This is a genomic window from Streptomyces sp. NPDC054866 (assembly GCF_053610745.1).
In genome coordinates, this window is sequence record NZ_JBSGZA010000001.1 from 1,828,451 (window position 1) to 1,885,346 (window position 56,896).

The 56,896-nt window shown below is 70.3% G+C and carries 50 protein-coding genes and 2 pseudogenes (1 of these 52 only partly in view); 29 read left to right on the top strand and 23 right to left on the bottom strand.

All coding sequences use genetic code 11. The features are described from left to right. Positions 1-200: 200 nt before the first annotated feature. The gene (locus ACWGI2_RS07910) at positions 201-440 is read right to left on the bottom strand and encodes a DUF5133 domain-containing protein (RefSeq protein WP_453398963.1); all 240 of its coding nucleotides are present in this window, start codon (positions 438-440) and stop codon (positions 201-203) included. A gap of 104 nt (positions 441-544) precedes the next feature. Further along, on the bottom strand, positions 545-1,453 hold the full coding sequence (locus ACWGI2_RS07915) for an RNA polymerase sigma factor SigF (protein WP_453694496.1): 909 nt from the start codon (positions 1,451-1,453) through the stop codon (positions 545-547). A 308-nt stretch (positions 1,454-1,761) separates the two neighbouring features. Between ACWGI2_RS07915 and ACWGI2_RS07920 the strand changes: the two genes are divergently transcribed. Continuing rightward, entirely contained in the window at positions 1,762-2,922 is a 1,161-nt protein-coding gene (locus ACWGI2_RS07920) for a PP2C family protein-serine/threonine phosphatase (protein ID WP_453398961.1), read from the top strand. A 90-nt stretch (positions 2,923-3,012) separates the two neighbouring features. Here ACWGI2_RS07920 and ACWGI2_RS07925 read toward each other — a convergent pair whose 3' ends face one another. From ACWGI2_RS07925 to ACWGI2_RS07935, 3 genes are all read right to left on the bottom strand, one after another. Then, positions 3,013-3,510: a MarR family winged helix-turn-helix transcriptional regulator gene (locus ACWGI2_RS07925; protein WP_453398960.1), complete on the bottom strand. Its 498-nt coding sequence runs from the start codon at positions 3,508-3,510 to the stop codon at positions 3,013-3,015. 353 nt (positions 3,511-3,863) lie between these two features. Then, positions 3,864-5,486 carry a VWA domain-containing protein gene (locus tag ACWGI2_RS07930; protein ID WP_453694497.1) on the bottom strand — a complete coding sequence of 541 codons (1,623 nt, stop codon included), beginning with the start codon at positions 5,484-5,486 and terminating at the stop codon, positions 3,864-3,866. 17 nt (positions 5,487-5,503) lie between these two features. Next, on the bottom strand, positions 5,504-6,703 hold the full coding sequence (locus tag ACWGI2_RS07935) for an AAA family ATPase (RefSeq protein ID WP_453694498.1): 1,200 nt from the start codon (positions 6,701-6,703) through the stop codon (positions 5,504-5,506). 193 nt (positions 6,704-6,896) lie between these two features. On the opposite strand from ACWGI2_RS07935, the gene ACWGI2_RS07940 reads away from it, so the two are divergent. Beyond that, entirely contained in the window at positions 6,897-9,308 is a 2,412-nt protein-coding gene (locus ACWGI2_RS07940; RefSeq protein ID WP_453694499.1) for a phosphoketolase family protein, read from the top strand. Between the two features lie 39 nt (positions 9,309-9,347). On the opposite strand, the gene ACWGI2_RS07945 is transcribed toward ACWGI2_RS07940, so the two are convergent. Next, positions 9,348-9,710, bottom strand: coding sequence for a DoxX family protein (locus ACWGI2_RS07945; RefSeq protein WP_453398956.1), 363 nt, complete (start codon positions 9,708-9,710; stop codon positions 9,348-9,350). Positions 9,711-9,745: 35 nt separating this feature from the next. Then, positions 9,746-10,149, bottom strand: a pseudogene (locus tag ACWGI2_RS07950) (cupin domain-containing protein). An 80-nt stretch (positions 10,150-10,229) separates the two neighbouring features. Between ACWGI2_RS07950 and ACWGI2_RS07955 the strand changes: the two are divergent. The 3 genes from ACWGI2_RS07955 (at position 10,230) to ACWGI2_RS07965 (ending at position 14,798) form a co-directional block, all read left to right on the top strand. Then, positions 10,230-11,108: a LysR family transcriptional regulator gene (locus ACWGI2_RS07955; protein WP_453694500.1), complete on the top strand. Its 879-nt coding sequence runs from the start codon at positions 10,230-10,232 to the stop codon at positions 11,106-11,108. Positions 11,109-11,150: 42 nt separating this feature from the next. Further along, entirely contained in the window at positions 11,151-11,768 is a 618-nt protein-coding gene (locus ACWGI2_RS07960) for a TOPRIM nucleotidyl transferase/hydrolase domain-containing protein (protein ID WP_453398953.1), read from the top strand. A gap of 138 nt (positions 11,769-11,906) precedes the next feature. Next, positions 11,907-14,798: an NACHT domain-containing protein gene (locus ACWGI2_RS07965; protein WP_453694501.1), complete on the top strand. Its 2,892-nt coding sequence runs from the start codon at positions 11,907-11,909 to the stop codon at positions 14,796-14,798. Positions 14,799-14,821: 23 nt separating this feature from the next. On the opposite strand, the gene ACWGI2_RS07970 is transcribed toward ACWGI2_RS07965, so the two are convergent. The 4 genes from ACWGI2_RS07970 to ACWGI2_RS07985 form a co-directional block, all read right to left on the bottom strand. Next, on the bottom strand, positions 14,822-15,064 hold the full coding sequence (locus tag ACWGI2_RS07970) for a DUF6411 family protein (protein ID WP_453398951.1): 243 nt from the start codon (positions 15,062-15,064) through the stop codon (positions 14,822-14,824). Positions 15,065-15,210: 146 nt separating this feature from the next. Continuing rightward, positions 15,211-16,893: a murein biosynthesis integral membrane protein MurJ gene (gene murJ, locus ACWGI2_RS07975; RefSeq protein WP_453694502.1), complete on the bottom strand. Its 1,683-nt coding sequence runs from the start codon at positions 16,891-16,893 to the stop codon at positions 15,211-15,213. 47 nt (positions 16,894-16,940) lie between these two features. Next, complete coding sequence (locus tag ACWGI2_RS07980; protein ID WP_453694503.1) at positions 16,941-17,564, bottom strand: hypothetical protein; 624 nt, start codon at positions 17,562-17,564, stop codon at positions 16,941-16,943. Positions 17,565-17,709: 145 nt separating this feature from the next. Further along, the gene (locus ACWGI2_RS07985) at positions 17,710-18,798 is read right to left on the bottom strand and encodes a methyltransferase (RefSeq protein ID WP_453694504.1); all 1,089 of its coding nucleotides are present in this window, start codon (positions 18,796-18,798) and stop codon (positions 17,710-17,712) included. Positions 18,799-18,984: 186 nt separating this feature from the next. Here ACWGI2_RS07985 and ACWGI2_RS07990 point away from each other — a divergent pair, with 186 nt between their 5' ends. The 5 genes from ACWGI2_RS07990 to ACWGI2_RS08010 all read left to right on the top strand — a co-directional run bounded on the left by ACWGI2_RS07990 (position 18,985) and on the right by ACWGI2_RS08010 (position 24,071). Then, positions 18,985-19,977: a GlxA family transcriptional regulator gene (locus tag ACWGI2_RS07990; protein WP_453694505.1), complete on the top strand. Its 993-nt coding sequence runs from the start codon at positions 18,985-18,987 to the stop codon at positions 19,975-19,977. Between the two features lie 113 nt (positions 19,978-20,090). Further along, positions 20,091-20,744 carry an isochorismatase family protein gene (locus ACWGI2_RS07995; RefSeq protein WP_453694506.1) on the top strand — a complete coding sequence of 218 codons (654 nt, stop codon included), beginning with the start codon at positions 20,091-20,093 and terminating at the stop codon, positions 20,742-20,744. A 127-nt stretch (positions 20,745-20,871) separates the two neighbouring features. Further along, complete coding sequence (locus tag ACWGI2_RS08000) at positions 20,872-20,949, top strand: 50S ribosomal protein bL37 (protein ID WP_370443954.1); 78 nt, start codon at positions 20,872-20,874, stop codon at positions 20,947-20,949. A 131-nt stretch (positions 20,950-21,080) separates the two neighbouring features. Continuing rightward, complete coding sequence (locus tag ACWGI2_RS08005) at positions 21,081-21,491, top strand: VOC family protein (protein ID WP_453694507.1); 411 nt, start codon at positions 21,081-21,083, stop codon at positions 21,489-21,491. A gap of 177 nt (positions 21,492-21,668) precedes the next feature. Then, positions 21,669-24,071, top strand: coding sequence for an ATP-binding cassette domain-containing protein (locus tag ACWGI2_RS08010; RefSeq protein ID WP_453694508.1), 2,403 nt, complete (start codon positions 21,669-21,671; stop codon positions 24,069-24,071). A 237-nt stretch (positions 24,072-24,308) separates the two neighbouring features. Here ACWGI2_RS08010 and ACWGI2_RS08015 read toward each other — a convergent pair whose 3' ends face one another. From ACWGI2_RS08015 to ACWGI2_RS08025, 3 genes are all read right to left on the bottom strand, one after another. Next, positions 24,309-24,491 (bottom strand): hypothetical protein, encoded by a 183-nt coding sequence (locus ACWGI2_RS08015; RefSeq protein WP_453398943.1) that lies wholly within the window; start codon positions 24,489-24,491, stop codon positions 24,309-24,311. 625 nt (positions 24,492-25,116) lie between these two features. After that, positions 25,117-25,407: a hypothetical protein gene (locus tag ACWGI2_RS08020; protein ID WP_453398942.1), complete on the bottom strand. Its 291-nt coding sequence runs from the start codon at positions 25,405-25,407 to the stop codon at positions 25,117-25,119. Between the two features lie 173 nt (positions 25,408-25,580). Further along, the gene (locus ACWGI2_RS08025; RefSeq protein WP_453694509.1) at positions 25,581-26,252 is read right to left on the bottom strand and encodes a hypothetical protein; all 672 of its coding nucleotides are present in this window, start codon (positions 26,250-26,252) and stop codon (positions 25,581-25,583) included. Between the two features lie 258 nt (positions 26,253-26,510). Here ACWGI2_RS08025 and ACWGI2_RS08030 point away from each other — a divergent pair, with 258 nt between their 5' ends. From ACWGI2_RS08030 to ACWGI2_RS08045, 4 genes are all read left to right on the top strand, one after another. Then, positions 26,511-27,989, top strand: a complete 1,479-nt coding sequence (locus tag ACWGI2_RS08030; RefSeq protein WP_453694510.1) for an esterase — start codon at positions 26,511-26,513, stop codon at positions 27,987-27,989. 110 nt (positions 27,990-28,099) lie between these two features. Continuing rightward, the gene (locus ACWGI2_RS08035; protein WP_453694511.1) at positions 28,100-28,909 is read left to right on the top strand and encodes an SDR family NAD(P)-dependent oxidoreductase; all 810 of its coding nucleotides are present in this window, start codon (positions 28,100-28,102) and stop codon (positions 28,907-28,909) included. A gap of 88 nt (positions 28,910-28,997) precedes the next feature. Continuing rightward, positions 28,998-29,369, top strand: a complete 372-nt coding sequence (locus ACWGI2_RS08040) for a winged helix-turn-helix transcriptional regulator (protein WP_453398938.1) — start codon at positions 28,998-29,000, stop codon at positions 29,367-29,369. 33 nt (positions 29,370-29,402) lie between these two features. Beyond that, positions 29,403-30,251 carry an aldo/keto reductase gene (locus ACWGI2_RS08045; protein WP_453398937.1) on the top strand — a complete coding sequence of 283 codons (849 nt, stop codon included), beginning with the start codon at positions 29,403-29,405 and terminating at the stop codon, positions 30,249-30,251. Here the strand turns inward: ACWGI2_RS08045 and cynR are convergent. Further along, positions 30,229-31,119, bottom strand: coding sequence for a transcriptional regulator CynR (gene cynR / locus ACWGI2_RS08050; protein WP_453694512.1), 891 nt, complete (start codon positions 31,117-31,119; stop codon positions 30,229-30,231). The two genes, ACWGI2_RS08045 and cynR, sit on opposite strands and share 23 nt — an antisense overlap. 123 nt (positions 31,120-31,242) lie before the next feature. Here cynR and ACWGI2_RS08055 point away from each other — a divergent pair, with 123 nt between their 5' ends. Both ACWGI2_RS08055 and cynS read left to right on the top strand, forming a co-directional pair. Then, positions 31,243-31,860 (top strand): carbonic anhydrase, encoded by a 618-nt coding sequence (locus tag ACWGI2_RS08055; protein ID WP_453694513.1) that lies wholly within the window; start codon positions 31,243-31,245, stop codon positions 31,858-31,860. A gap of 70 nt (positions 31,861-31,930) precedes the next feature. Beyond that, complete coding sequence (gene cynS / locus ACWGI2_RS08060) at positions 31,931-32,401, top strand: cyanase (protein ID WP_453694514.1); 471 nt, start codon at positions 31,931-31,933, stop codon at positions 32,399-32,401. A gap of 20 nt (positions 32,402-32,421) precedes the next feature. Here cynS and ACWGI2_RS08065 read toward each other — a convergent pair whose 3' ends face one another. Then, positions 32,422-32,961, bottom strand: a complete 540-nt coding sequence (locus ACWGI2_RS08065) for a GNAT family N-acetyltransferase (protein ID WP_453694515.1) — start codon at positions 32,959-32,961, stop codon at positions 32,422-32,424. Between the two features lie 89 nt (positions 32,962-33,050). Continuing rightward, complete coding sequence (locus tag ACWGI2_RS08070) at positions 33,051-34,370, bottom strand: aminotransferase class I/II-fold pyridoxal phosphate-dependent enzyme (protein WP_453694516.1); 1,320 nt, start codon at positions 34,368-34,370, stop codon at positions 33,051-33,053. 145 nt (positions 34,371-34,515) lie between these two features. Between ACWGI2_RS08070 and ACWGI2_RS08075 the strand changes: the two genes are divergently transcribed. Then, entirely contained in the window at positions 34,516-35,745 is a 1,230-nt protein-coding gene (locus tag ACWGI2_RS08075) for an MFS transporter (protein ID WP_453694517.1), read from the top strand. Between the two features lie 93 nt (positions 35,746-35,838). On the opposite strand, the gene ACWGI2_RS08080 is transcribed toward ACWGI2_RS08075, so the two are convergent. Then, on the bottom strand, positions 35,839-36,906 hold the full coding sequence (locus ACWGI2_RS08080) for a YncE family protein (protein ID WP_453694518.1): 1,068 nt from the start codon (positions 36,904-36,906) through the stop codon (positions 35,839-35,841). 210 nt (positions 36,907-37,116) lie between these two features. On the opposite strand from ACWGI2_RS08080, the gene ACWGI2_RS08085 reads away from it, so the two are divergent. After that, positions 37,117-38,628 (top strand): alpha/beta hydrolase, encoded by a 1,512-nt coding sequence (locus ACWGI2_RS08085; protein ID WP_453694519.1) that lies wholly within the window; start codon positions 37,117-37,119, stop codon positions 38,626-38,628. A gap of 98 nt (positions 38,629-38,726) precedes the next feature. Further along, positions 38,727-38,975, top strand: coding sequence for a hypothetical protein (locus ACWGI2_RS08090; RefSeq protein ID WP_453694520.1), 249 nt, complete (start codon positions 38,727-38,729; stop codon positions 38,973-38,975). Here the strand turns inward: ACWGI2_RS08090 and ACWGI2_RS08095 are convergent. From ACWGI2_RS08095 to ACWGI2_RS08110, 4 genes are read right to left on the bottom strand one after another with little or no spacing between them, the layout of a single operon-like run. Beyond that, positions 38,939-39,892, bottom strand: coding sequence for an aminoglycoside phosphotransferase family protein (locus ACWGI2_RS08095; RefSeq protein WP_453694521.1), 954 nt, complete (start codon positions 39,890-39,892; stop codon positions 38,939-38,941). The two genes, ACWGI2_RS08090 and ACWGI2_RS08095, sit on opposite strands and share 37 nt — an antisense overlap. Before the next feature lie 26 nt (positions 39,893-39,918). Further along, positions 39,919-40,863 carry an aldo/keto reductase gene (locus ACWGI2_RS08100; protein ID WP_453398927.1) on the bottom strand — a complete coding sequence of 315 codons (945 nt, stop codon included), beginning with the start codon at positions 40,861-40,863 and terminating at the stop codon, positions 39,919-39,921. Between the two features lie 55 nt (positions 40,864-40,918). Then, positions 40,919-41,833, bottom strand: a complete 915-nt coding sequence (locus ACWGI2_RS08105; protein ID WP_453694522.1) for an adenosine kinase — start codon at positions 41,831-41,833, stop codon at positions 40,919-40,921. A gap of 3 nt (positions 41,834-41,836) precedes the next feature. Then, on the bottom strand, positions 41,837-42,871 hold the full coding sequence (locus ACWGI2_RS08110) for a LacI family DNA-binding transcriptional regulator (protein WP_453398925.1): 1,035 nt from the start codon (positions 42,869-42,871) through the stop codon (positions 41,837-41,839). A 336-nt stretch (positions 42,872-43,207) separates the two neighbouring features. On the opposite strand from ACWGI2_RS08110, the gene ACWGI2_RS08115 reads away from it, so the two are divergent. The 8 genes and pseudogenes from ACWGI2_RS08115 (at position 43,208) to ACWGI2_RS08150 (ending at position 54,299) form a co-directional block, all read left to right on the top strand. Next, entirely contained in the window at positions 43,208-44,479 is a 1,272-nt protein-coding gene (locus ACWGI2_RS08115; protein ID WP_453694523.1) for an extracellular solute-binding protein, read from the top strand. Then, on the top strand, positions 44,480-45,490 hold the full coding sequence (locus ACWGI2_RS08120; RefSeq protein ID WP_453398923.1) for a carbohydrate ABC transporter permease: 1,011 nt from the start codon (positions 44,480-44,482) through the stop codon (positions 45,488-45,490). It abuts the gene before it with no gap. Positions 45,491-45,525: 35 nt separating this feature from the next. Continuing rightward, complete coding sequence (locus ACWGI2_RS08125) at positions 45,526-46,377, top strand: sugar ABC transporter permease (protein ID WP_453399205.1); 852 nt, start codon at positions 45,526-45,528, stop codon at positions 46,375-46,377. A 61-nt stretch (positions 46,378-46,438) separates the two neighbouring features. Then, positions 46,439-48,088, top strand: coding sequence for a glycoside hydrolase family 13 protein (locus ACWGI2_RS08130; RefSeq protein ID WP_453694524.1), 1,650 nt, complete (start codon positions 46,439-46,441; stop codon positions 48,086-48,088). Then, positions 48,076-49,161: a LacI family DNA-binding transcriptional regulator gene (locus tag ACWGI2_RS08135; RefSeq protein ID WP_453398921.1), complete on the top strand. Its 1,086-nt coding sequence runs from the start codon at positions 48,076-48,078 to the stop codon at positions 49,159-49,161. Before ACWGI2_RS08130 ends, ACWGI2_RS08135 begins: the two co-directional genes overlap by 13 nt. 393 nt (positions 49,162-49,554) lie before the next feature. Beyond that, positions 49,555-50,964: pseudogene (locus ACWGI2_RS08140) on the top strand (alpha-amylase); the annotation flags it as partial. A gap of 134 nt (positions 50,965-51,098) precedes the next feature. Continuing rightward, positions 51,099-53,804 carry a pullulanase-type alpha-1,6-glucosidase gene (pulA, locus tag ACWGI2_RS08145; protein ID WP_453694525.1) on the top strand — a complete coding sequence of 902 codons (2,706 nt, stop codon included), beginning with the start codon at positions 51,099-51,101 and terminating at the stop codon, positions 53,802-53,804. A gap of 105 nt (positions 53,805-53,909) precedes the next feature. After that, positions 53,910-54,299 carry a VOC family protein gene (locus ACWGI2_RS08150; RefSeq protein WP_453694526.1) on the top strand — a complete coding sequence of 130 codons (390 nt, stop codon included), beginning with the start codon at positions 53,910-53,912 and terminating at the stop codon, positions 54,297-54,299. On the opposite strand, the gene ACWGI2_RS08155 is transcribed toward ACWGI2_RS08150, so the two are convergent. Then, on the bottom strand, positions 54,296-55,204 hold the full coding sequence (locus ACWGI2_RS08155) for an MBL fold metallo-hydrolase (RefSeq protein ID WP_453694527.1): 909 nt from the start codon (positions 55,202-55,204) through the stop codon (positions 54,296-54,298). The two genes, ACWGI2_RS08150 and ACWGI2_RS08155, sit on opposite strands and share 4 nt — an antisense overlap. A gap of 179 nt (positions 55,205-55,383) precedes the next feature. Between ACWGI2_RS08155 and ACWGI2_RS08160 the strand changes: the two genes are divergently transcribed. Both ACWGI2_RS08160 and ACWGI2_RS08165 read left to right on the top strand, forming a co-directional pair. Further along, positions 55,384-55,593: a hypothetical protein gene (locus ACWGI2_RS08160; RefSeq protein ID WP_453694528.1), complete on the top strand. Its 210-nt coding sequence runs from the start codon at positions 55,384-55,386 to the stop codon at positions 55,591-55,593. Beyond that, on the top strand, positions 55,580-56,896 hold the 5' portion of the coding sequence (locus tag ACWGI2_RS08165; protein WP_453694529.1) for an amidase. It continues 45 nt past the right edge of the window; only the first 1,317 of its 1,362 coding nucleotides appear in the window; its start codon is at positions 55,580-55,582; the stop codon falls past the right edge of the window. Before ACWGI2_RS08160 ends, ACWGI2_RS08165 begins: the two co-directional genes overlap by 14 nt.

A 56,896-nucleotide genomic window follows, 5' to 3' on the forward strand; every position in this document is an offset into this window, starting at 1 on the left:
GGGGGGGCGGGTGGGGCGGGCGGGCCCGGGCCGGGGGGGGGGCGGGGGTCCCGCCCGGCGGCCGGCGGCGCGGCCCGCGCCCCTCGGCGCCGGCCGGGGGGGGCCCCCCCCCCCCCCACGGCCCCTCGGGCGAGGCCGGGTGCCATGGCGTCAGGGCAGGCGAGTGCCGCCGCCCGCGCGGCGGGCCGGTGGACGCTGCGTCACCCGGGGGCTTCGCCCGACAGGAGGGAGTCGTCGGCGGGACGCGCGCCGGGCAGGTGATGACTCGCGGCCACCAGAGCGGCGTCGATGTCGCTGGTGCCGGTGGCCAAGCACAGGCTGTAGGCGACGTCTTCGTACTCCTGGCGGCTTGCGGCGCTTCCCTGGTCGGCCCGCAGCACGGCCAGAGCCTTGTAGCGTTCCACCAGGTCTTTCAGGACCACGGGGTGTGCCAGCAGCATGAGCATCCTCTCTCGGGGGTTGCGGTGCGACCATCGCGTCGCCCGTGTGCCCGTGGCGGAACAGATCAATCTGCGGGGGCGTGAGGCGAGGGTCACTCCGGCAGTCAGGCCAGCATTCCCTCGCGGAGCTTGGTGAGAGTGCTGGTGAGGAGGCGGGAGATGTGCATCTGGGAGACGCCGAGTTCGGAGCCGATCTGAGACTGGGTCATCTCCTGGCCGAAGCGCAGTTCGAGGATGCGGCGCTCCCGGTCGTCGAGTTCGTCGAGGAGCGGTGCCAGCGCGTGCAGATTCTCCACCGTTTCCATGGCGGGGTCCGGTTCGCCCATCACATCGGCCAAGGTGCGCGTCGGTGCGGCCGCGCTCTCACCACCGTCGGTGGGCGCCTCCAGGGAACCGGCCGTGTAACCGTTCGAGGCGACGAGCCCGTCGATGACCTCTTCTTCGGTGATGGACAGGTAATCGGCGAGTTCCTTGACCGTCGGGTCATGGTCAAGATGGGCCGAGAGCTGCTCCTTGGCCTTGGCGAGCTCCACGCGCAACTCCTGGAGCCGGCGCGGCACATGCACCGCCCAGGTGGTGTCCCGGAAGAACCGCTTGATCTCGCCGAGGATGTAAGGCACGGCGAAGGTGGCGAACTCGACCTCGCGGCTGAGGTCGAAGCGGTCGATCGCCTTGATGAGGCCGATGGTTCCGACCTGGATGATCTCTTCCATGTCGCCGTTGCCGCGATTGCGGAACCGGCGGGCGGTGAACTGAACAAGTGTCAGGTTCATCTCGATAAGGGTGTTGCGTGCGTACTGGTACTCGTGCGTGCCCTCTTCCAAGGTCTGAAGCCGGTCGAAGAACAGCTTCGACAGGGCCCGGGCATCCTTCGGAGCGACCTTGTCCGTGTCCTCGATCCACGGCAGCGCACCCTCAACGGCGGCCGCCTCGCCCAGAGTAGCCGCCTCGCCCAAGGCTGGCGTCTCGTCAGTTCGTACAGTCTCGGCAGCCTGTTCAGAGATCAGTGTCATGTCCCTACCTCCCCTGGTCTACGAAGCTTCCTCGTACCGCCCCTGCCCCGGCTCACGCGGAGGCATGTGCGTTGACCCAATTTTTCTTGCTGCGGGGAAATAGTTGTCTCTATGCATCGTACGATGTGCGAGGTTGCCCGGCGTCAGCCAGGCATTCACCCGAACCTGACAGCCCCAGCTACCGGAGTGACTCCTCGGGCGCGCCGTGTTGGACTGAGTGCATGTCCCCATACGCCGAAGGCCGACGGACCGGGGATGCTGTCGGCCGGGTCCTCAATTCGGCGTGGCTTAATGAGAAGCAGGATCACGTGGACAGATTCGCTGCCGTCGAGCGGGCGCTGCGCAGCGCGGCGCCCCATTTGCTGCTCGATGTCGTGACGGGGGCGTTGCGGGAGCAGTACGGGGTCGAGAGGGTGGAACTGCGCCTCGCCGACTACGGCTTGACGACCCTCCAGATGGTGGAGGACGTGCCGTTCACCACCGAGTCGGTACTCATCCATGACAGTCCGCAGGGCAGAGTCTTCGGCGCACAGGAGGCTCGCGTCGAATCACGGGCGGAGGGTGCGGCGACCATTCATCTGCCGGTGACCGTCCGGGGAGACCGGATGGGCGTACTCACCGTCACGTTTCCCGAAGCGCGCTATGAAAAGGATCATCTGCCGGAGATGCAGCGCATCTGTGAGGCGCTCGGCCACGAGATCCTGGTCGCCGAACGCGACACCGATCTGTACCTTCTCGCGCGCAGGGCCGTCCGTCTCACTCTCGCCGCCGAGATGCAGTGGCAGCTGCTGCCCGGTCGGTCCGTGTCGCGTCCGGAGTTCCAGCTGGGCGCCCATCTGGAGCCCGCGTACGCGATCTTCGGCGACAACTTCGACTGGTCGGTCTCGCCGCGCCACCTCACGCTCACCGTGACCAACGGCATGGGCCAGGGCATGGAAGCGGCCCTGCTCACCAACCTCGTGGTGAACGCGCTGCGCAACGCCCGCCGCGCGGGGCTCGACCTGCCCGGCCAGGCGAGCCTCGCCGACCAGGCCGTGTACGCGCAGTACCGGGGCGAGCTGCACGCGTCCGTCCTGCTTCTGCGCTTCGATCTCGCCACCGGCGATGTGGAGGTCGTCGACGCCGGATCGCCCCGCATGTGGAGGTACCGAGGGCGGACGGTCGAGTCCGTCGACTTCGACGCGCAGCTCCCCCTGGGGATGTTCGAGGAGACGGTCTACGTCGCGGAGCGCCTGCGACTGGAACCGGGTGACCGCATCTTGGTGGGCAGCGACGGGGTCTACGACAGTGTCTCGAAGGCGGGGGAGCGGTACGGAGAACGGGCCCTTGCCCGGTCCCTGTCGGCGCACCGCCTGCTGCCCGCTTCGCAGGTGCCGCAGGCGGTGCTGCGTGATCTCGCGGAGTACCGAGGTTCGTTGCCCCTGGACGATGACGCTCTGGTGGTCTGTCTCGACTGGTTCGGGCGGTAGCCGAGGGAGGAAGAGGAGCAGAGCCGAGGACGGAGGCGTCGGAGGCATCGGAGGCGGAGGACGACCCGGCCTGAGCGCTCAGTGGCGGGTCTAACCGACCGAGCGCCAGGTTCTGGCTCCGTCGTTGTCCTGCTCGGAGGCGGTCGCCACTTCGCGGAAGCCCCTGAGTCCTTCGAGCAGGGCACGGCGCGCCTTGGGCGGCATGGCGTCGATCGTGGCCATCAGTATGCTCTCGCGCCGCTTTCTCAGGTCGGCGAGGTAGGCCCGGCCATGGCTGGTCAGCCGAAGCTCCAACTCCCGCCGGCTGACCGGACTGGGCGTGCGTTCGATCAACCCCGTGGCCTGCAGCCGGTCGCACAGGCGGCTCACCGAGGGGGGAGCCGACCCCAGGGCCTCGGAGAGCATGCGCAGGTTGATGCCCTCGTCGCGGTCCAGTGCGTACAGCACGCGCAGCTGGGACGGAGACACGGGCCCGGTGGGAACGGCCTCACGTCCCTGTTCCCACATGACTTCGAGCAGTTCGATGAACTCGGAACCCGCATGAGCCGCATCCCGGGACCTGCGATCGGGTTCGGGACTCAGACCCATATCGATGACACTCCGATCGGCGTTGTCTCACTTGTACATCTTGCCACCGGGGCACGGTCCACACCCCGTGGCCCGGTCGGCTGACAAGGACACTCAGGTCGCGGAGCCCGGAGGACCGTGCATGCGATGGGTGAAAGCTCCGTGAGACCGCGTCGACCCCGGCGGACTCGTCTCGGTTGATGGGGCACGGTGCGAGGGGCGCCGGTAGAGCACGCGGCACCGGATCGCATCTCGGCGCGGGCGGTTGTGCGAGGAAGCATAGTGGAAATCGGCCTGAGCTTCGCTGGCCGGTCGGTGATTCGAGAAACGATCCATCGCTGTGTGCGCCGGACCAGCGGAAGTACTCAGATCACTCAGATCACGCGGAAGAGGTCGGCGGCCGCGTGGACGTCGGTGAGATCCTCGACGGACCGGAGGTTGTCGCACAGGGCGTCGAGGACCGAGCCGGCTTCGGCGGCGGGCGGGGCGCCGATGGCCACGCCGAAGACGCGGAACCCCAGCCGGTGCTTGGCGTCGTTCCAGCCGCGCGTCCATTCCTCGGTGACACCGCATTCGTCGTCGGTGAGCATCACGATGTCGCCGCGCGAGCGGGCGGCGTCGTCGAACTCCTCCTCCAGGAGTTCGACGGCCGCCGACAGTGGCCGCTGGTAGCTGGTGCCGCCGCCGAGGAACGTCTCCGCGAAGTCGACGACCCTGGCGATGTCGGCGGACTCGTCGGCCGGGAAGCGGAAGACCTGGAGCTTGTCGGCGGCGGCGAACAGGATGCCGACGAAGTCACGCTCGGCACGGCGGGCCTGATCGAAGAGCGCCAGGGCGCACGCCTTGGCCCACGCCTCCCGGGTGACCCCGCCCGGCCCCTCCACGTACATGGAGTGCGAGGTGTCCACGCACGCGATGACGGCGCCCTTGCCGGTGGACTGCTCCCCTTGGCTGTCGTAGAGCATCAGTTCCCCGGCGGCGTAACGCGCGGCGAACACCGCACGCAGCTCGGGCAGGCCCAGGTTGGCCAGCTCGGAGGGGATGACGCGGGAGAGGTCGTCGCCGAGCGTGACGCCGACCAGTTCCCCGGTGGTGTTCTCCACCTTGCGGGCGCGCTCACCGTCGGCCATCTGCCGGAAGCGGCCGATCAGCTCGGCCCACCGGGCGAGACGGCTGGTGCGCAGCCGTTCGGCGAGGCGGGCGCGCTGCTCGAACGGCATCCGCTCCAGTTCGCCGGAGCCGACGCCCCAGGCCCGCATCAGCGAGGCCTCCTGCCGCACGGCGTCGGCAGCCTTCGCCGCCGCGTTCCGCGTGGCGGCACGGATACCGGGAGCCGCCGCCGCGATGGCCTGCTCGGCGTACTGGGAGGCCTGCCGCGCAGCCGTGCCGGCGGCCTCGGCGGCCTCGATCGCCAGTCGGACGGCCTCGGCTGCGGGGGCCTGCACGGTGCCGTCCTCGTCGGCCCGGTCGGCGGCCTCCTGGAGCGCCTCTCCCACGGCGGCCGCCGCGTCGTCCGCGTCCTGCTGGGTCTTCTTCGTCTGCTCGGCGCGTTCCTGGGCTTCGCGGGAGCGCTCAAGGAGTCGGCGCAGGTCCGGTGCCTGGGCGAGTACGGCCATGGCGGCGGCGTAGGGGTCACCGGCCGTCTCCCGGTGCAGCTCGGCGAACTCCGGTGACTCCATCAGGGAGGCGATGACCTGGTGGTTGAGCAGTCGGGACGGGGCCATCCGCGCGCGCTCGCGCAGCCGCGGGGCGGCCTTGTACGCGGCCAGGAACACGTCGGTCAGGAGGTCGGTGGCGTACTCGTGCCGCTCGTTCAGTTCCTCGGCGAGTTCGCGGAGCCCGGCCGACTGCTCGTAGGTGTCGCGCCACGCGATCTGTTCGAACCGGTCCGCGATCACGGCCGTCGTGTGCCGCTCGGGAGCGGCGACCGCCGACAGGCCGAGCCACATCCCGGCCCGGCTGGCCAGCTCGTCGAGCCTGCTCGCGCTCTCGTCCATGCGCCCGGTCCCCGGTGTCAGAACTGGGCCTGCACCATGCTCGCGTCCACGCCGAGCGCCTCGGTGAGAACGCGGGCGCGGACGGCGCGCTGGCGGCCGGTGACGCGGTCGATGGCGGCGGTGGAGCGGCCCGCGCCCGCCGCCTCCGCGCGCAGCGTCTCCAGACGCTTGCCCGCCATGGCGAGCTTGTTGTGGGCCTTCTTGATGACCCAGTCGCTCAGCGCCTCGCGGGACTGCCCGGCCATGGCGTCGAGCTGGGCCTCTATCTCCTCGATGGCGTCGGCCAGGTCGAGCGCCTCCTTGGCGTCGGGGTTGACCAGTTGCAGCACCTCGCGCTCGACGGTCGGCCGCTCGGCGGGGGAGTCCCACAGCACATGGGTCAGGACCGACAGGTCGGTCGCGGCGACCGCCGGGCGGTCGTCGAGGTACGCGGAAGCCTGGAGCAGCCGTACCGCCTGCCGCCAGCGGCGGTCGGACGCGACGAGTTCCTTGCGGCGCAGGGCGGCCCGCAGCGTGCACACCGCGTCCACGATCGCGTCGGGGACATCCACGGCCGGGACGGCTTCGGCCACGCAGTGCTGCAACGCGGCCAGTTCGACCGTGGTCCGCGTCGGTGCCTCCGGGCGGCCGACGGCGGAGCGGACGAGCGCGGCGAAGTTCGAGGGGTCCGCCAGATAGCCGACCTCGATCCGCACGAGGAGCCGGTCGTAGATCGCGGCCGAGTCCTCCCCCGCGGGCAGTTCGTTGCTCGCCGTGATGGCCCCGATCAGCGGGCAGCGGATCGGCTCGCCACCGCTCTCGGGGTGGTAGATCCGTTCGTTGAGGAAGCCCAGCGTCTCGTTCAGGGCCGCCGTGGAGCACTTGAAGATCTCGTCGATGAACGCCACGTGCGCGGTCGTGGCACGGCCCTCGTAGACCTGGCGGTACTCGCCTCGGGCCAGCGCGGCGACATCGACGGGACCGAACATCCTCGTCGGCGCGGTGAACTTCGACAGGAGGATCTCCCAGTACGACGCGCCGTCGACCCGGCCCGTGAGCTCCCGGGCCATCTCCGACTTCGCCGTTCCGGGCGGGCCGAGCACCAACGAGTGCTGTCCGGACAGGAGCGTCACCACCAGCGTCCGCACCACGTCGGCCCGCTCGTAGAACCGGTCCGACAGCTCGTCGCTGATCGCCCGCAGCCTCTTGGCGGTGTCCTGCGCTTCCGGTGCCCCCACCACTTCGCTCCTTGCCTGTACCCCGCCGGGCTCGTTCTCCGGTACGGCCCTTCGCCCGAGCACGATAGCTGTGTAGATCTCTCCCAGTGGGAACCCGGGGGCGCGGAACATGCGTCCGGCCGACTCCGGGAGGCGTGTGATGCGGCGCGCCGCTACGTTGAGCGAGGCCGGTCATCTATCGGAAGGAACAGCCATGGGCGACCCCGCGGTGAACCCGGCCGCACCCACCGCACCACCCACTGATGCCGAACTGCGGGCGCTGGAACGGTACTGGAGGGCAGCCAATTACCTCTCGGTGGGGCAGATCTACCTGATGGACAACGCCCTCCTGAGGCGCCCCCTCGCAGTCGAGGACATCAAGCCACGCCTCCTCGGCCACTTCGGCACCTCGCCCGGACTGAATCTCGTGCACGCGCACCTCAACCGGGTCATCAAGGCGCGGCAGCTGGACACCGTCTGCATCTGGGGCCCCGGGCACGGCGGACCCGCCGTACTGGCCAACTCCTGGCTGGACGGCACGTACACCGAGACCTACCCCGACGTCACGCGCGACGAGGAGGGGATGACCCGGCTCTTCCGCCAGTTCTCGTTCCCCGGCGGAGTGCCGAGCCATGTCGCCCCCGAGACGCCTGGATCCATCCACGAGGGCGGCGAACTCGGCTACTCCCTCTCGCACGCCTACGGCGCCGCGTTCGACAACCCCGACCTGCTGTCGGTGTGCGTCATCGGCGACGGAGAGTCCGAGACCGGACCGCTGGCCGCCTCCTGGCACTCCAACACCTTCCTGGACCCGGTGCACGACGGCGCGGTGCTCCCCGTCCTGCACCTGAACGGCTACAAGATCGCCAACCCGACGATCCCGGCCAGGCTGCCCGAGGACCAGCTCGACGACCTCATGCGCGGATACGGATACGAGCCCGTGCACGTCACCGGCGACGACCCCATGACGGTCCACCGGGACTTCGCCGCCGCCCTCGACCGCTGCCTCGACAGCATCACGGCGATCCAGCGCGAGGCCAGGACCGCCGGGGACGCCGAGCGCGCCAAGGACGCCCCCGCGCCCCGCTGGCCCATGATCGTGCTCCGTACCCCCAAGGGCTGGACCGGCCCCAAGACGGTGGACGGCAAGCCCGTGGAGGGCACGTGGCGCGCGCACCAGGTGCCGCTGGCCAACGTCAGGGAGAGCGCCGAGCATCGCCGCCAGCTGGAGGAATGGCTGCGCTCCTACCGGCCCGAGGAACTGTTCGACGCCGACGGGCACCCGGCACCCGGGCTCCTCGACATCGCCCCGAAGGGCACGCTGCGCCTCGGCGCCAACCCGCACGCCAACGGCGGGCTGCTCCTGCGCTCGCTGCCGCTGAAGCCGCTCGACGAGTTCGCGGTCGACGTGGACAAGCCGGGCGCCACCCTGAACGAGCCGACGCGGGTGCTCGGCGGCTACCTGCGGCAGGTGATGGCCGACACCGCCGAGCGGCGCGACTTCCGGCTCGTCGGCCCGGACGAGACCGCGTCCAACCGGCTCGACGAGGTCTACGGGGCGTCCGGAAAGGCCTGGCAGGAAGACATCTACGACGTGGACGAACACCTCACCCGGCACGGGCGGGTGATGGAGATCCTCTCCGAGCACACCTGCCAAGGATGGCTGGAGGGCTACCTCCTGACGGGCCGTCACGGTCTGTTCTCCTGCTACGAGGCGTTCGTGCACATCGTCGACTCGATGGTCAACCAGCACATCAAGTGGCTGCGCACCACCCGCGAGTTGCCCTGGCGGGCGCCGATCGCCTCGCTGAACTACCTGCTGACCTCGCATGTGTGGCGCCAGGACCACAACGGCTTCTCGCACCAGGACCCCGGCTTCATCGGACACGTCCTCAACAAGAGCCCGGAGGCGGTACGGGTCTACCTGCCGCCGGACACCAACACCCTGCTGTCCACCGCCGAGCACTGCCTCGCCTCACGCGACTACGTGAATGTGATCGTGGCCGGCAAGCAGCCCGGCTTCGACTGGCTGAACCTGGACGAGGCACGGGCCCACTGCGCGCGGGGTGCCGGTGTGTGGACCTGGGCCGGCACGGAGGCCCCCGATCAGGAGCCGGACGTCGTGCTGGCCTGCGCCGGGGATGTGCCCACCCTGGAGGTGCTCGCGGCCGCGAGCCTGCTGCGCAGCCACCTGCCGCAGCTGGCCGTGCGGGTGGTCAACGTGGTGGACATCGCGCGGCTCATGCCGGAGGGCGAGCATCCGCACGGCATGCCGGACGCGGAGTTCGACGCGCTGTTCACCCGCGACAAGCCGGTGATCTTCGGATTCCACGGCTACCCGTGGCTGGTGCACCGGCTCGCCTACCGTCGCGCGGTCCACCCGCACATGCATGTCCGCGGCTACAAGGAGCGCGGCACGACCACCACGCCCTTCGACATGGTGGTAGCCAACGACCTGGACCGCTACCGCCTGGTGATGGACGTCATCGACCGGGTACCGGGCCTCGGCATCCGCGCGGTGGAGGTACGCCAGCGCATGGTGGACACACGGCTGCGCCACCACGCGTACGTGCGCGAGAACGGCATCGACCTGCCCGAGGTACGGGACTGGACCTGGCAGGACTGACGCCACGGCCGGTCCAGGACGCCGCCTCCTGCGACGATCTCAAAGCCACGCCGTTGCCAGCCAGACGGTCACGGACGCAGTGAGCAGGAGCGTGATGTTGAGGGCGATCCGGCGGTCGCCGCGGCGCAGGTGAACCCTGACCGCGCCGATCTGCAGGACCACGAACCCGGCGGCCGCGGCCGGCGCGAGCCAGGGTGCGATGCCTGTCAGCGGTGGCAGGATCAGCCCGGTCGCGCCGAGCACTTCGATCAGCCCGATGGCCCTGACGGCCGGCATCGGTGTGCTGTCCACCCAGGCCATCATCGGCCGCAGCCGCTCACGGCTCCGGACCACCTTCACCCCGCCTCCGTAGAGGTAGAAGAGGGAGAGCAGGCCTGCGACGATCCAGTAGGCGATGTTCATGATTCCGTCCACGGTCTGGGTCTGGGCCCGGGACTTCAGGCGAAGTCGGTGGCGGGCACGGTGGCGTAACGGCTCATCACTTGGGCGGTCGCCTCGGGGGTGAGTGCCTGGCCGTCGGCGATCATGGCTCGCAGGTCCCGGAAGTACTGCACGTACAGGTCAGGTGTGAACGTGCTGACCATGACGGCCGGTTGGCCGGTCGTGTTGGCGAAGGTGTGCGGCGCCCCGGGCGGGACCATCACGAGCGTCCCCGCGGTCCTGGCGTGTGGGGCGCGAGGACCGATTCGGCGAGCCCGATGCGGTGGCCGGTGTTGCTGCCGTCCTCGAGGACGCGCAGTCGTGTGGTGCCGAGGACGATCGTCCCGCCGTCTTCCGGGTCGACCACCGATACGGACGGCGGGGCGCCGATCGGCTCGTTGTTTCTTGGTTCGGCGCTCATGCCTCGATTCCACTGCCAGGGCACCGCGACCGTCCAAGACCTGTTCTGTCATGCCGATACCCCACGGGTATCGTCGCAGCATGGAGCTACGCACCCTGCGCTATTTCGTGGCGGTCGCCGAGGAACTCCACTTCGGCCGGGCCGCCGTCCGGCTGCACATGAGCCAGCCGCCCCTGAGCCGGGCGATCAAGCAGTTGGAGACCGAGGCCGGCGCCGCGCTGTTCGAGCGCTCCTCCTCCGGCGTCACGCTCACCGCCGTGGGGGCCGTCTTGCTCGAAGAGGCCCGCGCCCTGCTCGACCAGGCCGACTCGTTGCGCGTACGGGTAGCCGCCGCGGCCGGCGCCGCGACCATCACCGTCGGCATCCTGGGGGACAGCGCCGACCCGGGCGCGAGACGCCTGGCCGCGGCCTACCGACGACGGCACCCGCAGGTCGAAGTGCGCATCCGTGAGACCGACCTGACCGACCCGACCTGCGGGCTGCACGCCGGACTCGTCGATGTCGCCCTGACCCGGGGGCCGTTCGACGAGACCGGCCTGACCGTGCGCGAACTGCGCGCCGACCCGGTGGGCGCGCTGCTGCGCGCCGACGATCCGCTGGCCCGCCACGACAGCCTGAAGTTGGCCGACCTGGCCGACCGCCGATGGTTCGTCTTCCCGGAGGGCACCGACCCGCTGTGGCAGTCGTACTGGAACGGCGGAGAACCTCGCCAAGGCCCGGTGGTGCGCGCCGTCGTGGAATGCCGGCAAGCCGTTCTCTGGAACGGCACCGTCGGCATGACGCTCCAGGACCATGAGCCCGGCGGCAGGGGCGGCGACGGGCTCACCGTGGTGCCGCTGATCGACATGCCTCCCAGCCGCGTGGTGGTGGCATGGAACGAAGGCGACACGAATCCGCTGATCCGCTCGTTCGTCCGGATCGCGACCGCCGCCTACCAGGAGGCACTACGCCGGGCATGAATATCGCGTGCCGTGACGTCGGCGAAGGTGCAGACTCGCCGCATGGCGGACATGGGGGCGTTCCGGGACGCGGTCGACAACTGGGCGGCCGGTGGGCCCGGCGAGCCGGCCCGTGAGCTGGCTGTCCGGGTGAGGGTGCGGACGGCGGTGCTGCTGGAAGGGCCGAGTGACCGCGCTGCCGTCGAGGCGCTGGCCGCGCGGCGTGGCCGGGACCTGGCCGCCGAGGGAGTGTGCGTCGTGTCGATGGGCGGGGCGATGAGCATCGGCCGCTACACCGAGCTCCTCGGGCCGCCCGGCCTCGACCTGCGTCTTGCGGGACTGTGCGACGTGGGGGAGCAGCGCTTCTACGACCGCGGTCTGGAGCGGGCAGGGGCGCCGCGCCGGGACTTCTTCGTGTGCGTGTCCGACCTGGAGGACGAACTCATCCGCGCGCTGGGCACGGCAAGGGTCGAGGAGATCGTCAGGGACGCGGGCGACCTGCGGGCCTGGCAGACCTTCCTGCACCAGCCCGCACAGCACGATCGGCCCCGGCAGCAGCAGTTGAGGCGCTTCCTCGGTACGAAGAAGGGCCGCAAGATCCGCTACGGCCGCCTCCTCGCCGAGGCCCTCGGCCCCGAACCGACACCGGCCCCGCTCGACGACCTCCTCACGGCCTTGTGAGCCCCGAGGCCGACGCCGCTGACGTCGAGGTCGAGGTCGATGCCGGGACCCGGCGTCTCCCGTTCCGCCTTGCCGGTCGTACCCCGGCTGGGACAATGTGCGGCAGCAGCCAGGGCGCGGCGGACGGGGGCGCGACTGATGAGGTACTGGCGGCGTGGGATATGGGTGGGGGCGGCGCTGGGGACCGGCGCGCTGGTGGCGGTGACGGTACGGGACCGGAGCCTTGAGGGTGTGGGGCCGCTCGTTTCGGTCCTCGGGTTCCTGGTGTCGCTGGCCGGGCTCCTGCACGCGACGCTGCGGCCCGCGGCCGTATCGCCGTCGCCCGCCGAGCAGTTGGACCGTGCCGCCGACGCCCTCGCCGACGCGGTGCGCGCCCAGTGGCAGGCCGAGTGGCGATTACGCAGGCTCCAGGACCCCGAGCCGCTCGCCGTGCGCTGGGCGTCCGCGCAGCCCTGGCTTTCCGATCTCGACGAGGCCATCGGCTGGCCGGCCAGGGACGCCGAACGCCCCGACCTGTCCGGCCTCCTGTCCGAGATCACGCAGGTCTTCGACTACGTGCCGTCACGTCGCCTGGCCGTGCTCGGCCCGCCCGGCAGCGGCAAGACGGTGCTCGCGGTGCGATTCACCCTCGACCTCCTGGAGCGCCGGGACGCGGGCGACCCGGTGCCCTTCCTGTTCCAGGCGTCGAGCTGGCAGCCCGACCAGCAGGACCTGCGCCAGTGGCTTGCGGACTGTATCGTCGCCGGCCACCCGGCCCTGGCAGCCGATGGCCCATCAGGAGTAGCCCTGGCAGCGGAACTTGTTGCCTCCGGGCGCATCCTCCCCGTAGTGGACGGACTCGACGAACTGGGCGGACAGCTGCGTACGCGCGCGGTCTGGCGGCTCAACACCGAACTCGACGCCGGAGACCCGCTCTTCCTCACCTGCCGCAGCGGCGTGTACTCCGACGTCGTCGAGGCCGGAGACGTCCTCACCTCGGCCGCCGTGGTCGAACTCCAGCCGCTGGGCTTCGAAGTGGCCGCCGGATATCTGACCCGCACCGCCCGCCCCGTGCGCGGGCCCGCGGGCGCACGCGCCACGGCCTGGGACCCGGTGCTCGAACACGTGAGGCGCCACCCCGATGAGGCGGCGTCCCGCTGTCTGCGCGAGGTTCTGGAGCTGCCCCTGATGGTGGCGATGGCGCGCGCCGTGTACGGCGACACCGGCGCCGACCCCGCCGAACTCCTGCGCCGTCGCGAACTCGCCGAACCGGCCGCCATGGAACAGCACTTGCTGGACGCCTTCGTCCCCGCGTCGTTCCGTACGTCGGAGCGCTGGGACGGCGACGACGCGATGCGCCGACTCCGGTTCCTGGCCCGGCACTTGGAGCGGCGCGGCACCCGCGACCTGGCCTGGTGGGAACTGCACACGGCGCTGCCGGGACCGCTGCGCCTGCTCGGCCCGCTGCTGCTGCTCGGGGCGGTCGCAGAAATCATCTGCGTCACCGTGTGGCTCTCTGGGCACGGCGCCGTGTGGCCGGTGGCGGGGGCCGCGGTCCTTGCCGGTCTGTGCGCGGGATACGCGGCGCTCGCGCGCGAGGGCGCGAGCCTGCCACGCACCCTCCTGTTGTCACTCGCCTGCGTGATCCCGCTGGCGGCGACCATAGGAGCGGCCCGCCCGCTCACCAGGGACCCCTTCTTCGACGTCCCGTTCGCCGGCATGCAGGAACTCCTCGGCTGGCTGACCGTCGGCGCGCTGTACGGGGTGGCGGTGGCGGCGGGGCTCGGCGTCATCGGCGTCACAGCCGCTCCCACGCCCGCGACGATGCCGTTCCCCCTACTGCGGACCTGGCGTTACCGGCGGTGGGTGTGGAAGGCGGTGGCGGGGATCTTCGTGGCGATCCCCGCCGTGGTCGTCACCGACACGGTCGTGTACCCGCCCTCGGGGACGACGCTCCTGATCGTCGCCGCGATCGCCGCCGCCCTGGGCGCTTTCGCCGTACGGGGTGAGGGGGCGACGGCGGTCGAGTCCGGCGGACCGCCCCGTCGGCGATACGGTCCGCGCCGGGCGGGCAGACTCGGCAGGGCCGTCGTCCGCGGTTTCGGCGTGGGGCTTCCGGCGGGAGCCGCGCTCGGCCTGGTCTTCGCGCTCGTGGCGGGCGGCACGGCCGCGGGGAGGGCGGCGATGCGCGACGACTTCCCGTTCCGGGCGACCGTCCACACCTCGGCCGACGGCGGTCGCTACGTCGTGGCGGACGACGGCACGCGCTACGGGCTGCGTCCGGACGGCGAGACGTACATCCGCGGAGCGCGCCCTCTGGAGGGAGCCGTCGTCCCGGACTGCTACGGACAGGGCCCGGCCTTCGTCCCGCGGAGTACGGGCCCGGACGTCGATCCGTGCGAAGGCGGCGAGGAGCGGGCGAACGTCAAGGCGGTCATGGACGTGACCGCGGGCTCCCCGGAAACGGGTGCCGTGCGGGTTCGTCTGCCCGACGGCCGTGACGCCTCGGCCGACGGCGTGGAGGACGGGATGGAGGAGGCGGAGTGGCGGTGGCTCACCCGGCAGAGCCCCGGCCAACTCATGGGCTCCGCCTTGTCGTTCGGGCTCGCGGGCGGTCTCGGTATCGGCGTCGTGGCGGGGTTCGCGGCAGGGCTGCACCGCTGGCTCGGCGCGCCCCTCGACACGACCCGCACGCCGAGTCCCCTGGCCAGCCTGCGAACGGACCGGGACACGGGGTTGGTCCGCGGCTTCCTGATCACGCTGGTGGCCTGGCTCTGCAACGTGTTTGTGGCCGTGCTGCCCCTGGGCGCGGCTGCCGCGACCGTCGTCGTCATCCCCACGGGCCTGGTCACCGTCGCTCTGTCCGCGTGGGGGCGTCTCCTCACGGCCCGCCTGTGGCTCTGCTCGACCGGCCGGCTGCCCTGGGGTCTGATGGCGTTCCTCGCGGAGGCGCATGAGCGGGGTGTGCTGCGGCAGGCGGGGGCGGTCTACCAGTTCCGGCACGCGCGGCTACAGGAACGGCTGGCGTCCACGGACGAGGACCATCCCTGAGGGAGCGCCAGAGGGACAAGGCGTCAGAAGGGCAGGCGGCCTCGGGTGCGCCGACCGGCCGAGCCGCTGCGGCCCACAGCCTTGGAACTGCTGCGGAACGGCTTGCTGAAGAGCCGCCCCAGGATGCCGGGAGCCTTGCTTCCGGCGCGTGAGCCGGCTCCCAGGGTGCGCTGGGTTCCGCGTTCGGGGTGCCGGGAAAGACGGGGGACGAAGAAGGCGAGGACGGCCAGAACGATACAGACAGCGACTATGCCGACAATTATCACGAAAGGCTCCTGTGTCGAGGCGTGCCTGCCGTGTGCCCTGCCGAGGGAGGTGTATGCGGCTGCCCACAGCCCGACCCTCTGCCGTCCCTTGCTTACTCCCTTGCTTCGTCCCCTACTTCACCCCTTTACTTCACCCCTTGCCGAACTCAGCGCATTCCGGGCAGCTGCCGGAGCTCGCTGACCTTCATCAGCCGGGCGAGGAAGAGGTATCCCAGGACCGTCGTGAACACTCCCGCGCAGAGCGCGGCGGCAGTCGGCCATGTTCCGCTCCCCAGCCCGGCGCACGCGTGTGCCGCGGCCCAGCCAAGGCCCGAGGCGGGCCCGGCGGCGCAGAGCAGCTTTCCGTAGGTGCGCCGCAGGCTGCCGTCGTCGATGCGGCCGCCGAGCCTCCTGCGCAGCAGGTACGCGGTGAGTGCGAGACCGGCCAGGTAGGACAGCGTGTAGGCCCCGGCCATGCCGACGACCGCCCAGCGGGCGGGCAGCAGCAGGTGACAGGCCGTGGCCAGGGCGATGTTCACCCCCGCGATCCAGGACGCCATGAAGAAGGGCGTACGCGTGTCCTCCAACGCGTAGAAGCCGCGCAGCAAGAGGTACTGGGCGGAGAACGGGATGAGGCCGAGCGCGAAGGCCTGGAGCATGTACCCCAGAGGGCGGGCCGACGCCGCATCCGCCGCTCCGTGGGCGAAGAGCAGCGACGCGATCCGCGGCCCAAATGCTAGGAAGAGGAAGGCGGCGGGCACGATGACCACGCCGCTGAGCCGCAGGGCCCGGGACAGATCCGCGCCCAGATCCTGGACGCGCCCCTCCGCGGCGGCCCGGCTCATGCGCGGCAGCAGAGCCGTCACCAGGGATACGGTCACGATCGACTGTGGCAGCAGCCAGATGGTCTGCGCGTAGGTGTAGGCGGAGTAGCCCGCGCCGGCCCGGGGCAGCTCCTGGTCGGCGGCGTTGGCGTAATTCGTGACCACTGTCAGAGCGACCTGGTTGGCCAGGACGAACAGCAGCGTCCACTTCGCCGCGTGGGCACTCCGGCCCAAGCCGGTCCCGCGCCAGTCGAAGCGCGGCCGGAACCGGAAACCCGCCGCCCGCGCGAACGGGACGAGCGCCAGGGCCTGTAGGGCGATGCCCGCGGTCGTGCCGAGGCCGAGCAGCCGCACCTGGGCGGTGGTGATGTCCTCCACCTGGTCGGGGACCGTCATCAGTGTCAGGTAGGCGGCGAACATGCCGACCAGAACGACGTTGTTCAGCACCGGTGTCCACATCATCGCGCCGAACTTCTCGCGGGCGTTGAGGACTTGTCCGTAGATGCCGAACAGGCCGTAGAAGAAGATCTGCGGAAGCAGGAACCTGGCGAACGTCACCGTCAGTTCGAACGCCTCGTGGCTGTCGGGGGTGTCGCGCATGTACAGGCCCACGATCTGTGGAGCCGCCCACACCGCCAACGCCGTACCGACGCCGAGCACGCACACCACCAGGGTGACGAGCCGCTGCTCGTAGGCGCGCCCGCCATCGGGCTGCGTCGTCCTGGCGCGCACCAGCTGCGGCACCAGGACGGCGTTGAGCGCGCCGCCGATCAACAGCGTGTAGAGGCTCGTCGGCACGGTGTTCGCCGTGTTGTACGTGCTGGCCAGCAAGCCCGTGCCCAGCGCCGCTGCTTGCAGCACCTGCCGGATGAGACCCGTCGCCCGCGACACCACCGTGCCGACAGCCATCAGCAACGACGAGCGAACGAGCCCGCCTTGTTTCTTCTTCCGCCGAGCGGCATGCCGCCCCCGTGTCTGCTGCTCCCGCGGCATGGTTCGCGCCGCGGGGTCCGTCCCCTCCACCATGCGGTCAACCTACGTTGCCCGGCAGCCACGGCTACCGCCGCCCCACGTCACCCCGTGATGGATCCCGCGTACTCCGGGAAGTCCAGGTCGAAGTCTTCGCTGCTGCGCTGCACGATGACGACGATCTTCTTGCCGTACTTCGTCTCCAGGACGTTGTCGTTGGTCTTCGTCGCGGACACCCCGGGAGCCAGGCGGCCTTCGAGCGGCTCGGCACCCTTCTCGAACGCGGTCTGTGCGGCCTCGCCGCCCTTCGTGGCGCCCTCGATGATGAGGGACAAGTCATCGAGGGCGACGGCGGACTTGCCGGAGTTCGTCACCTTCAGTTTCACGCGGAAGTCGGTGTTGCCCGGCTCGGCCGACTCCATCAACTCGGAGTCGTAGTCCGTGAACACCTTCGCCTCGGTGACGGACACCTTCAGGCCGTCGGGCCACGTGTAGGACTCGCCGAACTTCAGGCCCTTCGCCCGCGCCTCAGCTCCGTCCGCGTCCGCGTCGGCGCCTTCGTCGGAGCAGTGCTTCGTCCAGTCGGCCTGACTGATGTCCTGGTCGGCGCAGTCGACCTGCTCCGACGCCGACCCCTTCGAACCGCCCGCAGACTTGGCGTCGGCCTTGTCACCGCCACCGTCACCATCGCTGCCGCCGCAGGCGGTCAGAGCAGCCAGAAGCATCACGGCCGCGGCCGTAGTAGCGCGAACGCGCATATGTCCCCCCAAGGTTGAGCCAGGCGGAACACGTTAAGTCACATGCGGTTGAAACGTGCAGGATGTGATCAGGTCGTGATGCCGCAGCCTTATGTCGCAGCCGGGTGTCGCAGCCTCATGCCGCTGTCGCCTCGATGAGGCAGAACGGATCCGCCTGCGGCAGCGGGGTCACCGCGGTGAGGGACAGGCCTGCCCTGCGGCAGAGGTCCTCGAAGTCGGGCCGGGTTCGTTCCCTGCCGCCTACGTTCACCATCATGTTGAGGTCGGTGAGGTACGTGAGGTGCGTGCCGGCGGTTTCGGTGTCGACGACCTCGGGCAGCACCGGCTCCACTATGAGTACGCGGCCTGCGGGCGGCAGCACCTCGCGACAGTGGCTCAGGATCGCGACCGCCTGTTCGTCCGACCAGTCGTGCAGGATGCTCTTCATCAGGTAGACGTCGGCGCCTTCGGGAACCGAGCGGAAGAAGTCGCCGGCCACCAACGAGCAGCGCGCCGTGAGCCCTTGGCCCTCCAGCGTCGCCGGTGCCTGGGCCAGGCCCTCCTCGGTGTCGTAGATGACGCCCGTCAGGGCCGGGTGCTCGCGGAGCACCGCGCTCAGCAAGGTGCCGTCACCGCCACCGACGTCGGTCACGGAGGTGAAGCGGCCGAAGTCGAAGGCGCGCGGCAGGACGGCGGCGGTTGCCCTGACGGCCTGGCTCATCGCCGCGTTGAACTCCGCGGACAGGTCGGGGAATTCCTTGAGGTGGCTGAAGAAGTCCTTCCCGAAGACCGCGTCGAACGCGACGTCACCGGTCCGGACACTGTCGTCCAGGTGCTCCCAGGCGCGCAGCATCGTCGGCTCGGTGAACATCCGTACAAGTGACGTGATGGAGTCGGACCGCCCGGGGATCAGGGTGGCGCCCGCGGGAGTCACCGAGAAGGAGCCCGCCGTGTGTTCGCGCAGCAGGCCGAGGCTCGCCAGGGCACGCAGCAGCCTGGTCATGGGCTGCGCAAGCGCTCCTGCGTCGGCGGCGACCTCGGCCGCCGAGCGTTCCTTGTCGCCGATCAGCTCCATCACCCGCAGCCGGACGGCCGCGCGGACGGTCTGCGCGGCCAGGCTTCCGAAGACGAGCTGTGCGACCAGGCCGCGTACGTCCTCGGTGTCGTTCGCCGGGGTGTCCTTCGCTGCGGTGTCATTCGTCGTGGTGTCGTCGTTCGTGGTCATCGTTGCTTCCCCTCGGTTCGGTATGCGTGCCCCCGACTATGCCGATGCCGACAGTGGCCGTATTGGACGAATGTTCCCCGGCACGTGTTCCCCGGCGCAGCCGCTCTCCGAGCCGTCCCCGCGCATGTCCGGATGTGACAGAGAACCGTCATTGCGGCCATCGGTGGGGGCGGTGAGGATGGGGTCATGCCCACTGAGCACCGTGTCGTCATCGCGGTCTTCCCCGATGTCGATCTCCTCGACGTCACCGGCCCGGCCGAGGTCTTCTCGCTGGCCAACCGGGAGACCGCCGGCCGCGCCGGCTACCAGGTCCGCCTCGCCGGGCCGGTCGCCGGTGAGGTCCGTACGTCGGCAGGGGTGCGGCTGGTGGCCGACCTCGGTTTCGACGAGGTCCGCGGGCAGGTGGACACCCTCCTGGTGCCCGGCGCGGTCGACATCACCGATGAGGGACCGCTGGCCCGCATCGACACGGACGTCGTGGAGTGGGTGAGGGCGACCGCCCCGCAGGCCCGCCGGGTGGCATCGGTCTGTGTGGGCGCGCACGTGCTGGCCGCGGCCGGACTCCTCGACGGAAAGACGGCGACCACCCACTGGTCGACCGCCGCCCAGCTCGCGGCCGAGCACCCCGCCGTCATGGTCGACCCGGACCCCATCTTCGTACGCACCGACCGAGGCCGGTTGTGGACCGGGGCCGGGATCAGTGCCTGCCTGGATCTCGCCCTGGCGCTCGTGGCCGAGGACCAGGGCGAGGACGTGGCCCTCTCGGTGGCCCGACAGCTGGTCATGTACCTCAAACGCCAGGGCGGACAGAGCCAGTTCTCCGTACCGCTCAGCCGCCCCGCGTCCGCCCGCCGCGACATCGACGAGCTGCGTCTGTGGATCGCCGAACACCTCGACGAGGACCTGTCGGCGGCGGCACTGGCGGCCCGGATGTGCCTGAGCGAGCGGCACTTCGCCCGCGTCTTCAAACAGGAGACGGGCACCAGCCCCGCCGACTACGTGGAAGCCGCCCGCGTAGAGGTGGCGCGCCGCCTGCTGGAGACCACCGACAGCCCGCTCGACCAGGTCGCGACCGCCGCCGGGCTCGGCTCGGTGGAGACGCTGCACCGGGCGTTCAACCGGCAGCTCGCCACCACCCCGGCGGCCTACCGCCGCCGCTTCCGCGTCCAGACCACCTGACCCTCCCCACTCCCCCGGGGCCCCGGACACCCCTGAGGCACGCAGGCGAGCCCTGCGGCTTCGCCATGCCTCATGCCGTAATCCACCGCGCAACACGAAAGGCGCCTCACCCCATGAGCACGTACACGAACCAGCCCGCCCCTCAGCCCTCCACCCACCCGTCCACGACCCTGCGCGACGTGATCGGCCTGGACAACCAGCCGCCCCGGCTGAGTGAATCCGCCCTGATCATGATCGACTTCCAGAACACCTACCGCACCGGCGTCATGGCCCTGGACGGCGCCGAGGAGGCGCTCGCGGCAGGCGCCCGCCTCCTGGAGCGCGCCCGTGCGGCGGGCACACCCGTCGTCCACATCCTCAACGACGGTGGCGAAGGCACCCCCTACGACATCCGCGCCCACATCGGGGCCATCAGCGACGAGGTGGCCCCGGTGGACGGCGAGGCGCTCGTGGTCAAGCAGTTCCCCAACTCCTTCCACGCCACCGAGCTGGAGAGGACGCTGACCGGCCTGGGCCTCGCCCCGGGCTGTGGCAAGGACCTGGTCCTCGCCGGCTTCATGACCCACATGTGCGTCAACTACACCGCCCAGGGCGCCTTCAACCTCGGCTACCGCCCCACCGTCGTCGCCGAAGCCACCGCCACCCGCGCCCTCGCCACCCCGGACAGCACCGTTCTGCCCGCCGCCGCGCTCCAGAGCGCTGCCCTGACCACCATCACCGACCTGTTCGGCACCGTCGTCCCCACCGTCGACACGATCCTCGTCTGACCAGGCCGCCACAGGTGGTGCATGTCGTGACGTAGGACACGTCATTACCAGGCGTCGTCCTGGGTAGGGGGCGCATGATCGCCTGGGCTCGTGCCCGGGAAGCAACACCGGAACCACGGAGGTATCCATGTCCTCGAAGCGACGCCGCAAGAAGAAGGCCCGCCGCAAGAACGGCGCGAACCACGGCAGCCGCCCCCAGTCCTGACGACGGGCGCGGCGATCGGGGGCGGCACCATGTGGTGCCGCCCCCGAGGCGTTTCCCGAGTGAGTGTGGAGGCCCAGACCGGTCAGGAATCGAGAAGCACCGGCCCCCGAGCCGTGCCTAGCGTGAAGTCCATGGACGTCACCCTGCACGCGAGCTTCCTCCCGCACAGCGATCCGGACGCCTCCCTGGCCTTCTACCGCGACTCCCTCGGCTTCGAGGTCCGCCACGACATCGGGCACGACGGGATGCGCTGGATCACCGTCGGCCCGGTAGGCCAGCCCGGCACCTCCATCGTCCTGCAGCCCCCGGCCGCCGAGCCCGGCATCACCGACGCCGAGCGTCGCACCATCGCCGAGATGATGGCCAAGGGGACCTACGCCGGCATCCTCCTGGCCACCGCAGACCTGGACGGCACCTTCGCGCGGCTCCGGTCCAAGGACGCCGAGATCGTCCAGGAGCCGACCGAGCAGCCCTACGGCGTACGCGACTGCGCCGTCCGCGACCCCGCGGGCAATTTGCTCCGCATCCAGGAGCTGCGCTGAGGGCGACGGCCCTGTGATCGCGCGCCACCCGGCCGACACCGCCAAGCGGAAGCACGGCGACCCGTTGCCGCAATCACGCCGACGAAGTAGAACCTGACGTATCGCTCGACGATCATCAGATCGAGCCAGGCGGCACGGAGACCGCGCAGGCGGCTCCGCCCGACAGATGGAGACACCATGAGCCCGGCCAAGAGAAGGACCGCGCAGTCGCCTGCGCTCCACGCAGCCGACAGCCACGACTTGATCCGGGTGCACGGCGCGCGCGTGAACAACCTCAAGGACGTCAGCATCGAGCTCCCCAAGCGACGCCTGACGGTGTTCACCGGTGTCTCCGGCTCCGGCAAGAGCTCGCTGGTGTTCAGCACGATCGCCGCCGAGTCGCAGCGGATGATCAACGAAACCTACAGCGCCTTCGTGCAGGGCTTCATGCCGACGCCCGCGCGCCCCGAAGTCGACGTACTCGACGGCCTCACGACCGCGATCATCGTCGACCAGCAGCGGATGGGCGCCGACCCCCGCTCCACGGTCGGCACCGCCACCGACGCGAACGCCATGCTGCGCATCCTCTTCAGCCGGCTCGGCAAACCGCAGATCGGCCCGCCCAGCGCGTACTCCTTCAACACCGCGTCGGTCCGGGCGAGCGGCGGGATCACCGTCGAACGCGGTGGCGCCAAGACCAAGACCGTGAAGGCGACCTTCAACCGCACCGGCGGCATGTGTACGCGCTGCGAGGGTCGGGGCTCGGTCTCCGACATCGACCTCACCCAGCTCTACGACGACTCCAAGTCGCTCTCCGAAGGCGCGTTCACCATCCCCGGCTGGAAGTCGGACAGCCAGTGGACCGTGCAGGTCTACGCCCAGTCGGGCCTGGTCGACCCGGACAAGCCGATCCGCAAGTACACCAAGAAGGAACTGCGGGACTTCCTCTACGGGGAGCCCATGAAGGTCAAGGTCAACGGCGTCAACCTCACCTACGAAGGGCTGATCCCCAAGATCCAGAAGTCGTTCCTCTCCAAGGACAAGGAGGGGATGCAGCCGCACATCCGGGCCTTCGTGGAGCGCGCGGTCACCTTCACCACCTGCCCCGAGTGCGACGGCACCCGCCTCAGCGAGGGGGCCCGGTCCTCGAAGATCAAGAGGATCAGCATCGCCGACGCCTGCGCGATGGAGATCCGCGACCTGGCCGAGTGGGTCCGCGGCCTCAAGGAGCCCTCGGTCGCGCCGCTGCTCACCGCGCTGCAGCAGACCCTCGACTCGTTCGTGGAGATCGGCCTCGGCTACCTCGCACTGGACCGCCCCGCGGGCACGCTGTCGGGCGGCGAGGCACAGCGCGTCAAGATGATCCGCCACCTCGGCTCCTCGCTCACCGACGTCACGTACGTCTTCGACGAGCCCACCATCGGCCTGCACCCCCACGACATCGAGCGGATGAACAAGCTGCTCCTTCGACTGCGGGACAAGGGCAACACGGTCCTTGTCGTCGAGCACAAGCCCGAGGCCATCGCGATCGCCGACCACGTCGTCGACCTCGGCCCCGGCGCCGGTACGGCGGGCGGAGCCGTCTGCTTCGAGGGCACCGTCGACGGGCTGCGCGCCAGCGACACCGTCACAGGCCGCCACCTCGACGACCGTGCCGCGCTCAAGGAGACGGTGCGGGAGCCCTCCGGCACGCTGGAGATCCGCGGCGCCACCCGCCACAACCTCCAGGGCGTCGACGTCGACGTGCCGCTCGGAGTGCTGTGCGTCGTCACCGGCGTCGCGGGCTCCGGCAAGAGCTCACTGATCCACGGCTCCATCCCCGCGTCCGCGGGTGTGGTCTCGGTCGACCAGGCGCCGATCAAGGGCTCGCGGCGCAGCAACCCCGCGACGTACACCGGACTGCTCGACCCGATCCGCAAGGCGTTCGCCAAGGCCAACGACGTGAAGCCGGCGCTGTTCAGCGCCAACTCCGAGGGCGCATGCCCCACTTGCAACGGTGCGGGCGTCATCTACACCGACCTGGGGATCATGGCCAGTGTCGAGACCCCTTGCGAGGACTGCGAGGGGAAGCGGTTCCAGCCCGCGGTCCTCGAATACACCTTCGGTGGCCGCAACATCAGCGAGGTGCTCGCGATGTCGGTGAGCGAGGCGGAGGAGTTCTTCGGCGAGGGCGAGGCGCGCACCCCGGCCGCGCACAAGATCCTCGAACGGCTCGCGGACGTGGGGCTCGGCTACCTCAGCCTCGGCCAGCCGCTCACCACACTGTCCGGCGGCGAGCGGCAGCGGCTCAAGCTGGCCACTCACATGGCGGAGAAGAGCGGCGTGTACGTCCTCGACGAGCCGACCACAGGGCTGCACCTCGCCGACGTCGAGCAACTCCTTGGCCTGCTGGACCGCCTCGTCGACTCGGGCAAGTCGGTGATCGTCATCGAGCACCACCAGGCGGTCATGGCCCACGCCGACTGGATCATCGACCTCGGTCCCGGCGCGGGACACGACGGCGGAAAGATCGTCTTCGAGGGCACGCCCGCGGAACTCGTCGCCGACCGCTCCACGCTCACCGGCGAACATCTCTCGGCATACGTCGGCGCGGAGAAATGACTGTGCCTGGGCAGAGAATATGGATCGACAAGGTCCCGCGCAGCCGTCTTGCATAAATCCGTCACTCAATCGTGTGTCACAGTTTCAAAAGCGACACTGCCGATGAGGGGCAGCGTTGAGTAGTCGCGAGCAAGTTGCGATGTTGTGTGCAAAACGTTGTGATCAAAGGGACTTGAACAGATGGCGATCGTGGGCCGGTGCGCGGCCGGCCCACATCACCTTCGGCAAGGGGAGGAACTAGGTGTCAGATCCTGTGCGGTTCCGCCTCCTCCCCAGCTGCCGGGCGGCTCGGACGGCTCGCCGGACGAGGAGCGCGGCCTCGGGTGCGAGGGCGCACGCGAAGGTGACGAAGTCGCTTGCGTCCGCCGAGTTCTCGAAGATCCGGACCGCCAACTCCGCGCACTGCGTTGCTGCGTTCATCGCTCTCCGAGAGCGATCATGGTCGCGGCCGCCCTCTTCAGGGTGGTCGTCGTCGGCTGGATCGATCGGTCGACGTTCGGGCATAGGGCGTCACTGTTCTATGTCGGAGGTCGGCACTCCTGGGCCCCTGGGCAAGGAGTAAGTCCCAGGAGTGCCGGCGCACAGCCAATCTGCTGCACTGCACCCTGCCAACGACGGTTGAGCGTGATGGGTACCGAACCGCCGCTCGGCTTCTCTCGTTTGGGTACGAATTCGAAGACCGCCCGCAGACGATCCATGGAGTCAGTAATCTGCGTCTGACGTTCCATTAAGCCCGTGGCATGCGCATGCCACGGGCTTAATGCCGGACGCGGGCGAATTCGTGAAGGTGCCGGGAGCGGAAAGGATCGTTGGACTGCGCATGAGCGATGCGGGGAACGGGATTCCTTCGCCGCGGCCACCCCGTGCCGAGACAAGGGCGGGCGGTGGGCAGGTCGCTTCGCAATCCCCGATCTACGACGCGCTGGTACGCGAGTGGGAGGCCCAGAACCGTGAGGTGCCGCGCACGCCGGCCCCGCGCTCACGCTGGGAACGCGTCGACCCGCAGGACCTGTTCCACCGAGGCTGACCGGCTGCGGTCGGCGCGTCACGCGAGCGGCGTCGCCGAGTGGGCATGGGTGCTGAGCCAGCGGCAGATCGCGAGGCCGACCGTGTCGTCGAGCGTGCTCAGCGCGTCGATGGCCTTGGCGTCGTCGGGGTGGGGAGGGATGCCGGCCGTGGTGAGCGTCGCGTGCAGGCTCAGGCGGTGCCGGTCGCGGGGCGTGAGCACGGCCGGGGCCGCCATGTCCAGACGCTGCGCCGGGTCGGGCGGGGGCAGCAAAAGGTCCGCCTCCGCGTCCCAGTTGACGGTCGGCAGGATGGTGGCAGGTGAAGTCATGGCGGCTTCCTCACGACGTGCGGGCAATGCCTGTGTCGGACAGGAAGCGGTCGGGCGGCCCTCCGGTTGCACCGGGACCGCCAAGACACCCGAACGCGGTAACCGCCGGGCGGCCGTGATCCATGCCCGAGAGCAGGACCGGCACCGCGGGCTCCGGTGTCACCGGGCGTCGCTCACGCCGTCTCGTACCAGCCCAACGCCCCGCCGCCGTCGGACGGATCGAAGGACTGGTGCAGTGCCACGAGCGCGGCCACCACACGCGGGTCCAAGCCCTGGCCGAGCACCCGGTACTCGTCGGCCAGACCCCGGAAGACGAGATGCGCCCGGCCGGACGCGTCACGCCAGATGATCCGGCGCGGGGCGCCGAAACCGCCGTCGCCCTCGGCCAGGAGGGACGTGATGCCCCAGACCAGGCTGAGCGGAAGGCCGATGGGCCACCACAGGGCCCACCACACCAGGCGGCCTCGGTAGCCCTGGAGGGCGGGCCCCGCGACGGGCTCCACGGTCCACTGCGTGCGGCCGAGGCGTAGGAGGGCACGGCGCCGGAAGGTGATCCTTGCGAGCGGGGCGCCGCCGGCGTCGTCCACGCGGTAGGCGGCGGCGCGTCCGCTCGCGCGGGAGCCGAGGGTCTGCTCGGTGGTCACCCGCGCGACCGGCGCCCTGCCGTCCGGAACGATGTGAAAGGCGCGCAGCGAGCGGCGGTTGTCCCGCTCGGGACCGGCGGGGTCGCGGCAGAGACGGCCGATCGCGCCGTCCGCGTCGTGGCGTTCACTTCCGCCCCAGCTGACGACGACGGGAGGATTCGGCGCGTACATCACCCGGTACGTCACTCGGTCTTGGGGCACGCGCTGTCTCTCCCGTTCTACGGCGGCGGTCCTGCGGCGGCCGTGATCCCAACGATCATCACCTCAACGATCACGACCTCAACCGCCATGACCTCAACCACCATGATCTCAGAGGAGATTGCGCGTCCCGCAACCGAGCTCAAGGCCGCGTACAACCCTTGTGCCCCATCCGGTGTCGAACAGGGCGCCGGACAAGGAACGGGCCCTTTCCGGACACCCTCGCGCCTGCCCGGCCACCTTCCTTCACAGGAGCCGCTCGTGCGCAAGAACCGTTCGGCCGCCCTCACCGCGGCCTCATTCCTCCTTCTCACCGGGGCGTGCATCGCTGCCGCTCCCTCCGCGGTCGCCGGCACCCCCGGGGGTACGCACGCCAACGACCGCAACAGTGACTTCAACGGCGACGGATACGAGGACGTGCTGGTCGGAGCCCCCGGGGCGACGGTCAGTGGCCAGCAGGGCGCCGGTCTCGTCACGGCCCAGTACGGCTCATCCAGAGGCATGAACACCACCTCGGTCGCCCGCTTCAGCCAGTCGACGTCCGGCGTGGCGGGCGCCGCGGAGGCGGGCGACGGCTTCGGGACGGCCGTCGCCACCGGTGACCTGGACGGCGACGGCTTCGACGACGCGATCGTCGGCATCCCCGGCGAGGACATCGGCGACACGGCGGACGCCGGTGGCGTCGCGATCCTGTGGGGCTCGAAGGAGGGCCTCAGCGGCGGAGCCAGCGACTGGCTGGAAACCCAGGAACCCACCAAGGGCGAGCAGTTCGGCCTGAGTCTCGCCGCGGCGCACCTCACCGGCGAGACGCCGGGCGACGTGCTCGCCGTACTGGACCGCGACGACCTGGAACTCTTCGCGTACGACGCCGCGCCGCAGGCCGACGGGCAAGCTCCGCTGCGGCGTCAGGCGACCGAGCGTCTCGCCGCGGCGGCCGAGGAGCGGGACATCCAGCCGAAGTCGCTGACCACCGGCGACTACGACGACAACGGCTACGCCGACCTCATCGTCTCCGGCGTGACCGTGGGCGACGAACCGGGGCACGGCTGGTCCGCGTACTTCAAGGGGAACGCCGACGGACTCACGTACAAGAGCGATCTGCGCGGCGGCCCCGCGGCCGCGTCCGGCGACATCAACCACGACGGCTACGACGACCTGGTGACCGGCGAGCCCAACTCCCCGGACGACGGGGGCGAGACGATGACCGGCGGCCTGGTCGGCGTCCGCTACGGCACCCCGGAAGGCCTCCAGGACGAGGCCAAGTGGTGGACGCAGGACAGCGCGGGCGTGCCAGGCACCGCCGAGCGCGGTGACGGCTGGGGCGCCGATCTGTCCGTGGCGGACACGAACGGCGACGGTTACGCGGACGTCGCGATCGGCGCACCGGGTGAGGACATCGGCACGGTCGCGGACGCCGGGGCGGCCTGGGTGCTGCGGGGCTCGGACAACGGCCTGACGGCCACCGGCGCCAAGTCCTGGGACCAGAACTCCGCGGACATCCCCGGCGCGGCCGAGAAGGGCGACAAGTGGGGCGCCCAGGTGCGCCTGACGGACCCGAACCGCGACGGCCGCTTCGGTCTCCTGGCCGCCGCGCCCGGCGAGAACGCCGGAGACGGAGTGGTGTGGGTCCTGTCCGCCGGGTCGAGCGGCATCACCGCGTCCGGGTCGTGGACGTACGGCGCGGATTCGCTGGGTGCGCCGGGCAAGGGCGCGGCGTTCGGCGCGGCGATCGACGAGTAGGTGCCGGCGGCCCGCAAGGGCCTTCGGGCAGACCGTCCGAACGCGGTCGTGAGCGGCGCTACGTATGATCACCGCATGTGCTCACGACCGCGTTCGGAGGCTGAACAGGCATGACGGAGAGTCGAGTTGTCATCGTCACGGGTGGCGGGACCGGCATCGGTGCCGCCACGGCCCGGCAGCTGCGCGCGGCCGGGCACCGCGTCGTCGTCTCCGGGCGGCGCCCCGAGCCGTTGCGCCGCGTCGCCGAGGAGACCGGGGCGCTGGCCCACCCCGCCGACGCGGGCGATCCCGCGGAGGTCGCCGGTCTCGTCGCGGCGGCCACGGAAGCCTACGGCCGCGTCGACGGGCTCGTGCTCAACGCCGGGGTCGGGCGCAGCGGAGCGGTCGGCGATCTGTCGGACGAGGACTGGGACGCCGTGATGCGCACCAACCTCACGGGCCCCTTCCTCCTGATGCGGGCCGCGCTTCCCCACCTGCTCGAAGCGCGCGGCTCGGTCGTCGCGGTCGCCTCGGTCGCCGCACTGCGCAACGGCGTCGCCAACGCCGCGTACGCCACGTCCAAGGCGGCGCTCCTCCAACTGTGCCGCTCCCTCGCCGTCGACTACGGCAAGGCCGGGCTTCGCGCCAACACCGTGTGCCCCAGCTGGGTGCGCACCGAGATGGCCGACCGGCGGATGACCCGGTTCGCCGAGGAGGCCGGCCTTGGGGACGGCGGGGCCGACGCGGCGTACGAGGAAGCGACGCGGCTCGTCCCCGTGGGCCGGCCGGGGGAACCGGAGGAGGTCGCAGAGGCGATCTCCTGGCTGCTCTCGCCCGCCGCCTCCTTCGTCAACGGTGCTGTACTGACCGTCGACGGCGGGGTGACGGCGGTGGACCCCGGAACCTCCGCGTTCGACTTCAGCATCGCGCCGCGCGCCTAGAGCCGTCCGCCTAGAACCGTCCGCGCGGGTGATCTTCCCTGAAGGGGGCCGCATGAGCGCCGACTCGAGCGCAGACTCAACTGGGACGATGCGTACGACACCGGTCAGCCCGCAGGTCTGCCCGGTCGGGCCCGTCGTCGACATCGTGTTCAGCCGCTGGGCCACGCCGATCCTCTGGACACTGAACGAGTACGGCCGCCTGCGGTTCGTGGAACTGCAGCGCGGTATCGCCGACATCACGCCCAAGGTCCTGACGCAACGGCTGCGGCAGTTGGAACGGGACGGCCTCGTGGTGCGTACGTACCACCCCGAGGTGCCGCCGCGCGTGGAGTACGAGATCAGTGAACTCGGGCGCAGCCTGGGGCCGTTGTTCGCCACGCTCGCGGAGTGGTCCACCCGCAACCTGGACAAGGTGGAGCAGGCCAGAACGGACTTCGACGGTGACAGCGGGCGGAGGTAACGTGGCGCGTCGACTGAGGGGTGGACGCGGCACATGACATCGAGCACCTTCCGCATCGGCGGTGAGATCGGCGTACGCCGGATCGGGTTCGGGGCGATGCGCCTCGCGACCGAGGCCGGGGCGGCCAGGGAGGCCTCCGTCGCGGTGGCCCGGCGGGCCGTCGAGCTGGGCATCACGCTGATCGACACGGCGTACATGTATGGCTGGGGCGCCAACGAGGAACTCCTGGCCGAAGCGCTGTATCCGTATCCGGACGACCTGCTCATCGCGACCAAGGTCGCCATCGAGCAGCCGAGCCGCCGCAGCGAGGAGGCGCTGGTCAACGGACGGCCGGAATTCCTGCGCGAGCAGGTCGAGCAGGCCCTCCGCCGGCTACGGGTCGAGCGGATCGGGCTTCTCCAGATGCACCGTCTCGATCCGAAGGTGCCGCTCGCCGATCAGCTCGGCACGCTGCGCGAGTTCCAACTCGACGGCAGGATCGGCCATATCGGCCTGTCGGAGGTCACCGTCGACGAGCTGGAGGAGGCGCGGCGGATCGTCGACGTGGCGAGCGTGCAGAACCGCTACAGCCTGCTCGATCGCGAGCACGAAGCCGTGCTCGACGCCTGCGACGCGGCGGGGATCGCCTTCCTGCCCTGGCGGCCGGTCCACCCCGCGGCCTCGACGGCGACGGCCGAGATCGCGGCCGTCGCGGCCGAACTCGACGCCACCGCGGCGCAGGTCGCGCTGGCCTGGCTGCTCGACCGTTCGCCGGTCGTGCTGCCGATCCCCGGCACCGCCTCGCTCGATCACCTGGCGGAGAACGTCGCCGCGGCGGGACTCCGGCTGAGCGCCGAGCAGCGCGAGCGTCTCGACCGGATCACGCCTCCCACTGTCGGATGAGCCGGGTCAGCGCCCGCGCCGCCGCACTGGTGTAGGCGCTGTCGCGGCGCAGGAGCACCACCGTGCGCGCGGGCAGTTCGGGAGCGAGCGGGACGGGGTGCAGGTGGGCGTGGTCGCGGGTGAGGGCGTCGGGCAGGACCGTGGCCAGCTCGGTACGCCGGACGATCTCGGTCAGGGCATTGATCGAGTTGGCCTCCACGGTGATGCGTGGCTGGACGCGGTGTGCGGCGAGGTAGCCGTCGATGTGGCCGCGGGTGGCGAAGTCGCCGCTGAGCAGGGCCAGTTCGATGCCGCCTGCCATCTCTCGCACGGGAAGTGCCCCCTCGCGTCCGCAGTGCGGGTGGCGGGAGCCGACGACGAGGCCGAGGGTCTCGGTGAACAGCGCCGTCGCGCTGATGCCGGGGAGGTGATGGTCCGCGCTGAAGGCGATTCCCAGGTCGAGTTCGTCGGCGAGCAGCGCGGCCTCGATGCCGTCCTGGTTCATCTCGCGCACGTCGACGCTGATCGCTGGATGGCGCTCGTGGAACTGCGCGAGGAGCGGGCCGATCAGGTAGGCGGTGAACGTCGGTGTCATCGCCAGACGCAGATGGCCGCGGGTCAGGTCCTGGACGTCGAGCACGGCACGCTCGGCCGCGGCGAGGTCACGCAGGGCGCGCCGGGCGTAGGGGACGTAGGCCTCGCCGGCGTCGGTCAGGCGCACGGTGCGGCCGGTGCGGTCCAGGAGCTGGACGCCCAGTGACTTCTCCAGCTGCTTGATCTGCTGGGAGAGGGTCGGCTGCGAGATGCGCAGGTCTTCGGCGGCGCGGGTGAAGTTGCCGTGTTCGGAGACGGCGAGCAGATAGCGCAGGTGGCGCAGTTCCAGGGCCATGAGCTCAACTATAGATGCCACCGATGACAGGTATGTCTATTGCGTCTTGGACGCTATAGGTCCAGGTCATGCATGGTGGATCTCGTCGGGCATACAAGTCCGGTGCCCCTGAAAGGAGTGACCATGCACGACCTCACCGAGGGTGTCGCGCGCTTCCGGCGCGACGTCTTTCCGGCGAAGGCGGATCTCTTCGCCCGCCTCGCGGGCAGCCACCGGCCGACGACGCTCTTCATCAGCTGTTCCGATGCCCGCGTGGTGCCGGAACTGCTCACGCAGAGCGAACCGGGTGAGCTGTTCGTCATCCGGACCGCGGGCAACCTCGTGCCCGCGTACTCGCCCGGTGCGGACGGGGTCGCTGCCAGTGTCGAGTACGCCGTCGCCGTCCTGGGGGTGTCGGACGTCGTCGTCTGCGGACACTCCTCCTGCGGAGCCATGACCGCCCTCGCCGAACAGCACGACCTGACCGCTCTGCCGGCCGTCGCCGACTGGCTGCGCCACGCGGACGCCTCCCGTGCCCGCGCCCGTGTCGCCGGTGAGGACGGTACGGAACAGGGTGAGGACGGTACGGAACAGCTGGACTCCCTCGTACGGGAGAACGTGCTCGCCCAGCTGGCGAACCTCTCCACGCACCCCTCGGTGGCCCGCGCCCTGCTCCGCGGCACGCTCACGCTGCGCGGCTGGGTCTACGACATCCCCACCGGCACGGTCGAGGAACTCGCCCCGGCCGCTCGCGCCGCCTGATCGCACCACGTCCCGCACACCCACGTCCCCCAGGCACCACGAACCGCACACCACGTAAGGAAGCCTTCTCATGACGCACGCCCAGTTCGACCCCACCGCCCGCCAGGCCCTGGCCGTCACCGCCGTCGAGGCCAAGGTGCGTAAGGACCTGTCCTGGCAGCGCATAGCTGACGTCACCGGCTACTCGGTCGCCTTCGTCACCGCGGCCGTACTCGGCCAGCACGCCCTGCCGAAGCCGGCCGCAGAGGCCGTCGCGGAGCTCCTGGGTCTGGACGCGGACGCGGCGATGCTGCTCCAGACGATCCCGACGCGCGGCTCCATCCCCGGCGGGATCCCCACCGACCCGACCATCTACCGGTTCTACGAGATGCTCCAGGTCTACGGCACCACGCTCAAGGCCCTGGTCCACGAGGAGTTCGGCGACGGCATCATCAGCGCGATCAACTTCAAGCTGGACGTGAAGAAGGTCGCTGACCCCGAGGGCGGCGAGCGCGCCGTCATCACCCTGGACGGCAAGTACCTGCCGACCAAGCCCTTCTGAGCCCTCGGAGCCCTCTGGACTCAGGCGGCCGGGCGGTCGATCCGGTAGAGGTAGTGGGCGCGGTCGTCGATGGGGTTGTCGGGTTCCAGTGACACATCGGCGACCCGCCGCAGGCCCGCCTTCTCCAGGGTGCGCCAGGACGCGTGATTGCCCACGTGTACGGGGACGAGCACCGTGGTGGCCTCGGGGTGGTCGGTCCAGGTGGCCCGGACGATCGCCTGGATCATGCGTGTGCCGAGGCCCCGGCCGACCTGGCCGGGCTCCCCGATGAGGTAGTCGATGGACATGGCGCCCTGGGGGACCGTCACCTGGCCATCCAACTCGGCGCCGTACTCGGGGTAGTCGGCGAAGCGGTATCGCTGGACGAGGCCGAACGGCTCGCCGTCGAGCAGCATGAGCAGGTCCTCCGACGCCTCCTCGCCACGGGCCGCCGGGCCGAAGTCGCGCGCCACCGCCTCGGGCGAGGTCTGGTGGTTCCACCAGCGCGCGACGTGCGGCTGTTCGAGCCACCGCCGCAGCAGGGGGAAGTCCGGCTCTTCGAGTCGACGCCAGCTGATCATCGGGGCACCTCGGGGAAATCGGGGGAGACTCGGGCGAGCGGAACGGTGGCAACCGCGGCCATTGTCCCGCTGTCCCGCCCGCCGCGAACTCAACCCCCGTACGTGGCCTCGGACTCGCCGAGCACCGAGGCGAAGTCCGCGGCGAAACGGGCCGCTTCCGCCACCTCCAGTGTGGCCGTCGTGACCCGTACGACGGTGGGCGCGGCGATGCGGAAGCGCGAGCCCGCTGCCACCCACCACCCCCGTGAGCGCAGCCCGTTGACCACCGCGGACTCGTCCCGCACCGGCACGCACACGTTCAGTCCGCTCGCTCCGTGCGCGGCGAGACCGCGCCGCGCGAGCTCCCCGATGAGCGCCTCGCGCCGCTCGGTGTACGCACGCTCGGCCCGCCCCACGAGCGCTCGCGCCGCGGGGTCGGCCATCGTGCGCTCGACCGTCTCCTGCAGCAGGTGACTGACCCACCCCGAAGTGAGCAGCATCCGCCCCTCGTGCCGGGCCAGCGTGGTTGCGTCGCACGCCAGCGCCGCCCACCGCAGGTCGATGCCCAGGTGCTTGGACACGGTTCGTACCTGCGCCCAGCGTTCGAGCCCGCCGGCCGCCAGCGAGTACGAAGGCGCGCCCGCGACCTCCGCGTTGTGATCGTCCTCGATGACCAGTACGTCGGGGAAGCCGCCGAGGGCTTCGAGCAGGGCGTCGCGCCGCGTCTCCGAGAAGCAGCCGCCCATCGGGTTCTGTCCCCGTGGGCTGCACACCACCGCTCTGGCCCCCGCCCGCAGCGCACCGCGCAGCGCCTCCGGCCTGATCCCCTCGTCGTCCACCGCGACGGGCAGCATGCGCAGGCCCAACGCCGGTACGAGGTCGAGGAGATGGTGGAATCCCGGGTCCTCGACGGCCACCGTGTCGCCCGGCTTCAGCTCCGCGGAGAGCAGCCGTGCCATGCAGTCGAGTGCCCCGTGCGCGAAGGTCACCCGGCTGTCCGGCACCCCGTCCCGCGCGAACCACTCACGGGCCAGCTCCTCAAGTTGCGTACGGCGCGGCGAACCGCGGTGCGAACCACTGACGGGGACCACTCGCTCGGGCGGCAGAAGCACCGGCAGCAGAGCCGGGTCAGGGTGTCCGCCCGCCAGATCGCGCACCCCTTGCGGCACCTTCGGCGGCCTGCGAGCCCCGACCGCCGGGGCCTGCGCGACCACCGTTCCGCCACGCCCTCGCGTCACCACGATCCCGCGCTGCCGGAGCTCCTTGTAGGCCGTCGCCACAGTCCCCGCGCTGACCCCGAGCTCGTCGGCGAGCCTCCGCACCGGAGGCAGCGCGTCGCCGGGGCCCAAACCGCCTTCGGCCACGGCCTGTTCGACCGACGAGGTAATGCCCTTGGCGGTCGTGCCACTGATCGCATATTGTGCTGCCACGTAATCAAGTATGTATCAGTACAAAGAAAGCCGTCAAGTCGTAAGCCGAGCAAGCCAAGTCGCAAGCCAAGGGGGAGTGGTGAGCCTCAGTCGTAGGCGGGCCGCGCTGTACGCACGCATACCAGGGGGCCTCGACGGTCGCCGCATGCTCTGGATCGCCCTGATCAACAAGGCGGGAACCGGACTGTGGATGGGGGCGGCCGCCCTCTACTTCACCCTGGTCACCGGGCTATCCGTCGCCGAGGTCGGCGTACTCATGGGGGTCTCGGGGGCCGTGGGCATCGCGGGGGCGCCGCTCGCGGGCCACCTCGCCGACCGGTTCCCCGTCACCCGCGTCATCATCGGCGCCCAACTCCAGCAGGCCATCGCGCTGTTGGCGTTACTGACGACGGACAACTTCTCCCTGCTCCTGCTGTACTCCGCAGTGAACAGCCTCGCCGACCGCGGCGCCAACGTCCTCACCAAGCTGTACGCCGCCCGTATCGCGGGCCCGGAGCGCACCAAGTACCAAGCCGTCCAGCGCACCGTGTCCAACGCGGGCTGGGCCATCGGCGGCCTGGCCGGCGCGCTCGCCCTCGCCGTCGGCACCACCCACGCCTACCAGGCCCTGCTCGTCGGCAACGTGCTGAGTTTCCTCCTCGCCGCGATCCTCACCCTGCGCTGCGCGGAACCGCCTTCCCCGTCCCGGGTGGTCACCGACTCCACGGCGCCCGCACTCCCCGCTCCGCCGCCGAGCCCGTGGCGGGACCGCCCCTTCCTGCTCTTCACCGTCACCGAGGCGGCACTCTTCCTCGACGACGCGGTTCTCCAGGTCGGCATGCCCCTGTGGATCGTCCACGCGACGGACGCCCCGCACGGCCTCGCGCCGCTGCTCATGGTCCTCAACTGCGTGCTCGTCGTCTGCTGCCAGGTCCCGCTGTCCCGCTTCGGGAGCACGCCGGACGGAGCCCGCGCCCTCCTCGTACCCCTGGCCGCCTGCTTCGTCGTCGGCTGCGCCGCGATGACCGCCTCCGTGGCCGGCGGCACCTGGCTGGCCGTCACCACCCTGGTGGTCGCCGCGATCGCCTTCACCTTCGCGGAGATACTGCACGCCATCGCGTCCTGGGAACTCTCCATCGCCCTCGCCCCTGACGAAGCCCAGGGCGCCTACCTTGGCGTACACGGACTGTCCTCGTCCGCCCAGCGCAGCGGGGGACCGCTCCTGGTCACCGCCGTGATTGCCGCGGGCCCTCTCGCCTGGCCACTGCTCGGCGCGGGTGTGATCGCGACGGTCGTGGCGCAGAGTCATCTCGTACGCAAGAGGCTGCACCGGTCGGCCGGACGGACGGATGCGTCCGGCGTGCCACTCGAACGCGGTCAGCGGCTCGAGTCGTAACTCTTCCTCGCCCCTCGCCGCGTACGACGACGCCCCGCCCGCCACGTTCGCGTGGCGGGCGGGACGATGAGCCGTCTCAGGAGGCGCGGAAGTTCAGCGGCCGATGCGGATGCGGTGCGCCTTGTCCTGGCCCTCCGGGCCGGTGCCGGACTTGTCGACGACGAAGGCCGTTCCGCCCGTCACCTGCACGTGGTTGGGGTTGGCGCCGGTGGCCAGGGTCTCGATGACGGCGCCCTCGGTGGGGTCGACGACCGTGACGGTGCCGGGGGTGCGGTTGGCGACCAGGACGTTGCCCGAACGCTTGTCGGTGGCGACGGACAGGGCGCCCGCGCCGGTCGGCACGGACTTCGTGACGGTGCCCTTTTTGAGGTCGACGACCGAGAGGCCGCCGGCGGCCTGGTCGGCGGTGTAGGCGGTGCGGCCATCCTTGGAGAGCGCGATGGAGATCGGGCCGTCACCGGTGGGGATGAGGCGGGGGGTCTCGCTTTTCCGGGTGATCTCGATGATCCGGTCGCCGTTGAGGTCGGCGGCGTAGACGGCACCGGACCGCGCGTTCACGGCGAGGCCGGCCGGGCCCGATCCCTCGACCGTGACGCGCTTCTTCTCCTTGAAGGTGCGGGTGTCGAAGGCGACGACGGTGCCGTCGCCGAAGCTGCTCGCCCACGCCGTGTTGTGCTTGGCGTCCACGACGACCTCGCGGGCGTGGTTCACGCCGGGCAGCGAGACGAGGTGCTTGCCGGTGCGCTGGTCGTATACGGCGACGGAGTTGTCGCGGGTGTTCGTCGTCCAGACGGTGTTGTGCTCGTCGTCGACGGCGACTCCGTAGACGGCCTCGACGGCGCCGGTCCCGGCGTTGGTGACCGGAGGCGTGTAGCTCTCCTTCACCTTCAGCGTGCGCGGGTCGACCTTCAGCAGGCTGGAGTTGGTGACGGGCGGCCGGCCCACCGCGGAGGTGGCCCACAGCACGTTGTTCCGCTCGGAGTACGCGGACTGGTAGAGACCCTTCACGAGCGGCGCGGACTCGACGGTCGAGCCGGCCGCTTTGCCGGAGTCCTGGCCGGGCTGCGCGGACGCGGTACCGGTCAGGGCCAGCGCGCTGCCCGCGGCGAGGGCCACGGCAACTGCGGCGGTACGGCGGATGCGGCAAGTGAGTGAGGTCATGCTGCGTCAATCTCCTTGACTGAGGCGCCTCCGAGAGAGGCGATCGCTCAATAACTTAGCTTAGGCTAACCTAAGTCGCATGCTTCACATTGTGTGGCGCCCGCCACATTCGACCCTATGTCCCCTAGGGGCTCGCGAGGGTAAACCCCCATCCCCCTAGGTCAGTTGGGAGGATGTGGCGGCCGTACGCGATCGGCGAGGCTCTTCCCCATGACGAAGATCAAGCGAAACGCAGCCCTGCTCGCCGCCTCCGCCGCCGTCCTCAGCCTCACCGCACCGCTGGCCGCGACGGCCTCAACTCCCTCAACTCCCTCCACCCCCAACGCTCCTGCCGCCGCCGCGCCCCTGGACTGGAAGCCGTGTGAGGGCGGCGCCGCCGATGCCCGACAGGAGTGCGGGACTGTCAACGTCCCGATGGACTACGCCGACCCCACGGGCAAACAGATAGGCATCGCCGTCTCCCGCATCCCCAGCGAGAACCCCGAGGCACGCCGCGGCGCCCTGCTCCTGATCCCCGGCGGGCCCGGCGGCGTCGGCCGAGACACTCCTTCGGGCAAGGGCCAGAAGCTGCCGCAAGCGGTGCGGGACGCGTACGACCTGATCGGCTTCGACCCCCGCGGCCTCGGCCGCTCCACCCCGGTCAGCTGCGGCCTCGAACGTGCCGACCTTGCCGCGTCGAGACTGCGCCCCTGGCCCGGCCCCGACGGCTCCATCGGTGGGAACATGACCGCCGCGCAGCGCGTCTCGGATGCCTGCGCACGCAACGGCGGTGACCTCATCCGCCACATCAGCACCGCCAACGAGGCCCGGGACATCGACCGCATCCGGGAGGCGCTCGGCGAGCGGAAGGTCTCCGCGTGGGGCGTCTCGTACGGCACGTACGTAGGGGCGGTCTACAGCCAGCTCTTCCCGCACCGCACCGACCGCGTCGTCCTCGACAGCAACGACGACCCCGACCCCAAGCGGGTCTCCCGCGCCTGGCTCGCCGGGCATGAGCAGGGAGTCGAGGACACCTTCCCCGAGTTCGCCAAGTGGGCCTCGGCGCCCGGCAATCCGTTGCGCCTGGCCCGGACGGCGGCCGAAGTACGCCCGCTCTTCCTGCGCCTGGCGGCCGAACTCGACCGCGAGCCGATCCCATGGCCCAAGGCCAACCCCGAGGAGCTCAACGGCAACGTCCTGCGGCAGGCACTCCTGAACTCGCTCGACGACCCCGACGACTTCGACGACCTCGCGGAGCTGATCCGTGCCGCCCGGAAGGGCACGGTCCCGCCCGCGCCGCAGGCACCGCCGGAGCCGGAGATGCAGAAGGCCGTCGCGGTCGGCACCGCGGTCCTCTGCAACGACATCGAGTGGCCCAAGTCGGCGGGCGCGTACGCGAAGGAGGTGGCCGAGAGCCGGTCCAAGTACCCGCTCACCGCAGGAATGCCGCGCAACGCGATGCCCTGCGCCGCCTGGCCGTACCGCTCGAAGGAGGCCCCGGTACGGATCACCGACAGCGGCCCGTCCAACATCCTCCTCATCCAGAACGAACGCGACCCGGCGACCCCGCTCACCGGCGCCCTCAACCTCCGCAAGTCCCTTGGAAAGCGGGCCGTGATGGTCACGGTGAACGCGACGGGCCACGACGCCTACCTCGCCAACGGCAACGAGTGCGGCGACCGGACCGTCTCCCACTACCTGGCGACGGGGGAGCGGCCGGGGCGGGACAGGTACTGCGGCTAGGCCGGACACGATCGGACACCAAGTGAGGGTGGTCATCCGGGAGCCCCGGCGATACCCCCACTCCGCTGACCGATGAGGAAGAACAGCGCGTACGGGCCGTGCTGTTCAGCGAGCCTGGCAACAAGATCGCCGACCGGGGCTGGGCGCGATTCCCCGCGTACGAACCGGAAGAGCGCCGCCGGTTGGTCGACGTCGCGCACCGCCTCACCGCTCGCTGGGGAGTGCAGGTATTCGTCGAGGCCGAGGACGAGTGCGTCCTGAGGCTGTTCCTGGCCGGGCGCGGGGGCGGCGGCGTTGTGTCGCCCGCCCCTCAGGCCAGCAGCTCCGCGGTGTCCAGGAACGGCTGACCGAGCTCCTCCGAGCCGAAGTCGAGCACGTAGAGCCCGGTGGACACCCGCTCCAGGAAGCCCCACTCCCAGATCGCCCGCTCGTCCACCCCGGCCCCGGCCCGGTCCGCGAGCAGCCCGCAGTACGAGCGGATCAAACCGCGCGCCGCAGCTCTGTCCCGGCCCCTCAACTCGGCGCACCAGTCGCGGAGTACGACCCCCAAGTCGTACGCGGGATCGGCGAGGAACCCGTCAGGGTCCACGAAGACGAACCCGGCCTCGGCACCGGCCCGGGGCGCGGTGACCCGCAGCGCGTTGCCGGGATGCGGGTCACCGTGCACGACGACGCAACGGCCGGGATCGAACGCGGCGGCACGGCGTTCGGCGTACGCCAGCGCCCTGGTCACCACCCGCTCCGAGCAGGGCCGCCCGAGGCTCTCCCACAGCCGTCCGACCATCTCGCCCAGGGCGCGGGCCTTGTCCTGGGCGGGGTCGGCGGTCAGTACCGCCGCGCGCGGCACCCGCCAGGCGCTCCGGAGCATTGCGCACAGCGTCTCCATCTGCTGCCGAGGAGCGAGGCCGAGCCGGTCCATCGACGGCCCGAGCGCTTCCAGGAGCAGCGCGTGACGGTCGAGATCCTCGGCGAGGAGCCGCGCGTACCCCCGCCCCTCCGCGAGGCGCAGGGTCCGCACCTGATCCGCGAAGTCCGGTGCGGGCAGGGAGACTTTGAGCACCGCGTCCCGGCCGTCACGGGCCCGGGCCCGCGCCACGTAGGAGGCGCTTCCACCGGGCAGCGACGACCCGACCTCGATCGACCAGCACCGCTCCAGATCCCTTACGAGAACGGGCAGTTCGGCCAGCCACCGCTCGCCGAGGCCTCCAAGGCTGAGGGCCTTCTGACGTACGAGGGACTGGACTTCGACGGCGGGCTCGGTCACGGCGTCGATTATGGCCGCCGGGGCGCCTAGGGCAACGGGCCGCCCCGGGCCGTGATCCACAGGTCGTACCACTCCTCGTGGGTGAGTTCGGGTTCGCGGTGCACTGCGTCCCGGCAGGCGAGGATGCGGTCCGGGCGGCTGGTGCCGATGACGGGGGCGATGCGGGCCGGGTGCCGTTGGAGCCACCACAGGAGGATCGTCTCCGGGGTCGTCCGCTTGCGTGCGGCGAGGTCGGTGACCAGCCGTGCGGTCGGGGTTTCGCCGCCGCCGGTGAAGCGGCCGCGGGCGAGGGCTCCCCAGGCCTGCAACTGGATGCCGTTGGCCGTGCAGTACTCGAGTGTCCCGTGCGGGAAGCCGCTGGCGGCGGCGGCCGGGGTGTTCACCAGTACGCCCGCCTCGACCCAGTCGCGGCTCTCCAGGCTCATCTCCAGCTGGTTGGCGACCAGCGGTACGTCGAGATGCGCCCGCAGGTGCGCGATCTGCGCGGCGCTCATGTTCGACACGCCGAACCGGCGCACCAGGCCCTGTCCGTGGAGGGAGGACAGAGCTTTCGCGATCTCCTCCGGGCCCGTCAGCGGATCGGGGCGGTGCAGGAGCAGTACGTCGATCACGTCGGTCCGCAGCCGGGTGAGGCTCTCCTCGACGCGCTGGACGATGGTCGGTCCCCGCAGGTCGTACAGGCCGGGCCGGACGCCGTCGGTGAGGCGGATGCCGCACTTGGTCTGCAGGACGATGCGCTCGCGCAGCCCGGACGCCCTGGACAGGACCTCGCCGAAGACCGACTCGGACTTGCCGTGCCGGTAGATGTCGGCCTGGTCGAACACCGTGATGCCGGCCTCGAGGGCGGCTTCCACGGCGGCCTCGGCCGCGGCGATGTCCGCGGCGGCGTACGGCGTGGTGTCCCAGGTGCCGCCGAGTCCCATGCACCCGTACAGCACTCGACCGGGGCGCACGTCGGTCCGCGATGCCATGTCTCTTCCTCCGTGTCGCTCTACGTCGCTGCGTGGTGGGCCCTGCCATCGTCGCTCAGGCCCGCTGTGGTCCGGCGGCCAGGGTGAGGAGTTGGTCCCTGCTGATGACGTCGGTGCGCGTGGCCGGGACGGTGCAGGCGTACGCGCCGGCGATCGCGCCGTAGCGGGCGCAGCGCAGGGGTGGCTCGCCGGTCAGAAGGCCGAAGAGGTAGGCCGCGGCGAAGGCGTCACCGGCGCCGTTCGAGTCCACCACCGGCGCGGGGGGAGTGAAGGCCGGCACGTGGGAGATCTCGCCGTCGACGAGGAGGTGGGCTCCCTCGGCCCCGGCCGTCGCGACGACCGCCTTGGCCCGGCCCCGCGCGGCGATCTGACGCATGGTCCTCGCCGGGTCGGTCAGGGCGGCGGTCGACAGGAAGACGAGGTCGGCTTCGTACGCGAAGGCCTCGTGGTAGGGCTCTGCCCCGTCCCAGTTGTGCAGGTCGGTCGAGACGCTGACGCCCGCCGCGCGCAGCGTGGGCAGGGCGTGGGCGCAGGGATGGGTGAGCGAGACGTGGGCGTGCCGGCTCACCGCGGCGAGTGCTTCGACCGCCGCCGCGGGCAGCCGGTCCGGGCCCTGCGCACGGCTGTTGTCGTACAGCGAGAGGCGCCGTCCGTCGGGGCCGACGAGGTTCACCGCGCGCTTGGTGCCGCGGCGCTGGAGCGCTTCGGTGAAGGGGATGCCGCGCTCGCGGTGCAGCGCCCGGACCAGGTCGCCCTCGTGGTCGTCGCCGATGAGGTCGATGTGATGGGTGCGCAGCCCCAGGGCCCGCACCCCCATCGCGACGAAGTCGCCGGTCTGCCCGGCGCGCATGTCGATCGCGGGCACCAGGTAACTGTCGGCGTAGGGGAGCGGCAGCTCGGGAACGTACACGATCGAGTCCACCCCGGCGCCGCCGAGCACCAGGACGTCGATCTCGGTCCGCGTGGGCACGGCCTAGACGTCGCGGCGCTCGGGCCGGCCGGACGCGGTCGAGCCGCGGACCACGAGCTCCGGCATGAAGAGGAACTCGCTGTGCGGGGCGGGGGTTCCGCCGATCTCCTCAAGGAGGGTGCGGACCGAGGCCTGCCCCATAGCCTGGACCGGCTGGCGGACGGTGGTCAGCGGGGGGTCGGTGAAGGCGATGAGCGGGGAGTCGTCGTAGCCGACCACCGAGATGTCACGCGGCACCTCCAAGTCCCGTTCCCGGGCGGCCCGGACGGCGCCGAGCGCCATCATGTCGCTGGCGCACACGATCGCGGTGCAGCCCCGGCCGATCAGCGTGCCCGCCGCGGCCTGGCCGCCCTCCAGGGTGTAGAGGGAGTGCTCGATGAGCTGCTCGGAGTCCGCGGGTGACATCCCGAGGCGTTCGCGCATGCCGATCTGGAAGCCCTCGATCTTGCGCAGTACGGGCACGAAGCGCTTGGGACCCACCGCGAGCCCGATGCGGGTGTGGCCGAGGGAGGCGAGGTGGGTGACGGCGAGCCGGGCCGCGGCACGGTCGTCCGTGGAGACGAAGGGGGCCTGCACCTTGGGGGAGAAGCCGTTGACGAGGACGAAGGGCACACCCTTGCCGCGCAGCACTTCGTAGCGCTCCATGTCGGCGGTGGTGTCCGCGTGCAGGCCGGAGACGAAGATGATCCCGGAGACACCGCGGTCCACCAGCATGTCGGTGAGCTCGTCCTCGGTGGAGCCGCCGGGGGTCTGGGTGGCGAGGACCGGCGTGTAGCCCTGGCGAGTCAGGGCCTGGGCGATGACCTGGGCGAGCGCCGGGAAGATCGGGTTGTCCAGCTCGGGCGTGATCAGGCCGATCAGTCCGGCGCTGCTGCGCTGCCGCAGCCGCGTGGGACGTTCGAAGCCGAGCATGTCCAGGGCGGCGAGGACGGATTCGCGGGTGCCCGCCGCCACGCCGGGCTTGCCGTTGAGGACACGGCTGACGGTGGCTTCGCTCACCCCCGCCTGCGCTGCGATGTCGACGAGCCGTGCGGTCATGCGGGGACTGTACCGGTGATCCGCCGGATTGCACACTGGTTGTGAAAGCTTGCAGAAAGTGCCGGTCCTGCAAGGGGCTTGCGGGGGATCCAGGACACGATGGGGGAGACCAACCGCCACTTCAGGGGCCTGTCAAGCGCAGCAAGGGCAACCGTAAGGACACACAGGGGTAACGATCAGCAGACCTTGCAGAAATTTCTCGCAAGGTCTTTCGGGCGCTTTTCAATCCTGTTACGTTCCCTGGCAACCCGGCGCCGCGTCGAGTGCGGCTCGTAGGAGGCAGCTCTGTTGGGGGTCTCGCCTCCCCTTGTTCCGGGATCAGTTGAAGGAGTTCACATGCGGCGTGGCATAGCGGCCACCGCACTGGTCGCGACCATGGCCCTGACGGCGACAGCGTGTGGTGGCGATGACGGTGACAGCGGCAACAAGGGTTCGGGCAAGCTGTCCGGAACCGTCACTTTCTGGGACACCTCGAACGACGCCGAGAAGGGGACCTACGAGAGGCTCGCCAAGGGCTTCGAGAAGCTCCACCCGGACGTCAAGGTCAACTACGTGAGCGTGGCGTTCGGCGAGGCCAACGCCAAGTTCAAGAACGCCGCGGGCGGCAACTCCGGCGCCCCCGACGTGATGCGCACCGAGGTCGCCTGGGTCGCGGACTTCGCCAACCTCGGCTACCTCGCCCCGCTGGAGGGCACCCCCGCCCTCGACAAGGCGGACGACTACCTCCCGCAGGCCGCCGCAAGCACCAAGTTCAAGGGCAAGACCTACGCCGCGCCGCAGACCATCGACACGCTGGCGCTCTTCTACAACAAGAAGATGCTCAAGGCCGCAGGCGTCGAGGTGCCCAAGACCTTCGACGAGGTGAAGACCGCCGCGAAGAAGATCAAGTCGAAGTCCGGCAAGACCGGCCTCTACCTGCGCGGCGACGACCCGTACTACTACCTCCCGTACCTCTACGGCGAGGGCGGCGACCTCCTCGACACCAAGAGCAAGAAGATCACCGTCGACGACCCCCAGGGCGCCGCGGCCTTCAAGGTGATGAAGGACCTGGTCGACTCCAAGGCGGCCACCACCGACGCGAGCGACGGTTACAACAACCAGCTCAACGCCTTCAAGGACGGCGACGTCGCGATGGCCCTCGACGGACCCTGGTCCATCGAAGGAGCCATGCAGGGCAAGGAGTTCAAGGGCGACAAGGACAACCTCGGCATCGCCCCGGTCCCCGGCGGCAGCGACCGTCAGGCGTCCCCGCAGGGCGGCTGGAACCTCGCGGCCTACGCGGGATCCAAGAACCTCGACGCGAGCTACGAGTTCATCAAGTACATGAGCTCGGCCAAGGTGCAGCAGCAGACCACCGAGAAGCTGAGCCTGCTGCCCACCCGCACCTCGGTGTACGACGTGAAGTCCGTCAAGGACAACCAGATGGTGCAGTTCTTCAAGCCGGCCGTGGACAAGTCCGTGGAGCGGCCGTGGATCCCGCAGGCCAACGCCCTGTTCGAGCCGATCCGGCTGCAGATGGAGAAGGTGCTCAGCGGCAAGACCTCGCCCGAGAACGGGGCGAAGGGTGTCGGCGACGCCTACCGCAAGCTGCTGAAGGACTACAAGTAAATGGCTGTTGACAGCAGCCAGTCCCTGACCAAGGCCGTGGACGCCCACAGCGTCCGCGGCCGCGGCCGGGGGACCGGCAAGACTCCCGGGCGGCTGCGCAGGTCGCTGTCCACGCACTGGTACGCGTGGGCCATGGTCGCCCCCGTGGTGGCCGTGATCGGCGTGATCATCGGGTACCCGCTGGTGCGGGGCCTGTACCTGTCGACGACCGACGCCAACGAAGCGAACGTCGAGCGCACGATCGGCGTCAACCACATCCCGGCGACCTACAAGTCCGTCGGCCTGGACAACTACACCGCGGTCTTCTCCGACGGCGTCTTCTGGGACCGGCTGACCTGGACCATCATCTGGACCGTCTCCTGCGTCGCGATCTCCTTCGCGCTCGGCCTGGTCCTGGCGAACATGCTCAACCGCAAGCTGGCGGGGCGCTCCCTCTACCGGATGGCGCTGATCCTGCCCTGGGCGGTGCCGGCCTTCGTCTCCGTGTTCACCTGGCGGCTGCTCTTCAACGAGAAGAACGGCATCCTCAACAAGATCCTCGCCGGTGGCGGCATCGACGCGATCCCGTGGCTCAACGACCCCACCTGGGCCAAGCTCTCGGTGATCACGGCCAACGTCTGGCTCGGCGTCCCGTTCATGCTGGTCGCCATGCTCGGCGGACTCCAGTCCATCCCCGGCGAGCTCTACGAAGCCGCGGAGATGGACGGCGCGAACGCCTGGCAGCGCTTCCGGCACATCACCCTGCCGGGTCTGCGCACCGTCAGCAGCACCGTGATCCTGATCAGCGGCATCTGGACCTTCAACATGTTCCCGGTGATCTTCCTGCTCACCCGGGGCGGTCCGGGAGACGCCACCGAGATCCTGGTGACGTACGCCTACCGGCTCTCGTTCGTCGTGAGTCCGCGCGACTTCGCCGGATCCGCGGCCTGGGGCGTCATCATTCTGCTGCTCCTTTCGCTCTTCGCGGTCGTCTACCGCCGCGCGCTCCGCAAGCAGGGAGAAGTGTGGTGACCACCGTGACCGATCAGAAGACGCCGACCGCGAGCCTGCCCAAGGCGAAGAAGGTCAGGGAGCGCGGTGAACGCGGCCCGCTGGCCTCGGTCGGCCTCCACCTGGGCCTGCTGATCGCCTCGGCCACCGCGGTGCTTCCGCCGCTGTGGCTGCTCATCACCTCGTTCAAGCCGACGAGCGAGGCGTTCTCCACCGACCTGGTCAAGGACTTCACGTTCCGCAACTACGACCACGTCGTCAACGACACCGAGTTCCTGAGCTGGCTCGGCAACTCCCTGCTCGTCGTGGGACTGACCACCGTCATCGGCGTCTTCATCTCCGCGACCACCGGCTACGCCGTCAGCCGCTTCAAGTTCCCCGGCATGCGGCCGCTGATGTGGCTTCTGCTGATCACCCAGATGTTCCCCGTCGCGGTCCTCATCGTGCCGCTCTACAACCTCCTCGCCAGTCTGGGTCTGCTCAACCAGCCCATCGGCCTGGTCGTCACGTACCTGACGATCGCCGTGCCGTTCTGCGCCTGGATGATGAAGGGGTACTTCGACACCATCCCGGTGGAGATCGACGAAGCCGGGCGCGTGGACGGGCTCAATCCGTTCGGCACCTTCTGGCGGCTCATCGTGCCGCTGGCCAAGCCGGGCCTCGCCGTCACCGGCTTCTACAGCTTCATCACCGGCTGGGCCGAAGTCGCGTACGCCTCCGCCTTCATGACCGGCGAGGAGAACCTCACCCTGGCGGGCGGCCTGCAGACCTTCGTCAACCAGTACACCAGCGACTGGGGCTCGCTGACGGCCGCGGCCGTGATCGTCGCGGTGCCCGCCGCGGTGATCTTCGGCTTCGTGCAGCGCCACCTCGTCTCCGGCCTCACCGCCGGCGCGACGAAGTCCTGACACCAAGTCCTCGTACGGCACACACCCCCCTCGCACTCGACCTCTCGATCTCAGGGAAGACATGACCCAGCATCTCGCTGCCCCTGCAGCCCCCGCCTCCGGCACCCACACGGACTGGTGGCGTGGCGCGGTGATCTACCAGGTCTACCCGCGCAGCTTCGCCGACGGCAACGGTGACGGAATGGGTGACCTGGACGGCGTCCGTGCCCGGCTTCCCTACCTCAGGGACCTCGGCGTCGACGCCGTCTGGCTCAGCCCCTTCTACTCCTCGCCGCAGGCCGACGCCGGTTACGACGTCGCCGACTACCGCGCGATCGACCCGATGTTCGGCAGCCTCCTCGACGCCGACGCCCTGCTGCGGGACGCCCACGACCTGGGCCTGCGCGTCATCGTCGACCTGGTGCCCAACCACTCGTCCGACCGGCACGACTGGTTCCAGCGCGCCCTGCGCGAGGGTCCGGGCTCGCCCCTGCGTGAGCGCTACCACTTCAGGCCCGGCAAGGGCGAGAACGGTGAACTCCCGCCCAACGACTGGGAGTCCGTCTTCGGCGGCCCCGCCTGGACACGGACCCCGGACGGCGAGTGGTACCTCCACCTCTTCGCCCCCGAGCAGCCCGACTTCAACTGGGAACACCCGGCCGTCCACGACGAGTTCCGCTCGATCCTGCGCTTCTGGCTCGACATGGGCGTCGACGGCTTCCGCGTCGATGTCGCCCACGGCCTGGTCAAGGCCGATGGCCTGCCCGACATCGGCCGCAGCGACCAGCTCAAGCTGCTCGGCAACGACGTCATGCCGTTCTTCGACCAGGACGGCGTACACGAGATCTACCGCAGCTGGCGCAAGGTGCTCACCGAGTACGCGGGCGAGCGCATCCTCGTCGCCGAGGCGTGGACGCCCACCGTCGAGCGCGCCGCCGCGTACGTGCGCCCGGACGAGATGCACCAGGCCTTCAACTTCCAGTACCTGGGCACCCATTGGGACGCCGCGGAGCTGCGCGAGGTCATCGACGTGTCCCTCGCCGCGATGCGGCCCGTCGGCGCCCCGGCCACCTGGGTGCTCTCCAACCACGACGTCACCCGCCACGCCACGCGGTTCGCCAACCCGCCCGGACTCGGCACCCAGCTGAAGACCGCGGGCGACCGCGCGCTCGGCCTGCGCCGCGCCCGCGCCGCGACCCTCCTGATGCTGGCGCTGCCCGGTTCGGCGTACGTCTACCAGGGCGAGGAACTGGGCCTGCCGGACGTCACCGAGCTGCCCGACGAGGTACGCCAGGACCCCTCGTTCATCCGGGCGAGCGGACAGGACGGATTCCGCGACGGATGCCGGGTGCCGATCCCCTGGACCACCGAAGGATCCAGTTACGGGTTCGGCGCGGGCGGCAGCTGGCTCCCGCAGCCCGCGGGTTGGGGCGAGCTCAGCGTCCAGGCCCAGACCGGAGACCCCGCGTCCACCCTGGAGCTGTACCGCAGCGCGCTCGCCGTGCGCCGGGAGCAGCCGGGGCTCGGCGCGGGCGACTCGCTGGAGTGGCTGGAGGCCCCCGAGGGGGTTCTCGCCTTCCGCCGGGAGGGGTTCGTGTGCACGGCGAACACCACCGGTGCCGCGGTGCGGATCCCGGCCCCCGGCAGGATCCTCCTGTCCAACGCCGAGGTGGAGACGGCGGACGGCAAGGTCGAGCTGCCCGCCGACACCACCGTCTGGTGGGCGGTGTGACCCTCTCCCTGCCGCGGTCCGCCGACCGGGGAGACGGAGGAGACCGGGGAGACCGGGGCGTCCCGCGGCTCGCGGACATCGCGGCCCAGTCCGGCGTCAGCGAGGCCACCGCGAGCCGGGTGCTCAACGGCAAGCCGGGGGTGGCCGCCGGCACCCGGCGCCGGGTGCTCGCCGCTCTGGACGTCCTTGGCTACGAGCGGCCGATGCGGCTCAAGCGGCACAGCGCGGGTCTGGTCGGCCTGGTCATCCCCGAGCTCAGCAACCCGATCTTCCCCGCCTTCGCGCAGGTCGTCGAGCAGGTCCTGTCCGGGCACGGCTACACGCCGATGCTGTGCACCCAGATGCCGGACGGGGCGAGCGAGGACGAGCTGGTCGAGCAGCTGGAGGAGCGGCGGGTCAGCGGCATCGTCTTCCTCTCCGGGCTGCACGCCGACACGACGGCCGACCCGGCCCGGTATCTCGAACTGCACGCCCGCGGTGTGCCGTTCGTCCTGATCAACGGCTACAACGAACACATCCCGGTGTCCTTCGTGTCGCCCGACGACCGCGCGGCCGTGCGGATGGCGGTGCGTCACCTCGTCGACCTGGGCCACGAGCGGATCGGTCTGGCCATCGGCCCGACGCGCTACGTCCCCTCGCTGCGCAAGGCGGAGGGGTTCACGGCGGCGCTGCACGAGCTGCTCGGCCTGGAACAGGGGGAGGCCGAACAGCGCGTGCAGCGCACGCTGTTCACGGTAGAGGGCGGACACGCGGCGGCCAGCGTCCTGCTCGACCAGGGGTGTACGGCGATCGTCTGCGGCAGCGACATGATGGCGCTCGGCGCCGTCCGCGCGGCACGTGAGCGGGGCCTTTCGGTGCCGGGCGACGTTTCCGTGGTCGGCTTCGACGACTCGCCCCTGATCGCCTTCACGGACCCGCCGCTGACCACGGTGCGCCAGCCGGTGCAGGCGATGGCGAGCGCCGCGGTGGGCGCGCTGCTCGAGGAGCTGCACGGAAATCCCGTACAGCACACGGAGTTCGTCTTTCAGCCCGAGCTGGTGGTGCGCGGCTCGACGGCGCAGGCGCGGCGCTGAGAGGGAGGCGCCCGGCGCCGGCCCGGTTCAGGGCAGCGGGGTCGTGATGTGGCTCCGGGGCCTCCCGGCCTCATGCCCCCGGTCCGAACGGCCGGGCGCGTGGGGCCCGTTGTCGGGTCCCCCGGCCGTCCGGACCGGAGTCGTGGTTGAACGTAGCACCGTCGCAATGTCTTGCGAAAGGTTTTGCGGCGCGTGAACTCCCGGGATTCCGCATCTGACGCGAGAGTGTGCGCGGAGGGTTGACCGGGGTTCTTGAGGGTCGTACGGTCTCGACCGAAAACGGCGTTGAAATGTTTCTGCAACATCCTTCAACGGCCTTACGGGCACGGCGCGTTGCCATTCAAGGTCACACCTCACTCATGCAGTCACACCTCACTCATGCAGGAGGCCCTCATGGCCGGCCGAAAGTCCAGAGTCCGCAGACTCGTCCGCAGGTCCGTCGCCGCCGCCCTCGCCCTGGTGGCGGGCGCAGCTGGCAGCATCGTCGCCGGAGCACCGCAGGCGCAGGCCGCCCCGCCCGGCGGCAAGGACGTCACCGCCGTGCTCTTCGAGTGGAAGTTCGACTCGGTGGCCAAGGCGTGCACGCAGCGGCTCGGCCCCGAGGGCTACGGCTACGTACAGGTCTCCCCGCCGCAGGAGCGCATCCAGGGCGAGGCGTGGTGGTCGGCCTATCAGCCCGTCAGCTACAAGATCGGCACCCGCCTCGGCGATCGGGCCGCGTTCAAGAACATGGTCGACACCTGCCACGGGGCCGGGGTCAAGGTCGTCGTCGACGCGGTGATCAACCACATGACGAACGCCAACGGCACCGGCTCGGCAGGCTCCGCCTTCACCAAGTACGACTACCCGGGCACGTACTCGGGCGCCGACATGGACAACTGCCGCTCGGACATCAGCAATTACCAGGACCGCTGGAACGTCCAGAACTGCGAACTGGGCGGACTCGCTGACCTCGACACCGGTGAGGAGTACGTCCGGGGACGGGTCGCGTCCTACCTGAACGACCTGCTGTCCCTGGGCGTCGACGGCTTCCGGGTCGACGCGGCCAAGCACATCCCCGTGGACGACCTGAAGAACATCAAGTCCCGGCTGAAGAACCCCGGCGTCTACTTCAAGCAGGAGACGATCTACGGCGCGGGCGAGGCGGTCTCCCCGAGCGAGTACACCGCCACCGGCGACGCCCAGGAGTTCCGCTACGGCTGGGACCTGAAGCGGGTGTTCAACAACGAGAAGCTCGCCTACCTGAAGAACTTCGGCGAGGGCTGGGGCTACATGCCCAGCGGTTCGGCGGCCGTCTTCGTCGCCAACCACGACACCGAACGGCACGGCCAGACCCTCAACTACAAGGACGGCGCGAACTACACCCTCGCGCACGTCTTCATGCTGGCCCTTCCCTACGGCTCACCGGACGTGCACTCCGGCTACGAGTTCAGCAGCAATGACGCCGGGTCGCCGAACGGCGGGCAGGTGAAGGCCTGTTACAGCGACGGCTGGAAGTGCCAGCACGCCTGGCCCGAGATCAGGAGCATGGTCAAGTTCCGCAACACCGCCCGCGGGACCGGCATGACCAACTGGTGGGACAACGGCAACGACGCCATCGCGTTCGGCCGCGGCGACAAGGCGTACGTGGTCATCAACCACGAGGGCTCCTCGGTCGCCAGGACCTTCCAGACGTCCCTCGCCGCGGGCAGCTACTGCGACGTCCAGAGCGGCAGGAGCGTCACCGTCAACGGCTCGGGCCAGTTCACGTCCACCGTGGCGCCGAACACCGCCTTGGCCCTGCACACCGGGGCCAGGAGCTGCTGAGCGCCGCCTGACTGTCCGCCCCGCCCACGACCGGCCGCCCGGCCTTCGCTTCCCCGCCGCCGGGCGGCCCCGTTCCCGTACGCCCCTTTTCCCGACCCCATCGCCCTCATCATCCGCAAGGAGAAGCACCCTTGACCGGCTCCCCGCGTCGCACCGCTGTCACCACGGCCCTCGCCCTGCTCGCCGCGGTCGCCCCCCTGACGCCCTCGGCCGTCGCGGCACCCCGAGCAGCGGCCGCCGCCGACGCGCCCGCCGCGCTCGACCTGTCCACGTCCCGGGCCCAGTGGATCGACAAGAACACCGTCGCCTGGGACGTCCAAGGCGACGCCGCCTCCCAGGAGTTGGTGTACGCCCGCGACGGGCAGCTCACCGTCAAGGACGGCGAACTCGCGGGCGAGGGACGGCGGATACGCCTCACCCCGGCCGATGGCGGCCTCACCGACGCCCAGCGCAAGAAATACCCGCACCTGAAGAACTACGCGGCCTTCACCGTCGACCCGCGCGACCGTGACCGCATCCGTCACGCCCTCACCGGCCAGCTCGTCGCCACCCGCAGCGGTGCCGACGGCACCCTGCTCACCGCCACCGGCGTACAGACGCAAGGCGTCCTCGACGACCTCTACAGCGCCACCGCCACCAAAGCCGCCCTCGGCCCGCAGTTCCGTGACGGCCGCCCCACCCTGGCCCTGTGGGCTCCCACCGCCCAGTCCGTCAGCCTCGAACTCGACGGCAAGCGCGTGGCGATGCGGCGCGATGACGCCAGCGGTGTGTGGTCCGTCGCCGGGGCCCGTAGCTGGTCGGGCAAGCAGTACCGGTACGTCGTGAAGGTGTGGGCGCCCAGCGTCCAGAAGGTCGTCACCAACAAGGTCACCGACCCCTACTCCACGGCCCTCACGGCCGACTCGAAGCGCAGCATCGCCGTCGACCTCGACGACCCGAAGCTCGCCCCCAAGGGCTGGGAACAGCTGAGGAAGCCGAAGGCCACGCCGCTGCGTGACGCGCAGATCCAGGAACTGCACATCCGCGACTTCTCCGTCGAGGACCCCACGGCGCGCCACCCCGGCAAGTACCTGGCCTTCACCGACACCGCGTCCGACGGCATGAAGCACCTGCGCGAGCTGGCCGAGGCCGGCACCTCCTACGTCCACCTGCTGCCCGCCTTCGACATCGGCACCATCCCCGAGCGCGCCGCCGACCAGGCCACGCCCGACTGCGACCTGACGGCGCCCGCCCCGGACTCCGACGAGCAGCAGGCCTGCGTCACCAAGACCGCCGCCAAGGACGCCTACAACTGGGGCTATGACCCGCTGCACTACACGGTGCCGGAGGGCAGCTACGCGAGCGACCCCGCAGGGACCCGCCGTACGGTCGAGTTCCGGCGGATGGTCCAGGGCCTCAACGGCTCTGGCCTGCGCACGGTGATGGACGTCGTCTACAACCACACCGTCGCGAGCGGCCAGGCCGACAAGTCCGTACTCGACAAGATCGTGCCCGGCTACTACCAGCGGCTGCTGCCCGACGGCTCGGTGGCCACCTCCACCTGCTGTGCCAACACCGCGCCCGAGAACGCCATGATGGGCAAACTCGTGGTCGACTCACTGGTCACCTGGGCCAGGGAGTACAAGGTCGACGGCTTCCGCTTCGACCTGATGGGCCACCACCCCAAGGCCAACATCCTGGCTGTCAGGAAGGCCCTGGACGCGCTGACCGTCAAGAAGGACGGCGTCGACGGGAAGAAGATCGTCCTCTACGGCGAGGGCTGGAACTTCGGCGAGATCGCCGATGACGCCCGCTTCGTCCAGGCCACCCAGAAGAACATGGCGGGCACGGGCATCGCCACCTTCTCCGACCGGGGCCGCGACGCGGCGCGCGGCGGCGGCCCCTTCGACGAGGACCCCGGCGTCCAGGGCTTCGCAAGCGGCCTGTTCACCGACCCCAACGCCTCGAAGGCGAACGGCACGTCGGCCGAGCAGAAGGCCAGGCTCCTGCGCTACCAGGACCTGCTCAAGGTGGCCCTCACCGGCAACCTGTCCGCGTATACCTTCACGGACTCCTCGGGCCGCAGGGTCAAGGGCTCCGAGGTCGACTACAACGGCGCACCGGCCGGATACGCGGATGCCCCCGGCGACGCCCTCTCCTACGCCGACGCCCATGACAACGAATCCCTTTACGACGCCCTCGCCTTCAAGCTGCCCGCGGACACCACGGCCGCCGAGCGCTCGCGCATGCATGTGCTCGCGATGGCGACCGCGACCCTGGCGCAGGGCCCTTCTCTCTCCCAGGCGGGCAGCGACCTGCTGCGCTCGAAGTCCCTGGACCGCAACTCCTACGACAGCGGTGACTGGTTCAACGCCCTGCACTGGAACTGCCAGGACGGCAACGGCTTCGGACGCGGCCTGCCCCCGGCCGCCGACAACAAGGACAAGTGGCCTTACGGGAAGCCCCTGTTGACGTCCGCGTCCCTGACCCCGGGCTGCGCCGAGATCAACGGCACGTCGGCCGCCTACCAGGACCTGGTGAAGCTGCGCGCGACGGAGCCCGCGTTCTCCCTGGCCACGGCCGACGAGGTCCAGTCCCGCCTCGCGTTCCCGCTCTCGGGCACCTCGGCGGAGACCCCCGGCGTCATCACCATGGAGCTCGGGAACCTCGTGGTCATCTTCAACGCGACCCCGGAGTCCCAGAAGCAGAGCGTCCCGGCCCTGAAGAACAGGGCATACGCGCTCCACCCCACCCAGGCGAAGGGCTCCGACCCGGTGGTCAAGTCATCGTCGTACGAAGGAAGTTCAGGCACCTTCAGCGTCCCCGCACGGAGCGTCGCGGTCTTCGAGCGCGGCTGACAGCTCGAAAGATCCCGTAAGGACGACTCGGAAGATAGCGTGGACCCTTCAGTTCAGTTCAGTTCAGTGGAAGCTGGAAGCGCTATCTGACGGGGAGATCCTGACGTGGCAAGCAAGTTCACCGAGCTCGCGATCGACTGTGTCGATCCTGATGCTCTCGCCCGGTTCTGGTGCGCTGTGCTCGACTACGAGGTGCAAGAAGCGGAGGACGGTTTCATCTCCATCGGCTCCCCTCTGGTGCCCGAAGGCGGGAAGCGCGTCGGACCGGTGCCGCCGACGCTGGGATTCGCGCGGGTGCCCGAGGGCAAGGCCATCAAGAACCGGCTCCACATCGATGTCAATCCAACCGACAGGGAGCAGGACGAAGAGGTCCGTCGCCTGCTCGGCCTGGGTGCTCGTCACGCCGACGTCGGCCAGAGCGGCGACGAGAGCTGGGTCATCCTCGCCGACCCCGAGGGCAACGAGTTCTGCGTCCTCGCGAGCCGCCGCCCCTAGGGCGCGGGGACGAGCCGGTAGGTGTCGCCCTCGGGGACCACGTGGCCTGCCGTGGGCGGCGGAAAGTGGCTGCCCAGCAGCAGAGTCGGTGTGCCGGAGAGGGAGCTGAGGAGCTCCCGGCGGGTCCTCGCCGCGGCCGCGGGGTCGATGTCCACGCAGCTCCCCAGATCGGGGTGGGTCAGCTGGACAGGATGGTGGATGCAGTCACCGGTGATGAGCGCGCTCTCGCCGTGGCTGCTCAGTTCCACCGCCACCTGGCCCGGTGTGTGGCCCGGGGTGGGGCGCAGGCGGAGCCCCGGCGCGATGTCGGTGCCCCCGGAAGGAACGTCGAGCACGTCCAGTAGGCCTGCCTCCTTGATGGGGTGCACGGAGTCGCGGAACATCTGGCGCCTGGCCTCGTCCATGTCGACGCCGGCCCAGTAGTCCCATTCGGTGCGGGTCGTGAGGTAGCGGGCGTTGGGGAAGGTGGGAACCCAACTGGCCCCGTCCGCCCGGGTGTTCCAGCCGACGTGGTCGGTGTGCAGATGGGTGAGGACGACGAGATCCACCGTCTCGGGCGTGAAGCCGGCCTCCGTCAGCCGCGCCAGGTAGTCACTGTTCAGGTTGTCCCACGCGGGGTTGGCCCGCTGCTTGCCGTTGCCGATGCCAGTGTCCACGAGTACGCGCAGCCCGTTGGCCTCGACCGCGAAGCTGTGGCTCGCAAGCCGCAGGACGCGCTGTTCGTCCACGAAGTCCGGCTGAAGCCAGGGGACTTCGGCCACGACCTCCGGGGTTGCTCCTGGCAGCAGCCAGGGACCCGTCTGCGGGGGCAGGTGCACCTCGTCCACGCGGCGGACGGTGAGGTCTCCGACCGTCCAAGCCCCGGCGGCCGAGTGAGGGGTGGTGTGGTGTGTGGCCATGGACATGTGGCGCTCCTCTGTTCAGGCGGTCGGCATCCCCCAAGCTAAAAGCAATGGGTTTGCATTAAGGCGAGCGTAGGGCCTATCGTCTCGTTAAAGCAAACCGTTAGCTTTTGAGTGTCGCTGTGGTCGAGGCGGGCTACCGCCCCCGGCGCAGCGCCACGGAACGAACCGGGAGGGCGCACATGAACACCGCTGAACTCACCCCCCAGGAGGCCGCCCGAGGGGCGCTCCGGGCGGGCCTGCCGCTGGCGAGCGACCGTCACGAGGTGGTGGCGGCGACCGCCCGCCACATCCAGTCCGTCATCGCCACGCTGCGCGAACTGGACTTCGGTGACACCCCGCCCGCGATCTCCTACACGGCCGGACAGGGGGACATCGATGCAGCCCTCTGAGCTGTCTCTCGCCGACGCCGCCCACGCCATCGCCGCGCGTGAGCTCTCCCCGGTCGAACTGACCGATTCGGTGCTCGACCGCATCGAAGCGGTGGAACCGCGCCTCCAGGCCTACGTCACCGTCGCCGCGGACTCCGCACGGAGCGCGGCGGCCCGCGCCGAGCGCGAGATCGCCTCAGGGGAGTCGCGCGGCCCGCTGCACGGAATTCCCATGGGTCTGAAGGACCTGATCGACGCCGAAGGCATGCCCACCACGGCGAGCTCGCGCGTCAGGGCGGACCACGTGGCCGAGCGCGACAGCGCCGTAGCCGCGCGTCTTTCCGAGGCCGGTGCGGTGCTGCTGGGAAAGACCCACACCCACGAGTTCGCCTACGGACTCACCACCCCTCAGACGCGCAACGCCTGGGACCACAGCCGTGTCGCGGGCGGGTCGAGCGGCGGCTCGGCCGTCGCCGTCGCGGCGGGAGAGGCCACCTTCGCGCTGGGGACCGACACGGGCGGATCGATCCGCGTGCCCGCGGCGCTGAACGGCGTGGTCGGCCTCAAGCCGACGTACGACCTGATCCCCCGTCGCGGAGTGACCTCCCTGTCCTGGTCCCTGGACCATGTCGGCCCTCTCACCCGCACGGTGCGGGACGCCTCGCTCGTCCTCGCCGCCTTGGTGGGACGGGGCTGGTCCGCTCCTGAGGCAGGTGACCTCTCCGGGCTGCGAGTGGGAGTGCCGCGCAACTACTACTTCGAGCGGATCACCCCGGAGGTCGAGGAGAGCGTGCGCCGGGCCATCGGGCAGCTCCAGGAGCTCGGGGCCGAACTCGTCGACGTAGAGATCCCGTTGGCGCGCTACATCCAGGCCACCCAGTGGGGGCTGATGGTCCCGGAGGCGACTTCGTACCACGAGCGCACGCTTCGCTCGGTGCCCGATCTGTACACGGCGGACGTCCGCGTCCTGCTGGAGGCGGGCGAGTTCGTGTCCGCGGGTGACTACCTCCGGGCCCAGCGCGCGAGGGCGATGATGCGCGAGGCCTGGGCGGAGCTGCTCGGCCGCGTCGATGTGATCGCGGCTCCTGCGGTGCCGATGACGGCGGCCAAGGCCGGTCAGGACAGTGTGGAGTGGGCGGACGGCACGGTGGAGTCCGTCTCCGACAGCTACGTCCGTCTCTCCGCGCCCGCCAACATCACCGGAGTGCCGGCGCTGACCCTGCCCGTGGGCCAGGACCACGCGGGCATGCCGATCGGCATGCAACTGATGGGTCGCCCCCTCGACGAAGCGACCGTGCTGCGGGTCGGGCGTGCCTACGAGGTG

Bases quoted from the DNA above. Each gene is read 5' to 3' on its own strand.
- ACWGI2_RS08075 (WP_453694517.1), top strand. From the start codon at position 34,516: ATGCTCTGGATCGCCCTGATCAACAAGGCGGGAACCGGACTGTGGATG.
- ACWGI2_RS08065 (WP_453694515.1), bottom strand. From the start codon at position 32,961: ATGATCAGCTGGCGTCGACTCGAAGAGCCGGACTTCCCCCTGCTGCGG.
- ACWGI2_RS08110 (WP_453398925.1), bottom strand. From the start codon at position 42,871: ATGACCGCACGGCTCGTCGACATCGCAGCGCAGGCGGGGGTGAGCGAA.
- ACWGI2_RS08045 (WP_453398937.1), top strand. From the start codon at position 29,403: ATGACATCGAGCACCTTCCGCATCGGCGGTGAGATCGGCGTACGCCGG.
- ACWGI2_RS08155 (WP_453694527.1), bottom strand. From the start codon at position 55,204: ATGTCCATGGCCACACACCACACCACCCCTCACTCGGCCGCCGGGGCT.
- ACWGI2_RS08080 (WP_453694518.1), bottom strand. From the start codon at position 36,906: ATGACCTCACTCACTTGCCGCATCCGCCGTACCGCCGCAGTTGCCGTG.
- murJ (WP_453694502.1), bottom strand. From the start codon at position 16,893: ATGGTGGAGGGGACGGACCCCGCGGCGCGAACCATGCCGCGGGAGCAG.
- ACWGI2_RS08085 (WP_453694519.1), top strand. From the start codon at position 37,117: ATGACGAAGATCAAGCGAAACGCAGCCCTGCTCGCCGCCTCCGCCGCC.
- ACWGI2_RS07960 (WP_453398953.1), top strand. From the start codon at position 11,151: ATGGCGGACATGGGGGCGTTCCGGGACGCGGTCGACAACTGGGCGGCC.
- ACWGI2_RS08120 (WP_453398923.1), top strand. From the start codon at position 44,480: ATGGCTGTTGACAGCAGCCAGTCCCTGACCAAGGCCGTGGACGCCCAC.
- ACWGI2_RS07990 (WP_453694505.1), top strand. From the start codon at position 18,985: ATGCCCACTGAGCACCGTGTCGTCATCGCGGTCTTCCCCGATGTCGAT.
- ACWGI2_RS07915 (WP_453694496.1), bottom strand. From the start codon at position 1,453: ATGACACTGATCTCTGAACAGGCTGCCGAGACTGTACGAACTGACGAG.
- ACWGI2_RS07985 (WP_453694504.1), bottom strand. From the start codon at position 18,798: ATGACCACGAACGACGACACCACGACGAATGACACCGCAGCGAAGGAC.
- ACWGI2_RS08000 (WP_370443954.1), top strand. From the start codon at position 20,872: ATGTCCTCGAAGCGACGCCGCAAGAAGAAGGCCCGCCGCAAGAACGGC.
- ACWGI2_RS07955 (WP_453694500.1), top strand. From the start codon at position 10,230: ATGGAGCTACGCACCCTGCGCTATTTCGTGGCGGTCGCCGAGGAACTC.
- cynR (WP_453694512.1), bottom strand. From the start codon at position 31,119: ATGGCCCTGGAACTGCGCCACCTGCGCTATCTGCTCGCCGTCTCCGAA.
- ACWGI2_RS07965 (WP_453694501.1), top strand. From the start codon at position 11,907: ATGAGGTACTGGCGGCGTGGGATATGGGTGGGGGCGGCGCTGGGGACC.
- ACWGI2_RS08010 (WP_453694508.1), top strand. From the start codon at position 21,669: ATGAGCCCGGCCAAGAGAAGGACCGCGCAGTCGCCTGCGCTCCACGCA.
- ACWGI2_RS08020 (WP_453398942.1), bottom strand. From the start codon at position 25,407: ATGACTTCACCTGCCACCATCCTGCCGACCGTCAACTGGGACGCGGAG.
- ACWGI2_RS08100 (WP_453398927.1), bottom strand. From the start codon at position 40,863: ATGGCATCGCGGACCGACGTGCGCCCCGGTCGAGTGCTGTACGGGTGC.
- ACWGI2_RS08160 (WP_453694528.1), top strand. From the start codon at position 55,384: ATGAACACCGCTGAACTCACCCCCCAGGAGGCCGCCCGAGGGGCGCTC.
- ACWGI2_RS08055 (WP_453694513.1), top strand. From the start codon at position 31,243: ATGCACGACCTCACCGAGGGTGTCGCGCGCTTCCGGCGCGACGTCTTT.
- ACWGI2_RS07945 (WP_453398956.1), bottom strand. From the start codon at position 9,710: ATGAACATCGCCTACTGGATCGTCGCAGGCCTGCTCTCCCTCTTCTAC.
- ACWGI2_RS07930 (WP_453694497.1), bottom strand. From the start codon at position 5,486: ATGGACGAGAGCGCGAGCAGGCTCGACGAGCTGGCCAGCCGGGCCGGG.
- ACWGI2_RS08130 (WP_453694524.1), top strand. From the start codon at position 46,439: ATGACCCAGCATCTCGCTGCCCCTGCAGCCCCCGCCTCCGGCACCCAC.
- ACWGI2_RS08115 (WP_453694523.1), top strand. From the start codon at position 43,208: ATGCGGCGTGGCATAGCGGCCACCGCACTGGTCGCGACCATGGCCCTG.
- cynS (WP_453694514.1), top strand. From the start codon at position 31,931: ATGACGCACGCCCAGTTCGACCCCACCGCCCGCCAGGCCCTGGCCGTC.
- ACWGI2_RS07940 (WP_453694499.1), top strand. From the start codon at position 6,897: ATGGGCGACCCCGCGGTGAACCCGGCCGCACCCACCGCACCACCCACT.
- ACWGI2_RS08005 (WP_453694507.1), top strand. From the start codon at position 21,081: ATGGACGTCACCCTGCACGCGAGCTTCCTCCCGCACAGCGATCCGGAC.
- ACWGI2_RS07925 (WP_453398960.1), bottom strand. From the start codon at position 3,510: ATGGGTCTGAGTCCCGAACCCGATCGCAGGTCCCGGGATGCGGCTCAT.
- ACWGI2_RS08035 (WP_453694511.1), top strand. From the start codon at position 28,100: ATGACGGAGAGTCGAGTTGTCATCGTCACGGGTGGCGGGACCGGCATC.
- ACWGI2_RS08015 (WP_453398943.1), bottom strand. From the start codon at position 24,491: ATGAACGCAGCAACGCAGTGCGCGGAGTTGGCGGTCCGGATCTTCGAG.
- ACWGI2_RS07995 (WP_453694506.1), top strand. From the start codon at position 20,091: ATGAGCACGTACACGAACCAGCCCGCCCCTCAGCCCTCCACCCACCCG.
- ACWGI2_RS07910 (WP_453398963.1), bottom strand. From the start codon at position 440: ATGCTGCTGGCACACCCCGTGGTCCTGAAAGACCTGGTGGAACGCTAC.
- ACWGI2_RS08040 (WP_453398938.1), top strand. From the start codon at position 28,998: ATGCGTACGACACCGGTCAGCCCGCAGGTCTGCCCGGTCGGGCCCGTC.